A 43,899-nucleotide genomic window follows, 5' to 3' on the forward strand; every position below is an offset into this window, starting at 1 on the left:
TCCTTGATCATTAAGTTGTGGGGACAACTCGATCATAGAGTAACATGAGTCGTACAGATGGCAAAGCCTCTGCACTCTGACCTGGCCCTGAGGGCCAGGGTTTTCACATTAGACTAAAGTTCATGAGTCTTGAAATAGTCATGAATCGTTATATTCGTACACACCTCATAATATTTTCTATCGGTCATGGCAATCAGACCAAGATCATGTTCACGAACATTCGGAATGCTGCCCTCCCGGATGATCACCCGTTGATTTCGACCGGTAACGGTGGGGAAAATCCCTGTAAAAAATCTGATTTTTTCCGATTGAATCTTCGGGATAACGCATTCAACCGGCTTGAGTCTGATCTCCTGGGATAATTTTTTAAATGCCGCGGGATGAAGTTCTATCCCATTGACGTTGTATCGCCTGGAGATATCATCGGATGTGGCAGCCACATCCTCGTTGGACGCAGTCTGAAAAACATAATTGTTAAATGGTGTATCCATGGAATCCATAATCTTTCTGGCGGCCTTGGAACACCCTGACAACCGGTCTGCCATATTGATGGCGGATGAGATCATAATCTGAAAGTCACCATCAAAAAAAAGAGTTGGCTGACCCTTCCGGAAAGTAATCCCGATACCAACTTCCAGAAAGGGAAAATCATATTTTCTATTTTTACGATTGTATCGTTGTATGATCAAGAGAATATGTATGGCAAGACCGCATGCCCTGGAAATACTGTACCACCCTTCCGGACATCCTTCCCTTTCATAGATTCCCAGAATCATGGCATCCCCTTCAACAAAGACCTTGAAAGCCCCATATTCGGGAATGATCTCTGTTATGGGATCAAACATATTAAGGCTGAAATAGGAGGCAGGATTCAATCCCTGCTCTTTCATTTTGTGGACAATATCCGTGGATCCCCTGATATCGACCTTTAATATGGTGTGGCTGATCACCGGCTTTTCTTCGGTGGTTGATTCATGGGAAAGGAGAAATTCGTAAAGGGTGTTGTTTACCCTGGAAAGTCGAATATGATTTTCCTCCTTCACGAGATAAACAAGCGCCATGGCCCTCTCCAACAGCTTGAAATTTTCAAAATCCCTGTGATAACGAAAAAATCCTTTGAAAAACCGTATCAGGTATGCCTCTTTTTGTGAGGTCCGCAGACCTTTAATACGCTTTTGACACCGTTTCAATGATCTCGCGGAAAAGGGGACCTGATTAATTTTTGCCAACCGCTTGAGACGGTTTATAATAACTTTTCTGGTGCCGGGAACCATCATAAACTGTAAAAGAACCTGAGGAACCAAGGGAGGGCAGTACTCCGGATAGACCGATCTTATCTCATAGGACGCACAGATTCTTTCCACCACCCCGGAAGATTTAAATTTTTTATAAAAAAACTTCAACATCCGGTGCTGCCTTTGGGCCATCTGCTTGAGAGCCTCCAGCTCTTTCCTTTCTTTACCCTGTTTCCTCCGTGTGCTGTAAAGTTCTCTGGTGGAAACAAAATCAAAAAGGATATCAACATTTCCAGTCTGTTTTATCCAGGCGTCCACCTGCTTATCGCTGACTATATCCCCTGTCCCATGATCTTTTGAATCCTTTGGGGAGGTTACCGGCTGCGATGAATCCAATACCGCACGGCTTTGAGAAAAACCGGATCTGCCCATGGAGAGCAAATACTTTTTAATGCTGGATAGCAACAGATCGTACTTATCTGCATCATCAATGCGCTGACCCGGAAGAATATCATAGGTGTTGATCATGAAATAATCATTATTTTTCTCGATATGTAGAAAGGGATTTAAAAACAGATCCTCCGGCAAAATACTATCCATACCGAAATTTGACTTCCGGATACCATTCAGTTCCCTTTGATCAACATCATTTATATGTTCAAAAACAATTTTTCCAGTGGCCCGGATGATCTGCTCCTTATTCAACAGAATTTCAGAAAGCTCTGCCTTCAAAACAACGGGATCCTCCATATGGGAACGTCCGGAATTCTCCTTTTCCCGGATCAACAATCGGATATTAGCAATAAATTTATCATAACAGACCGCAATTCCCCGAATCAGCATCTTGGCAACCGCTGTTCGGGCAATGTAATCTACCTGTATCTCCTGCTCCGCCTTTGCACGGTTAATGGCAGAGAGCATCACCTCACGGTAACTGTTTTTAAATTGATCCTTCTCAACAGCACCGCTTCCTTTTCCGGGCATGGCATTATCTTCTATGACATGTAAAATAAACTGATCTGCAATCTTGCAGAAGGTGTCGCTCAAATATACGTCATACCTGTTGTTGTCCACACCGGGTGTTAATCGGTCCAGACCAAAGGATATGGCATAGCCTGTCACCGGGAATTGATCCAGACTGGGTATTTTGGAAAACCAGAAGCCCATTTTAAAGCCTGAATTCTTCCTTGCAGTGGTCACAAAAAGAAGTGGCCAGCATTTGTTTACAGTGAACACACTTATCCGATAGATAGCGTTCTTTTCCCTGCGTCTTGTCACAATTAGGGCAATGCCAGTTTTTCCGGGTTGAAACAATCTTGTTGCAACTTGGGCATTTGAAGGGAAATTTCCTGAAAAGCAGATAAAAAATTCCTGACCCGATAAAAAATGGACCCAATAATTTAAATTGAAGAGTTGTTGTAAACTGATCAAATTCTGCCGAGCCGGAAAGAATAACCCACATCAAAAAAAAGATGGCTGTGATTGCAAGAAATTTAAACCGAAAATGAAAAAAAACACTTGTTAATGGTTTTTCCTCCATGTTTTGTAAGCTCCTTGTTCCTTTTTGTTTATTTTAATAAAAACTTTACTTGTTCTTTCAGTGTTTGAACCATTATTTTCATGCCTTCCTCCTGCTAAATTATTCCAAAAAGCGGTCCACCCCTTTGTCCAAGTGCATCCACTTTTTCTACCACCTTTTTATCTGGCACCAATGGGTCTGCATGAAAGGGTTTTATTCTGGCATCTATAATTAAAGGAGGGTTGCATTCCCAATGTTTAAAAATTATTTTTTCATTGACCCCGTAAATATCATGGGAAGGGTTTGATCTTAAAAAAGTCACCCATAAAAAATTTGAAAATGATTTTGCTGTAAAATTGGCATCATCCACCACCACAAACAGGGGCAGTGACTCTAAGTCTGTTTGAGTCTGCAAGTGCTTTTTCAAACGATTGATTTGTATTTTGCCTTTTGGATATGTTTTAAAGTGGGGCCCTTCAAGCACTACCATGCCCGGCGCAGCAATTTTTGGATGCTTGAATTCCTCAGGCAAAGAAAAATTCTGTGGAAATTCAATTTTCAAGTGGCGTCTTTTTTCACCTGCCGCTGCCATAACCAGTTTTGATCCAAGGTTTGTGTTCTGGGTGGAATAATCAAGGGTGTCCATGGTTGTTTTTGTGAAGAAATGAAGATCAGAGGCAAAATTAATTCGTTCAAGCATATGAATAAAAAATGCTTTCTCATCATTCACATTCAGTTCTGGATTGTCTTCATGGGCACAGATCATCAGATATTTTGCCAAAGACAACTGACCCGTACCCAGAACCCTGCTTGCATGGGTTAACAATTCCCTTGGCATCCTTCTTTCATAAGGGACATACCGCTCATGGGCTTTTACAAGAAGCAAGGGGTGAACCCCTGCATCATCTACTGCATTCACGGCAGTAACACCCGGAATACTGTCCTGAATCGCCGATCTTGTGATCTCATGGATCAATCTTCCGAAATTGGAATCTTCCTGTGGCGGACGGCCCACCACGGTAAAAGGAAAGATGGCATCTTTTCTGTGATAGACAGATTCTACCTTCACATACGGATACTCGTGTTCCAGGGAATAGTAGCCCAGGTGGTCTCCAAACGGCCCTTCTCTTTTTGTTTTCCCCGGGACAACGATTCCCGTGATACAAAAATCAGCATCAGCAGAAATTAAATAATTATTTTTATTTGCAACCTTAAAATTCTTACCTGCAAGCGCTCCTGCAAAAGCAATTTCCGGAAGGCCTTCCGGAAGCGGCATAACAGCAGCCAGAGTATGGGCAGGCGGCCCACCGATAAAAATACTGACTCGTAAGGCCTGCTTTTTCTCAAGGGCCTTTTTATGGTGATTACCGATCCCTCTGTGCAATTGATAATGAAGGCCGATCTCTTTGCCGGAATCATAATCATTTCCTGACAGCTGAATCCTGTACATGCCAAGATTTGAACTGAAAATAGAATCTTTTTCAGGATCTTTGGAAAAGACCTGGGGCAACAGGATAAATGCCCCGCCATCCTTTGGCCAGCATTTAATCATGGGAAGATCCTGAATACCGCATTTGTTTTTCAGAACTTTGGGGTTGGACGTTTTTAAAGGCAATGAATGTAACGCTGCCGGCAGAGCTTTTAATATTTTTCCGGGAGATTTAAAACACGTTCCCAAGTCTGATTTGATATCGACGAGGGCTTTTACAGATGCAAGCTGGGGTTCAAAAATTTTAAGTGTTCGCTCCCATGTACCGAACAGGTTTGACACGGCAGGAAATTTACTATTCATGACATTCGAAAATAATACTGCCGGCCCATTGGCATTAAATACTCTTCTCGTGATTTCAGCCATTTCAAGGTCAGGATCAACCATCTGCCGGATCTGTACGAGCTCACCCTGTTTTTCCAAGGAGTCTATGCACTGCCTGAGACTTAAAAATTTCATAATTGACTATTTGGCATAACCCCATTCTTTCAGCCGGCTATACGCATACTTGGAATATTTATTGGGTTGATAATTGATCATTTTCAAATATGCCATGTAGTTGTTTGCCGCAGGTTTTGTGTCAGATTTTTTGTCAAGGCAATACCCCTTGTAAAAGGTCATTTGCGGGTTACCCGGCAAAAGTTCATCACATTTGACAAAATTTTGATAGGCCTTCCCATATTTTTTAAGCTCACTACTTGCAAGCCCCGCAATATAATAACCCTGGGCTTCTGCGGGATACAGTTTTTTCGCCGTGTTAGCATATGCCAGGGCCTTTGCCGGTTTTTTTCTGAGCATCAGACATTTGGACATTAACACATGAGCCGTATAATCGTACTTTAATTTATTGATCGATTTTTTAAACGTATTCTCGGCCTTGTCATACTCTTTTTTGGCCAAATATTTCTCTCCTTGCTGCAAAAGTTCTATGCCTTCTTTTTTTGCACGAAGGAAAGCAATGTTATCCATATATCTTTCCCGGTTCAACGGATAATCTTTTGTATACTGGTAAACCCCTTTTTCTCTTTGAACGGCAGAACTTAACCGTTCCGCACTCATTGGATGGGTTGAAAAAAGCACCTGGGCCGTCCCGGAGTTTTCTTTGTGCAAAGAATCAAGCATTTCCATGAGTCCGACAAACCCTTTGGAAGGATAACCGGCCTTAACCATATACTCATTGCCAAGATAATCTGCTTCCCTTTCATTATCCCGGCTGTACCTGGATAAGAGCAATCCCTGGCCCAGCATGCCAAGCTGTTGCGTCAGTTCACCAACTCCGGACCCCTGGGAACTTGCTGCAATGGATAAGCCGCTCACGAGCAGAGAGGAAAGCCGTCCTTTGGAGATCTGTTCTGCAATATGCCTTGCATTGATATGTCCCAGCTCATGGCCTAACAAAGAGGCCAGTTGCGCCTCATTGTCAAGTTTCAATAAAATTCCTCTTGTAACAGCAATAGAACCTCCGGGGAATGCATATGCATTAATATAGGTTGCATTCACACATTGAAAATTATAAGGCATATCGGGCCTGTGAACATTTGGCAGCAATCCTTTGCCAACATCAGATACATATTGATTAATTTTAGCATCCCGGGTAATGCCATAATCTGAAGAAAACTGAAAGGATGACTGCTGCTTATCAATCCCGATCTCCTGCTGTTTGGAAACCATCATCAATTGTTTCTTCCCTGTGACAGGGTCAACATCACAACCGGTAAAAAATATCGGGCCCGCAATGGTTGCAGATATAAAGGCTGAATATTTTAAAAACAGCCTTCTTGAAATTGGGTTTTTGGATATTGATTTATTCATTTTCCTATTGCAAGTCTATCCCTTGTGCTGTCCATCGGTTTATAGAAATGAGACTAATGAGTTTTCAAAAACAGACTGATAATTAAAAAAATAAGGCCGATGCCAAGCAAAAAACAGAAAAACGGCAGCTCATAAATCAGGTAATCGAGTGAATTTTGTACAAAGACAACATCTATTAACCCTATAATGGCCTCAGACTTGTCTTCTCCGATCATTTTTGAGATAGTTAAATCAACCCAGAAGTTTTTGATTTCCATAAACTTTGAGATACCGGTGAAAAGACCCACAAAAAGCCCTGCCAATAAGGAATAAATCCCAAGTCTAGTTATCATATTCTTTTTTCCTTATTCCTGATTTTTAAAAATAATTTTAATGCTGTCTCAATATATTCTGCAAATATTGCTCAAGTCAAACTATTTTCCCCAGGGCAATCGCATGCAAAATAAAAATTGCTCTTAATATTGTCCGTAAAAAAACAATCTTTAAAATGATTGTTTTGGTTTAACCCGGTCTGGGCGTGGATTGTGACTCATCCATTCCCTGCAACCCACGCCCAGACCTCATTGGTAAATCCAGATCCAAGCCCTGTTTATTCAATATAATTTGTTTTGAATCATAATTTATTGTATGTACATTTTATAAAAAATGATCTGGAAAAGTCAAACATGGAGACCGGAAATAATGGAAAAATCAAACTCTATTGAGATGAGTAGCATCTGGATAAAAAAGCTGTTTAAACGGATACTTTCCATTTTAGGCTGGACAATATCAGGCATGGCTCCAGACGAAAAAAAATATATTATCATTGTTGCACCCCATACATCTAACATTGATTTTTTCCTTGGGATTGCAGTTAGGTTCGCCATTGGGTTGAAAGCAAATTTTCTGGCCAAGGAAATTCTATTTCAACCACCATGGGGATGGATTTTTTGCAAATTGGGTGGATATCCTGTGAAACGAGACAAGCACTACAACCAGGTCGATTATATTGTTAAAATTATAAATAAAGAGGATCGATTTGTTTTAGGAATCGCACCGGAAGGAACCCGTTCAAACTCAGGGCAATGGAAAACAGGGTTTTACTGGATTGCAAAATTGGCAAAGATACCCATTGTGATGGTCTCTTTTGATTATGCTAAAAAAAATGTCACCTTGTCAGAACCTTTTTATACAACAGAAAATATGGAAGAAGATTTTTCAGTAATGAAAACATTTTTTAAAGGAGTGAAAGGAATCAAGCAAGCAAATTAAATAGGCCAAAACTAAATGAATGAGTATGATGTAAAGATTTTCAAACCAGGATTCTGATTAATTATTTTTGTCTCCAATTATGTAGCGAGTTTTTTTTGTTGCGAGTTTACCCCGCCTGATCCCGCAGACCCCGCCCCTTATTTTTAATAAGAATACCCCGCCATCCTATAAGTATGTTTTCTTGTTATTCAAAAAAGACCTATCTTGTTTTAAGATTACGGTGCAAGATAAAGGAACGTGGTTTCATCATGTTACGCGGGCTCAAGATTTCATCCAATTCGTCCTTACTCAAAAGACCCTTTTCCAAAGCGATTTCATATACCGATTTTCCGCTTTGATGTGCTTCTTGAGCAACCTGTACAGCTTTGGAATATCCAATTATGGGGTTCAAGGCTGTGGCTAAGCCGATGGAGTTCATAACTATTCGCTCGCAAACGTCTTCGTTAGCTGTGATTCCAACGATGCAGCGCTCTGCCAATATTTCGCAAGCCCGGCCCAGAGTGGTTATTGACTGGAAAAGCATGTGAGCAATAAGTGGTTCATTGGCGTTGAGTTCCAACTGTCCCGCCCCGGCCGCCATAGTTACACTCATGTCCGCTCCTATTACCTGGTAGCAAACCTGGATCACCATGTCGGGGATCACCGGATTCACCTTACCGGGCATGATGGAAGAGCCAGGCTGCATCTTGGGCAGGTTTATTTCGTTGAATCCGCCCCTCGGGCCAGAGGATAACAGACGTAAATCATTACATATTTTGGAAAGTTTTACGGCAATTCGCTTTAGTATTCCGGAAAGCTGCACATAGCCCCCACAGTCCTGGGTGGCTTCGATCAGGTTGGGAGCGGTGTACACTGGCACGCCGGAAAACTCAGCCAAATATTTTGCAGCCAATTCTGCATAACCGGGATGTGCATTAATACCTGTGCCGATAGCGGTAGCACCCAGATTTATTTCGATGATCAGGTCCTGTGAGTTTTTAACCTGACGTATGTCTTCGTCTACTAATAGTGCGTAAGCCTCAAACTCCTGGCCCAGAGTCATTGGTACTGCATCCTGTAGCTCGGTACGGCCAAGCTTGATCACTTCTTTGAACTCGTCTCCTTTTTCCGATAGGGCATTCCTGATGATTTCCATCTGTCCTAATAATTTTTCAAGCATCAGATGCAAGGCAACTCGAATGGCTGTGGGATAAGCATCATTGGTGGATTGGCCCATGTTTACGTGATTATTGGGATTCAGACTATCATAGTTTCCTTTGGGCTGACCCATGATTTCCAGAGCTCGATTGGCAATGACCTCGTTTGCGTTCATGTTTGCAGTGGTGCCACCGCCACCCTGCAAAACGTCGCAGCAAAACTCATTGAGAAATTCACCGGCCAGAATTTCATTGCAGGCCTTGTCGATAGGCCCGGCCAATTTGGAGTCGAGTTGGCCCAATTCATTATTGGCCTTGGCCGCTGATTTTTTCACCAGTGCCAAGGCTTTTACAAAAATAGGATAAGCCGAGATGGGCGTTCCAGTGATGGGAAAGTTTTCCAGACCTCTCAGGGTCTGAATCCCGTAGTAGCTTTTGTTTGGGACACTCTTTTCCCCCAGGGAATCACATTCAATACGAGTGGAAGACATGATATCTCCTTATAACTGGTATTAATATATTTAAAGTGCATCTGTCCCTGTCTCACCGGTTCTTACCCGGATGACCTGTTCAACAGGTGACACAAAAAATTTTCCATCTCCGATTTTTCCGCTTTTGACAGCGTTCCTGACAGTTTCGACAGTTTCGTCTGCCCTATCATCGCTGACAACGATTTCAACTTTTATTTTGGGTACAAAGTCCACAACATATTCCGCGCCCCTGTATATTTCCTTATGCCCCTTTTGCCGGCCATACCCGTTAACTTCGGTAACCGTCATTCCATAGATACCGATTCCGCTTAAGGCTTCTTTTACATCATCCAGTTTGAATGGTTTTAGGATTGCCTCAATTTTTTTCATTATTAACCTCCTTTGATTTAATATATCGATTTAACCCACCACACTGAAACTGCTGTTGGGATTAATCTTACGTTTGCGGTGGAAAACCGAGGTGGCAATGGTTAAGCCGAGGTGTGGCAGCTTATATTTCAATGGCTGGGCATCATGATCGTACCCGTCTTCCACCCGCTGAATAATCTCTGCCATCATGGCTCCCACCACGGGCGCGGTCTTATATTGATTGCCGCTGGTGCCGATGGCCTGGTAATAACCGTTCAGATCTGACTTGTCATAGATGGGCAGCCAGTCATCGCTTACATCATATAGATCCACCACCCCCATAGGATTGTTTGGGATGGGCAGTTCGGGGATGCGGCGTGCCAGGCGGTAAACCTGGGCTTTCCACTGCTCTGTAGTGACCTCGCGGTTGAAGTTATCCGGATCCACAAACTCTTTGGGATCACAGGCAGGGTCAACGCTGCCGGTGAGAATCATATTACCAGCCTCAGGCCGGTAGTAGGCTCCGATATCGGCATCATTTGTGTGATAGCCGTCCTCCAGGGGTTTGAATCCCTGCGGTGGTGGCACCACGTGCACTTCATGCCGCAGTGCCTTGGTCTTGATTAAGTTGTTATCTGATTGCCCGGCCATCTCGGTGACCTGGAATGAATGGGGCCCGGACACATTGATCACTATGGAAGCGTCAATTTGAGTGCCATCTTCGAGGGTGACTCCCTGCACTCTATTGTCTTGCCTCCTTATTTCGCTCACTCTTTTGTTATACATGAACTCGGCCCCTTTGGTCTTGGCCGCGTCCTCCACGTTTCGGGTAGAAAAAATGGGATCGCCCACATATCCGGATTCCGGTGTGTAACAAGCACCCTCAAGAAACTCGGTGGATTCGTCATAAAAATGGGGGTCATCCGGTGTTTTGGGCTGGTAGAAAGAATGAAAATCTCCCATGGGAATCTTCGCCTTTATGGTTGCAAGATCCCATTCTTCATATTTGACGCCAACTTCATCAAAATGTTTTTTAATTTTTGGCCAATCCAGAGCCTGGCTTTTAATGAACACTGAGCCTGTGTTATGAAATTGCGCGATATCCCGTTCATCATCCAGCTCCAGATATTTCCTCCAATTGTGCCAATACCAGGCAGACTCATACGCCAACGCGACCCCATCGCGGGTGGAGTAGTAGAATCGGATATTTCCGCATGAATTGCCGGTTGATCCCTCTCCGGCCCCGCTCTCCTTGTCTATATTTAAGGTTTTATAACCTTTTTTGGATAGTTCAAAGGCGGTGCAGCAGCCGATTATGCCGGCACCTATAATTATAGCGTCATATTTTTTGTCCATATTTAACAGTCCTTTCATTAGTATGGTTAAATTAAGTTGTCTTCGCCAACAATACTTGGCAATGACTTTTTGTAATATTTATTACTAATGATGTCAAGAAGAAATATTTTTTCTCATAATTTATTGATAACTTCAAGATATGGCATGGAAAATCAAATTATTGGTTCATCCGATTAACGCGTATTTTTTGGTATGAAGATCAAAAAGCTTCAGTTTAAAAAATTCAAAGTCACGATACCCATAGGCTTGTCGTTTCATGGTTTTGATTTTGTTATTGGTTCCTTCTAAAGGCCCTGTTGAAATAGCATAGTCATAATAGGCAAGGATTCTGATTTTATGTAAAGCCAGCGTTTTGGCAAATTTTTTTAGCATTGGAATATTTGAGGCATTAGCAAGGTTAATCCAGTTGCTGATTACCTTTTCGCCAGTCTCCTTGTCTGCCTGATTCCAAATTTGCCTAAGTTCTTCCTTCATATAGTAAACAGTAGACAGAGGTTGGTTGATTTCAAGTGCTTTTTGAAGCCGTTCCGGTTCCCTTTTATCACCTTGAAGATTTTCAGGATTTTTTAATAAAAGCCAACGAGTCCCCTTGATTAATTTTTGTTCATCAGGATCACAAAGGTGGTTGTAAAGAGCTCTTCTAAAGTCAGACAGTTTATCATTAAATAATTTTACAACATGGAACCTGTCGAAAACAATTGGTACATTGGGTAAATTTTCTATAACAGCGCGTAGATACGCCGGCGACATATCAATGCTGACAGCTTGAATTTGAGCTTTTGAGGCTTTTATTTTTTGCCAAAACGGCTTTAAAGCATCTCCACCTTTTCCTTTCTCAGCATGAAGGATTTGGCCAGTTTGTAAATCCATTACAATGGTTAGATATTGATGCCCTTTTCCAATTGAAATCTCCTCTATAGCAATCTGCTTGATATTCTTGAGTTTTATACTTTTATAGCGTCGTTTCAAATATGCTTTCTGGATTTCCTTAATCGTATCCCAACTGATTTTAAGATGATTGGCAATATCTTTAATCGTCATGAATCGGGATAATTCCAGTGCATATCGTTCAAAAAATTTGGATAATGGTCATGTCCACTCCTTAATTTCAAGATTAAAAATTCTACTGTAATTCAAATCCATCTAAACCTTTAATTTATGCGAAGTACGCGATTTCCGGATGAACCAAATTATTTTTATTCCTGCACGAGATAAAAAATCCCACGCCCTGTTTAGTTATTTTTTCCTCTGTACCTATTTTTTGCTTGACAGATTAAATTACGTTCAATAATAATGTAATTAAAGTTACAAATTGTTTAAACTTGTAATTATATAGTTCATTTTTAATTGCAGCTATTATACTTTTAATATTAAGTAAAGGAGGTTCAAGATGACTTTTGAACTAACCACCAAAGAAGAGGAACGGGCCTTAAAACTCCATCATGATTCTCTTGTTATTGACTGTCACTCCGATATTCATCTGCATGTCATCCGAGCGCGGGGTCAAGGCAAAACCCACGTTCTTGAAAAAGAATTCTATGAACGTTGGGTAAAAGCTGGTCTGAATGTCGTTGTTCTAAATACGATGGCAAAATTTGGCCCCGAGGTATATCCTTATAGGACAAGCCCTGTTCATAATTTCCTGCTTATGGTGGATGCCATAAATCAAGAATTACTTGAAAGCCCCGAACATTTCTTCCTGATTCTAAAACCTGAAGATATTGAAGTATCAAGAAATAGTGAAAAAATTGGTATTATGTTGGGGCTCGAAGGAGCTGAAGCCATTGAAATGAATCTTGGATTTTTAAGGTGTTACCATAGGTTGGGATTGCGAATAATGAATCTAACATGGCACCTGAGAAATCAGGTTGCTGATGGTGTAGCAGAACCTTCAAATTCTGGGTTGTCAAACTTTGGACGTGAAGTTGTCGCAGAACTAAATCGCTTAGGCATTATCATAGATGTTTCTCACTTGTCTAAGAATGGAGTTCGCGATGTTCTTGATTTGTCAAAACAACCAGTAATTGCTTCGCATTCAAATGCAGTAGCCATCTGTGACCATCAAAGAAATTTGGAAGATTGGCAGATTAAAGAAATTGCTGAAAAAGGTGGAATTGTTGGAGTTGCTTTTCTTGGTAGATTTGTTGCCGATAAGGATCCAACAATAAAAAATGTTTTAGATCATGTAGATCACATTAAAAAATTAGCTGGTAGTGATTGTCTTGCGATTGGACCTGATTATACAGATTTTTGTCAAGATATGATTATATCATCAAGACGAGTGGCAGGCCCGGGACAACCTGTTAATGATCTGAATATTCCATACGCTGAAGGCTTGGAAGATGTTACTAATCTTTCAAACTTTACACGTGGCCTTATTTCAAGAAATTATAAAACCAAAGAGGTTAGAGGCATACTTGGTGAAAATTTTTTAAGATTGTTTAAGGGTATTTATAAAGATATTTGTTGAATGTTTATGAAAGTGCAAACAATTAACAATTAGAGCATTACGAGAGCGTTTAATAACCATATAACAAGGAGAAAAATATGAAAAAGTTAATTTTATTCAGTATGTTAACAACTTTAATTATTGGTGTTATTTCGATTCCACTGGAAGCTATTGCAAAGGATGTTTATGAATTCACTATATCGGTTGAGACAGCGCCGGATAGAGAACGAAATCGAGGAATACAAATTTTTATCAATGAGTTGGAAGAAAAATCAAATGGGCGATTTAAGGCCAAATTCTTTCAGAGTGCCCAGCTTTATAAAGGAAAAGATATTCTTAAAGCACTTACTTTAGGAACCGTTGAAATGGGTGTGCCAGGTGTTTGGTGGTTAGATAAAATAAATCCAAATGCTGCACTTACTGCACTTCCCATGTTTTATGCACAACCGCCTGAAGTTACTGAGAAGCTTGTTGATGGCGAATTTGGTAAAGAGCTTGCCGACTCTATAGAAAAAAAGATGAATGTTGTTATTCCTGGAAAATGGTATGAATTAGGATATGTACATCTCCATACTACAAAAAAAGAGATAAAAACTCTAAATGATTTGAAGGACCTCAAAATTCGATATTTTGGTTCTCCTGCAAATTCGAGTAGATTGCAAGCCTTAGGTGCTAATCCTATACCTGTACCTTGGCCTGATATGTCAATGGCTCTGATGCGAGGTACAGTGGATGGATTAATAACTTCATATAGTGCCATGTATGGTGCAAAGTTAGTAGATGCTGGTATTAAATATTCTGTCATGGATCGTCAATACTTTTTACATTATGTACCGATGTGCTCAAAAAAGTTTTGGGATGCGTTACCGACTGATCTTCAAATTCTTTTTACCGAGGTCTGGAATAGGAGTGTTCCCAAGCAGCGAGCAATCGCAAGGGAATTGCAAAAAAAAGGTGAATTGGCCATTGAACAACTATTAAAGAAAAAAGGCGGAAAAATATTTCGTCCGTCTGACGAAACCCTTGCAAAATGGCGGGAACATATTATGCCGACACAAGCAAAATTGGTAAAAAAGTTAAATATAGATCCTAATCTCGTCGAAACCGCAAAGAAAATGCTTGGAATGTAAAAAAGGAGAACAACAGTCTTCAGGCAGGCCAATCTGTTTCTTAATACCTGCCTGAAGATTGTTGGGTTAATTAAAATGAAAATAATAATAAAGATTTGGAATCGTATTGAAAAAATAGTTTTTGGCGGTTTTTCCTGTTGTGCACTCCTGGTTATATTATACGCCGTTTTCATGCGTTACGTGATGGGTTCAGCACCAGAATGGTCAGAAGAAGTTGCAATTTATATGACTATTTGGTCTGTTTACTTGGCTTCAAGTACAATAGCTGAAAATAAAGAACATATCGGAGCCACTTTTATTTTTGATCTTTTCCCATCTACTTTACGCCGTTTGATAAAAATAGTAACCACTTTTTTGGGGATAATATTTTCCATAGCAATTACTTATTATGGTTTTGTTATCGTTCGGGCTGCAATAAATATGGGGGAAGTGTCTGAAACATCGTTGCGTTTTCCAATGTGGCTTGCTTATCTTGCAGTACCAGTCGGTTTCTCGTTATTGTCTTTAAGGTTTACAAAAGAACTTTGGCTTTTGTTGTTTCAATTTACACCAGATCTTCTGAAAGGAAGTCATGAAGATATTAGGCCATGTTTAAAAAAAGGGGATCGTGTGCGATGATAATATCTTTTATTATTATTTTTTCTTTACTTTTATGTTCAGGAATGCCAATTTTTCTGACTCTTGGTTTAACCTCAATCACTATGCTTATTTTTTTTTCTCATGTACCGGCTGTAATGGTACCTGAAGTAATGTATAATTCTTTGGGAGGCTTTACACTTCTTGCTATTCCATTTTTTACTGTAGCCGCTCAATTTATGACTCAAGGAGGTGTATCACGTCATCTTATAAATGCAATTAACTGTTATGTGGGCCATTGGCGTGGAGGGCTGGCAATAGCCTGTGTATTTACCTGTATGTTTTTTGCTGCGATTTGTGGTTCATCTGTTGCTACAGCTTTATCTATAGGAATTATTGTAGTACCGGCTATGGCACAAAGAGGATATAGTTTGTCTTTTGCAACAGGTGTAGTTGCTTCATCCGGTACAATGGGAATCATGATTCCGCCGAGTATTTCATTAATACTTTTCGGGATTATAACAGAACAATCGATTCCGAGACTTTTTCTCGGCGGTGTATTGCCTGGGATACTAGAAGGAGGCCTTTATATAGCTTGGATTTGTTATTATGCAAGACGTAAAAACTATGGCGGTTCTAAAAAGGTTTCTTTTAAAAAAGCAACAAGTACTACGTTAAAAGCACTACCAGCTTTATCGCTTCCGATTATTGTTTTAGGTGGGATTTATTCTGGAATAGTAACAGTAACTGAAGCGGCAGCTTTAGCAGCCGGAGCAGCGATAATCGTTGCGCTGTTCATTTATCGTGAAGTCAAATTTAATAATATTCTTAATGTCTTTGCGGACGGGATGAAATCGGCAGGTATGATAATGATTATTATCGCTTCCGCAAGCGTTTTCGGTCACTGGATTACACATGCAGGAATCCCTGCACAACTTGTAACAAATGTTAAATCATTGAACCTGCAACCCTGGATGTTTCTCTTGTTTTGTAATTTTCTATTTTTGTTTCTGGGAATGTTTCTTGAGGTTGTATCGATAATGCTAATAACACTTCCAATTCTTTTGCCAACAATTATTGAACTTGGAATTGATCCGATTCACTTTGGGGTAATGATGGTTGTCAATATGGAAGTGGCGCTAATAACTCCCCCTGTAGGATTAAACCTTTTTGTCCTTTCGGGAGTAGCTAATGTGCCGTTGAAAGAGGTCGTACGTGGGGCATTCCCTTTCATGTTGCTTGGTCTTCTCGAAATTGCATTGGTAACATATATACCAGAGATAGTAACATTTTTACCAAATTTGTTAATGGGTCCGGGTTAAAAGAATGAACATATCTGAAGAAATAGCTAAAACCATTCAACGTATTCACTTTGATGATATTCCACAAAAAACTATTGAAAAGGCTAAGGTAGCAATTTTAGATTGGTTAGGTGTTACCTTTTGCGGTGCAAAAGATTCATCCTCAATTATTCTAGTTGACGCAATAAAAAAATTTTCTGGGCCTAAACAAGCAATGGTTATAGGCCAAAATTTTTACACCGATATTATTAATGCTTCTCTACTAAACGGATACTTTTCTCATGTTTTGGATTATGATGATATCCACCTTGGTTTGATAGGGCATCCTAGTGCTCCTGTATTACCGGCTTTGTTTGCACTCGGAGAATGGAGACATCTCAGTGGGAAAGACTTAATGTGTTCTTATATTATTGGCGTAGAAGTTGAGTGTATGCTCGCTGAAGCGATAAACCCGGAACATTATGAACAGGGATGGCATTCAACGGCAACGCTTGGTCATTTGGGTGCAGCTGCGGGCTCGGGAAAGCTTATGGGGCTGGGGGAAAAACATTTTATTAATGCGTTAGGCATAGCAGGAACAACGGCAGCTGGCCTTAGAGAAGTATTCGGATCAATGTCAAAGCCATTCCAAATCGGAAAGGCTGCTTCGGACGGATTAATGGGCGCTATTTTAGCAGAACAAGGGATTACTAGTGCAAAAGACATACTCGGAGGAAAAAAAGGTATTATTTCAGTTATGGGAAAAGAATGTAATACCAATGAGATTTTTCATAATTTTGGACGGAGTTGGCAGATTGATAACATAATTTTTAAAAAACATGCCTCGTGTTATAGAACACATGCTGTAATTGAATGCGCTTTATCATTAAAAGAAAAGTTGAATCTATTGCAAAAAAATATTGAATCTATTGAATCTATTGTGTGTAAGATACCACCATTGGCATGGGATATGGCGAAAATTTTAATTCCGAAGAATAAATTAGAAGGTAAATTTAGCCAGCCATTTTGTTTGGCTGTTTCTCTTTTAGAAGGACATGCAACTGAAAGAGTTTTTACTCATAAAAAAATAAAAAATAATTTAATTATTGAAATAATGGAAAAAACTTCCGTTCAAGTTAAAAAATATTTAAAGAGTACAGAAGCAATAGTTGAAATTAAACTAGATGATGGGAAGATTTTTAATAAGCAAATAGATACTGAAGCATTAACAAAAGGTTCAGAGGAAATTATATCTGAGGTAATAGAAAAATTTAAAAATTCGATAACATGTTCAAAAAAAGGCTGCAATGTAGAAATGCTTATTAAATCGGTTCTGAATTTAGAAAAAACAAAAGATCTTAAAGAAATAATTCATCAATTAGCTTTTTAAGTTTGTTCATAAAATTAGAGGAGATTACGTTAATGAAAAAAAGTTTAAAAATTGATAACATATCTATTAATTCAGGACAAAAAAAAGCCGAATGGTTGGAGGTTGCACAAGATTTTTCAGGGGCAATAAAAATACCGCTTTTAGCAATTAATGGAATGCAAAGCGGAAGAACATTTTATGTTGTATCAGGATTATACGGCGATGAATATAACGGTATGGAGGCAATATATAAAATATATGAAGAATTGAACCCTCAACTTTTAAAGGGGTGTTTTATTGGAATACCCATACTAAATACACCAGCATTTGATCTTATCAAACGAAACGGTCCTGATGAGTTGATTTTGAATAGAACGGGAAGTGGAAATGCTAACGGTTTTTTGACTGAAAAAATTACAAGATATTTTATGGATCATATTGTAACCAAATCAGATTTTGGGATTGAAATACTTGAAATCGGTATGTGTTATAAAATTACGCCATTTGTTTCTTTAGTTAAAAGCTCAAATGGATCTTATAATTTAGATTATGCTAAAGCTTTTGGGAATGATTTGCTTTGGGCAGGGAGTGCTTCATCTTCTGTTTTAAGAAATGCTGTGTCAAAAACCGGCGTTGATGTGTTCATGAAACACGGTGGTGGCAATGGTGAGGTGGATCAAGAACATGTCACTTTTGAGATAGATGGGATTAAGAATGTTTTGAAACATATAATGATATTGGAAGAGAAGCCAAAAAGATTTAAATCGAAGTATAAAATATTCGATGGCTTTTGGATGCATGGGAAAAATGGTGGAATATTTCGCTCAAGCTTAAATCTACGGCAAAATGTAAAAAAAGGTGAAATATTGGCAACTATTCATAATCTTTTAAACAAAGAAATAGAAGTAATAAAATCTCCTTATGATGGTATAGTTATAGGCTTTAGGACAGTACCTCGAATACGCCCTGGTGACTGGACAGTTTGGGTAGGGCGAATACAATAAATATTTAGGGCTAAAAAGTAGTCCATCGGCATTAATCGAGGGGTAATTGGTTGTTTTTTACTCCTCCGAAAGTTGAGTATTTTATATAAATACTTTAAATTTTGGATAATATCATTATGATAATGCAAGACAACTCGGCTAAAACCTCATAAACCTTTACATTTTTTTTATGATATTTTGTAAATTATTCCGGGACTACCCATGCCAACTAAAAATAGCCAAGCCTCCCCAACTTATAATGTAGCAAAATGGGCTGCGAAGCTTGAATATGATGATCTACCTCAAAAAGTTGTACAAGTTGCAAAATATTGCTTTTTGGATACCATTGGAGTGGCTTTGGCCGGGTTGCAGGCTCAATCCGTCTTAAAGGTAAAAGGATATGCTAATGACAACTCAAGCCATGGCACTAGTTCGATCTGGGGATCGGCGATTAAAACAACGGCTGAGCTATCTGCTTTAACCAATGGTACTGCCTGTCATGCGCTGGACTATGATGAAACCAATTACTCTTCCATTGGGCACCCAGCCGCAATAATTGTGCCCGCTTTATTAGCTCTATCCGAGGAACATCAATGCCAGGGTCGGGACCTGATCACAGCTTTTGTGGCTGGCTATGAGGTAATGGGTAAATTGGGCGCAACAGTCAACCCTAGTACCTACCATAAAGGCTGGTGGACCACGAGTCTGCTGGGCTTAACCGGTGCAGTGGTTGCCTGTTCACGACTATTGCGGATTGATATAGAAGAGATGGTCATGGCCATAGGTCTGGGCGTTTCCTTTGCCAGCGGGCTCAGGAGTAATTTCGGCACGATGGCCAAGCCTTTCGGGGTGGGCAAAACCGCAATGGATGGTGTGATGTTTTCCAAATTGGCAAAGATCGGATTGACGACAGCCACTGATCATTTGGATGCTGACAGTCTTTTCCTGTCTTTGATCAGTGATCATGCTTCCCTGAATGCATTGGACGATCTTGGCAAACCCTATGAATTGACGAACCCGGGGGTGGCCTTCAAGCTCTATCCCTCATGTTCAGCAACTCATGCTGCTGTGGATGCCATTTTATCCTTAGTAAAGGAATATGGATTTGTTGCAGATGATGTGACCTCCATAATTTGTGAAATAACACCTTTGGTTAATACCAGTCTGATCTACACAAATCCAGCTAATACCGAGCATGCCCGATTTAGCCTGGAAGCTTGCGTGGCCATGGCATTATGCAAAGGGGAGCTGGACAACTCTTTTTTCACTGGACAAAACATAACTGATTCCAAGCTTAGGACTGTCATGGGGCGTGTCCACCGACGTGTGCGAAATGATTTTAGTTCTGGCCAAAACGCCGGAAGCTCGCCGCCCAATGAAGCAACCAGGCTGATTGTAAGTTTAAACGATAATCAAACGTTTGATAAAACAGTTTTATTTGCAAAAGGCAACAATGACAACCCGCTTAGTGGTAGTGAACTGGAAAATAAATTTAACACTGTGACTCAAGATTGTATCCCATGTGGAAAAGCCGCCATTTTTAGCCGCATGGTGTTGGACCTTGAATCCCTCCAAGACACCCGCGACCTGACCGATTGTTTGTGCTGCTAAAATAGCAACGGCCGTGTCAAGCTATACTCAAACGTTCATCTTCGGCGGTCAATACCGAAACCCGGAGGAATTATCCGACAGTTGATTCTCATTACGCTAACCAATAATCATTATAGCCATCAAAAGCTTAGCCGTGGGTGGACAAATTGGATAGTGTAAAGTATTATGCAGTGCAGTTTCACTTGATGTCCTTAACTGGAGGGTAACGTAGAAATGGAAAAAGGACCGGCTAAAAAACCTGATAATAAGCGTGGTGCCGTCGCACAAAAGGTTATGAAGCGCATTCATGCAAAGATGAATGATTTCACCAGACGTCAGAGATTTCTGGCTGAATACATGATCAAGTTTCCGGAAAAGATAGGCTATCTATCAATTGCTAAACTGGCTGAAGCTTCCGGGGTGTCTGTTGCCACTATCGTCAGGTTTTGCAATACACTTGGATACAAAGGGTATATAGAACTTGGGCGTGAGGTGCAAAAGAGTATCCAATTTGAGATGTCCACCATAATGCGCTTTGGTATCGGACGCGAATCTGTTAAAAATGCTCATCAAGACTCGACATTTGAGCGTATTATAAATATTGAAATGGACAGCATAGAACAAATGTCCAATTCCGTGAAACGCGACGATGTGGATACTTGCATCTCTATGATGTCTGCTGCAAAAAATATGACCATTATAGGCAATATGGGCTCTGCCTCTCTTGCCAGTTACTTTGGTTATGCGGCAAGCAAGGTTTTTAGGTCGGTGAATGTTATAAACCAAGTTTGTGCAGATTCGCCGCACTTAATAAACGATTTAAACCGGGATTCACTGGTTTTTCTGATTGCCTACCCCAGATATCCTGAATCAACATTAGGATTTGGCCGTCTTTGTAAAGAAAAGGGCTGTAAAATTATTTCTATTACCAACACAAACAATTCACCGGTAATACACTTATCGGATCTGGTATTTCATATTCCGATCAGCATGACGTCAATTGTGGACTCATTCGCCGCTCCGATTACCTTTATTCATGCCCTAATTGCCGAATACAGTATTAGATTTCCCAAGAAAACCAAAGATTACTTAAACTCATTCGAGCAGTATACAAAGAGCATGATGATATGGCATAAACCTGGATAACCGCACTTCCGCATTCTACCATGGGATTTAATTTTATCACTTGCGCTTATTTGATACAAAAAAAGTTGTAAGTTGATTTATTCAAAAAAATGATTTTTTTAGAGGGAAAGAGACCTATCCGAAACCGTTGGTTGTGGATATTTATGAACGATGAAACCCTTTATTTACAGGCGTTAACTTGATTTGGAAGTGCCCATGCCTGCCTGGAATCCGTCAGCGACAATATGTATTCATAGGGCTCGGGCCAGATAAATTTTAGGCAACCCCACATATGGTATGTGATGTTTTTTCAGCTTTGAAATTTCAATTCAAATATATGAACCGCAGACATCATCTCCGGTCATTCTTCCAGAGTGGTTTATATATATATATACAACACAGCAACATTTACCTTTTCTAAAAAAGATCGGCCACATCGTACAAATTTCAGATTTAAGCCCCTTTTTAAGCCATTCTATCGTGGTCACTTTCAGGATAAACAAAGAAAATGAATCAGGAGCATAAATACTTTGAAACCTGCTGTTTTGATTGATTGAGCGAAAGATACAGGCTTCGTTTGGACGGTCATCCTTTGTATGAAACCATGACAGACACATATGATGTGATGATAGATGGATTTTTTTGGACTGGTCTTTAAAAAATAAGGGTTGATGAAGGTGGAAGGGTTTAATATTTTTTAGTTTCTTGAAATGCCCAATAACAGCATTATATTCGATATCAAATTCAAATTTGAAATCAGTTTTTTTCAGGAAAGGTTAATCCAATGAAAAATATAGAAGTGAATGGCCTTGAAGAGATACACAATCGCAATCTGGATATTTCCAGTTATATTGTCGATGATGAGCACATATTAATCACAGGAGAATTCAAAGAAAAAAATCTTATTACGGTTTATGAAAGATCTGGTGAACCCATAGAACCAAATATATTTCACCATATGCAAATTCAACTACTTGTTAAAAATGCTGAATTGAAAATTGTGGATACTCATACAAAAATCCCAGGAGCTCCTCACGATGATCTTTGCAGAAAAATGGAAAATAGTCTTGATAAAATAAAGGGACTCAATATTGCACCAGGATTTACGTCCAAAGTTAAAAAGATTGCAGGCGGTATAAAAGGATGTGTTCATTTGACAACTTTGCTTTTATCTATGGCATCAGCAGCACTTCAAGGACACTGGATATTCGAAGCACGTAAAGAACATAGAAGTGAAAATTCTGAGTTGGATATTGAAAAGTATTTAGTTGACACTTGTTGGGCGTGGCGAAAGGATGGACCCTTAGCTAAAAATCTTAAAATAAAAAATAATAGCTGAATATTTGACCCGAAGTGTTAAATCTGTTTTATCGACGAAACAGCAAATGTAATTTAAGGTTTAATAAATTTTAGCTATCAAGGAGACAATCCATGGGCCTGCTCAATCTATTGCTTAAAGATCCGCTTACATTCATCCTCATCGCCATACCGCTATTGTATGCCATTATTTTTCATGAGTTGGCGCATGGCTGGGTAGCCTATCGCATGGGCGATCCGACAGCCAAGTTGCTCGGCCGTCTAAGCCTCAATCCGCTCAAACACCTCGACCCTATGGGTACTATCATGCTCTTTGTTTTCGGCTTTGGCTGGGCAAAGCCGGTGCCGGTTAATTTCAACCAGCTGCGTAACCGGCGAAAGGGGATGATACTGGTCTCTTCCGCAGGGATCATCGCGAACATGCTATTGGCGTTTGGTGCTCTTTTTTTGGATCAATTGCTGTCCCCTTCGCCGTCAAGTGTGCTGGCACAACTTCTCTATTATTTTGCAAAGATCAACATCATTCTGGCCGCTTTTAATTTGATACCACTGCCGCCTCTCGATGGGTCTAAAATTCTTATGGGCTTCGCATCCCCAAGCATTCAAAACTACCTTTTCCGTCTTGAGCGGTATGGGTTTTTTATTGTTATCGGGCTGCTTTACTTAGGTGTTCTGAATCCTGTAATTCACTTTTTCCAATTGATGATTCTATCGCTTATCAAACTGTTGTTGCCCTAATTGTCAACCACCGTCCTGGAAAGAAAGAATAGTTACGCCGCTGCCAGCATATCTGAAATTTTTCAAATCCACTTGCGATAACCCTGCTATTTTCCGGCGTAAGGCTTTTATTTGCCAATCCTTTATGATAAACCCTATCCATATTATAGCTATGACAAATAAGAATATATTAAAAAAAGTGGGAGTTGCATCCTTTATCATGATGGCATCTGTATTTGCCAGTCGTGTAATCGGTGTTTTCCGTGAAATGGCAATTGCAAATTTCGGCGGCATAAAAGCCGGGGTTGATGCCTATCAGATTGCGTTTATCCTTCCTGAAATCCTTAACCATATTGTTGCAAGCGGTTTTCTGTCTATCACTTTTATTCCAATATTTGCCCACTATCTTTCCTTAAACAGGGAAGATGACGGATACAAAGTGTTTTCTATAATCATGAATGGTTTTGGACTTCTTCTTTTGTGTTTTATTCTGATCACGATGATATGGGCACCAAAATTTGTCCATATTTTTGCCCCCGGCATTCAAGACCCCGATACTTTTGCCCTTGCCGTAAAAATGACCCGAATTATCATTCCTGCCCAGTTTTTCTTTTTCAGCGGCGGACTGCTTATGGCTATTCAATTTGCAAAAGAAAAATTTTTCATCCCTGCCCTTGCTCCTTTGATATACAATTTAACCATTATTCTGGGCGGACTTGTTCTCGGTCCTTTCATGGGTATGGAAGGATTTGCCTGGGGTGTTCTTGCAGGGGCATTCCTGGGGAATTTTGCAGTCCAGATTATCGGTGCTAAAAAACTGGGAGCCCGGTATTACCCTATACTGAGCTTTACCCATCCTGATCTGATAAAATATATTACGCTCACGCTTCCTTTGATGATAGGTCTTACCATGACATTTTCAACGGAAATTCTCTTAAAATTTTTCGGGTCTTATTTAAATGAAGGCAGTATTGCTGCCATGAATTATGCCCTCAGGGTGATGTTTGTTCTTGTGGGACTTTTCGGGCAGGCCATTGGTATTGCATCATACCCCTTCATGGCAAAACTTGCCCAGAGAGGCGACATTTTTGAGCTAAACCGCCTGTTAAACAAAACATTGAAATTTATTTTTCTTGTCATTCCCTTTTCTGTTCTTTTTATTGTTTTAAGCCATGAAATCGTGACGATTCTTTTTCAAAGAGGACAATTTGATGCCCAGGCGACCTTGATAACTGCAGGAATTCTGCCGTTTTTCATGGTGGGCGCCTTTGCATTTTCAGCTCAAAATATGGTGTCAAGGGGATACTATGCCATCCAAAATACACTTTTCCCCGCTATTTTTACAAGTCTCTGTGTTGCAGTCACCCTTCCCTTAATTTTCCTGTTCATGAAAACAATGGGGGCCAAAGGAGTAGCGTTAGGCTTATCGCTGTCTGTTATCATTCAGGCGTTTGTCCTGTTTGAATGCTGGAACAGAAAAAGTTTAAATACTGAAAAAAAAGAAGTCTATCTATTTTTCCTTAAAATGATCCCGATCAGCTTAATCATTGGATCTATTCTTTTTATCACCGCTTTTGGCTTGCGGAATCTCATTGATCATTCCACACCTTTGGGTTCTTTTACGATTGCCTGTCTTGTCGGGATTGAATTTTTGTCTTTATTTTTTGTAACAGGATTTATGTTTAAAATTCAGGAAATCCTTATTCTCTATGAAAACATTCATAACCTGAAGGTCACATGCAAAAGGCTTTTTCCATGGACACAAAATCACAAATAGTCGCCCAAAAAATTAAAGGATCAAAACACCTTGTTGTCTTTACCGGCGCTGGTATCTCAACGGAAAGCGGGATACCAGATTACAGGAGTCAGGGAGGCATATGGGATAAATTTAAGCCCGTATACTTTGATGAGTTCATGTCTTCCGAAGAATCAAGGATCAGATATTGGGAACAGCGGCTTGACATGGAAAAAAGCCTGTCTGCATCCAAACCCAACGCGGGCCATAAAAGCCTTGCAAAATTGCATGAACTCGGAATTTTAAAAACGCTTATCACCCAGAATATTGATGGATTACATGAAGCATCTGGGATTCCAAAAGAAAAAATTATCGAACTTCATGGCAATACCCGGCGAGTCAGATGCATGAGCTGTAAAAAGCTTATATCCTGGGAAAAGGCCCAGGCCATGATAGATGCTGGAGACAAAGCGCCTGTTTGTTCGTGTTCCGGATATTTTAAGCCGGATACAATTTCTTTTGGCCAGGCCATGCCGGTTGAGGAAACCCAAAGAGCTGCCACGCTGTCATCAAAAAGTGATGTCTTTATTGTAGTGGGGTCCACACTTCTGGTGCAACCGGCAGCTTTGATGCCTGAATATGCGAAAAATGCAGGCGCCTTTCTTGTCATCATCAACCTTTCTGAAACACCCTACGATAAAGTGTGTGATGTTCTTATCAGAGAAAAGGCAGGAGATGTCCTGAAAAAGATTATGGGGCAGGTTATCCATATCTCATAAGTTAACCGGAATTCTGGCCTGATTGCCGGCCTTGTTTTTAAAAACCAGGAACTGGTTTTCTTTTCCATACAGATATAAATCGCGGGTGACTTTCACATCCTGTTTGCAATACTCAATTATCTTATCAATCTTGCCTTGCTCCCACCATTTGAGAGCCATCAGACCATCGGCACTCTTGCCGCACCCAAGGGTTTGCCCTGCCAAATGGTCAAGAGAAAGCCGGTACCCTAATCTTTCATGAACTTTTAACAGGATGTCCAGGGTGGGAAGCGAAAAAAAATCAAAATCTGACAGGCCTGATAAAACTTTATAGTCAAACCGAATAATATTAAAGCCAATTACCAGGTCTAATTTTTGAAGATCTTCACAAAGCGATTCAATATCTTTCTGGAGATATTCCTGGTAAACAGCGGTTTTTGAATCATAGAGTATGGCACAGCTGACCCCCATTTTTTCAGCCTTGTTCCACCCGCCAACCTCTTTGGCAGATCTTCTGGTTTCTATATCCAGGACGCCATATCGTAAATTATCTTTATGAATTATTTTTGAATCAAAATCTGATGTTTCTTCAGATATAGATTCAAAGTCTGGTTCATTGATTTTATAAAATGTTTCTTTTTCTTCGCCGGATAAAATCATCTCAAGAATCTTTAAAGATGACAGCTTATCAATGGGCCGGTTTCCAGACCCGCATTTGGGAGAATGCACACAGGCAGGGCAGCCTGTTTCACACTTACAAGATCGTATGGCATTAAAAGTTCTTTCAAGAAACTCTTGTGAATGTTTAAATGCTTGTTCAGACAATCCTAACCCTCCTGGAACACCGTCATATATGAACACGGCCGCTTTCTTTGTCTGGGAATGAAATGGAATGGAGATTCCTCCAAGATCATTTCTATCCGTCATCACGAGCAGCGGCATGATCCCTATGGCGGCATGCTCCAATGCATGAATCCCGCCCATAAAATGCATTCGGTCAGACTCAATTTTATCCCTGACATAATCGGGGATTTCGATCCAGAGACCCTGGGTCTCAAATTCAAGCTTTGGCAAATCCAATGGTACGATACCTATGGATTTCTGATTAGACACAAGCCTTTGGTCGTACCCTGTCACCTGTTCGGTAATTCTTAATTTTCCAAACCCTACCCTTGTGCCTTTGACCCTGCAGGAATCAATCTGTTTAATAATCTTTGTAGATTTTGAAGACCGTGCCTTTGTAAAATAATGCACATCTTTTTCTCTTTGCTTCAACACTCCCCTTTTCATGGTCAAACCGGGTGATGATATAAGATTCTCCCCTGTGCAGGTAGATGGCTCCTTCATGGGTTTCAAAATAGGATCTGTGCTTATCAATCTCGCCAAGGCTTTGTTTAGTCTTTTCAAGAAAAATGGGAAGGCTTTTTCCGGTTCCTCTCAGATTAACATTCCTGTGGGGTGATTTCCGGGCAGCATACCACATGTCTCCCCCACGACTTCTTAAAACCCTGCCGGAATATTCCAGTTCTGATATGGCTTTTTGAACTGTCTTGTCACTTAAGAACGGTTCAACCCGGTTAAGGCTCAACTCTGCTGCTGCACATTCCAGGTGCTGTTTTAAGATGGCCATATTCCGGGGATTGATAATTGCCTTTTCAGGCGGCATATTAAAAAAAACATCCGGATGGTTGATAAAATATTGATCCAACGCATCTTCATGGGCTATGAGTATCAATGCCGAATCCTTGCCATCCCTGCCGACGCGGCCGGCTCTCTGCCAGGTTGACATGATGGTCCCGGGATATCCTACCAATATACACAGGTCGAGGTTTCCGATATCAATCCCCAGTTCCAGGGCACTGGTGGACACCACAGCCAGAAGCTCTCCTGTGGCAAGTTTTCTTTCAATGGACCGTCTTTCCTCGGGTAAAAACCCTGCCCGATAGGCACTGATCCTGTCTGCAAAAGAGGCGGCTCTCTGGGATGCCCAGATTGCAATCAATTCCGTAATTTTCCTGGATTGTGTATAACAAATCGTCCTCAAATTCCTGTGAACAGCCGAATGAATCAAGGCAATCGCTGTCTGAGCAGCCCCTTCAAGTCCTCTCATCAAAATAACATCTTTTTTCCCTGCAGGAGAACTTGATTCATCCACGACACTGACATCAAGACCCGTTAACTTTTGAGCCAGAGATGCCGGATTTGCAATGGTGGCTGAACAGAAAATAAACACCGGGCTGGACCCGTAAAGGCGGCAGATCCTTTGAAGTCTTCTGAACACCCATGCCATGTTGGAGCCCATGACACCCCGATAGGTATGGACTTCATCAATGACAATATATTTTAAGTGTTTGAAAAAATCTTCCCACAAATGGTGGTGGGCCAGCATGGCCAAATGGAGCATTTCCGGGTTTGACAGCAGAATATGAGGCAATGCCTTTCTGATTTTTGATTTTTGATAGGAAGAGATGTCCCCGTCATATACGGCAGCCTTTAATTTCGGGGTGGCTATATTTTCTATCCCTACAGCAGTCAGTAAGCCTTGAACCGTTTCCAGCTGATCGCGTGCCAGAGCTTTTAAAGGAAACAGATAAAGGGCATGGGATTGCGGATCTTCAATAAGTTTGTCTATCACGGGGAGGTTATATATAAGACTTTTACCACTGGCCGTAGGTGTGGCAATAACAGTGTGAATGCCATTACAAATCATTTCTATGGCTTTTTTCTGGTGCCTGTAAAGCCTTTTGATACCCAGAAATTTTAATAAGTGTGACAGATTGTTTTTAAGTTCAGGATCACTAGAAGCAAAAATCGCCTCTCTGGACGGAAGGGTTCTGTGGCAGACAATATCCCCTGCAAATCCTTTATAATTTTTCAGGGATTGAATATATTCATCCAGACTCACAAAATACTCTTTCCTAATGCGGAGAGTGTCAATTCCACTGCCAGTTCTGCTGTTTTATTGGCAATATCCAGAATCGGATTAATCTCAACCAGATCCATTGAGGTAATTTTACCCGAATCTGCAAGAATCTCCATTAATAGATGGGCTTCCCGATAGGAAATTCCTCCCGGAACCGGTGTTCCCACTCCGGGTGCTTCAACAGGATCAAGCGCATCCATGTCTACAGTCAGATGGATTCTTTTTAAATGAACCAATTTCATCAGGGCTTTATTGGCAACAGAACTGATACCCTGCTCATCAATATCCCGCATGGTAAATACGGTAATACCTGATTTTTTAAATCTTTCTTTCTCGCTTGCATCCAGGTCTCTTTGACCGATCATCACCACATTGTCAGGATGAATTTTTGCACCGGGCCGGCCCACATTGACCAGGGAGTCGTGGCCTTCCCCGATAAGTGCAGCCAGCGGCATCCCGTGGATATTTCCGGAAGGTGAGGTGGCAGGTGTATTAAAATCCCCGTGGGCATCAATCCATATAAGTCCTGTAGGGTCATCGTTTGTGACTGCAGCAACCGTTCCCACTGCAATGGAGTGATCTCCACCGATAAATAAGGGAAGGCGTCCTTTTTTAACAACCTCTTTACCCGCTTTATATATGGACTCACAAATCAGGGTAATTTCTTTTAAATATTTATCTTCATCAATACCCTCATTATTCTTGCCGATACTGGCATCGAAATCCCGGATGGGGATACGGATATCCCCTGTATCAACAACTTCATGTCCCAAAGACCTGAGTCTTGGAATCAATCCTGTATACCTGACGGCCGCAGGTCCCATGTCAACCCCGCGAAGCAGCTGTCCGAAATCCATAGGAACCCCGATAATACTGATTTTTTTTGGCATTGAAATTGCTCCTTAAAGATTATTTCCCAGCTTGACAGCTCATATAACATAGAGTATGAAAACTATTCAACAAAAAGATAAAACTTCATACGTTTTCAGGAGCGCCTCATACATGACACAAAAGTACGAACTCAGAACAAAACAAACCATTGATACAATTAATCATTTGCTGGATAACGGGATAAAAAAAATCAGTGTAATTATCCGCCATTCCGACAGATTTTTCACAGAAAATCCAAAACTGGAACCCTTCATGGGATTAACAGATAACGGTAAAAAGTTTGCCGTTGATTTTGGCGCCACCATCCGGTCAAGACCCTTACCAAAAATATCTTCCAGTTTTCTGGGAAGATGTATTGAAACCTCTTTTCTGATTGATAAAGGGTATACAAATAAAAATAACCGGGTCATTGAGCATAATTGCATAAATGATGTGCTTGCACCTTTTTATGTAAAGGATACCCAAAAAGCCATTCACCATATTGAAAAACAAGGGAATAAGGGTTTTCTGCGGAACTGGTTTGATAACCGTATTGATGAAAGTATTATGGAAAATCCGGAAAGAACTTCAGACCTTTTAAGTGAATTTATGATTGAACAAATAAAAAACCTCAAAGAAAACCAGATTGCCATCTGTATTTCCCATGACTGGAATATTTACCCTTTAAAAGAGTTTAAATTGGGACTTAAACTTGAAACAGCAGGGGATGTGGGTTACCTTGACGGGGTTGTCTTTTTTGAAAAAAAGAATCAATACTATATTACAAATTATCAGACAAGCCCGATATTATTGTAATAAATAAAATATAAGGGAATCATTTTGGAAAAAACAAAGATCACCATAATGTGCGAGAACAGGGCTGGTGCAGGAATTGGCATCATTGGCGAGCACGGGTTTTCTGCACTCATAGAAAAAAATAATGAAAAGATCCTCATGGATACCGGTCAGGGGCTGGGCCTAAAAGCCAATGCAACCGCTTTAAAAATCAATCTGTCAGATATAAATAAAATCGTATTGAGCCATGGTCATTTTGACCATACAGGCGGGCTTGCAGATTTAATGCCTCAAAAAGAAAAAATTGATGTCTATGCTCATCCGGATATCTTTGCTCCCAAATATGCCCGCCACGGGAATGAGGGTGAAAAAAAAGAAGTGTTTATCGGTACCCGGTTCAGTCAGGAATATCTTGAATCCAACATGAATGCCAAATTTCATTTCAAAAAAGAATTTTCAAAAATATCAAATGATATCTTTTTTTCAGGTGTTATACCAAGGCAGACAGACTTTGAACGACAAGACAAGAGACTTTTGGTTAAAGAGGGGCAATCATTTATTCAAGACCCGTTACATGATGACGCTTCTCTCTTGATCGAGACATCATCAGGTCCAGTCATCCTGACAGGTTGCGCCCATTCAGGCATTGTAAACATCATGAATCATTTTTCTAAAAAAACCGGATACAAATCCTTTCATGCGGTTATTGGGGGAACCCACCTAGGATTTTTAAATTCCGATAAACAGCTAGAAAAAACAATGGATGCCTTTGCACAATACGATCTTAAACTGATTGCCGTTTCCCACTGCACGGGCAATGAGGCCGCAGCCGTCTGCTATAATCGGTTCAAGGATAAATTTGCCTTTGCCAATGCAGGATGGAGTGCCCGGTTTTAATCTCAGAATCTCCAACTCGAAAAAAAAGGGAGGACCTGAAGAAAACATCTTAATCAAATCATCCCTTTGACTGAATAAAACTCAAAGGACCGGTCTTGGCAGTACTTTTGCCCTTTCGGCAATTTCAGGGACCCTGTGCTCCCATTCAATAGCCATCATGTGAACGCCTGCCACCCCTTCCATTTCCTTGAATTCTTCAACCTGTTCCAGGGCAAAACGTATGCCCTCTTCTGCCTGGTCTTTTTTATCCACGCTTTTGAGGCGTTTAATCAGGGAATCAGGGATGTCCATACCGGGTACAAATCTTGACATAAAATTTGCCATGCCGGCATTTTTCATGGGAGTAACCCCTGCCAGAATATAACACTTTTCATGGAGGCCCATGTCCACGGCCTTTTTCATAAAGTCCCGGAACTTTTCCATGTTAAAGATACACTGGGTCTGGATAAAATCCGCGCCAGCCGTGATTTTATTGGCAAGCCTGTACACCCTGTATTCATACGGGTCGGCAAACGGGTTGCAGGCAGCGCCGATAAACATTTTTGGCGGCACATCAATATCTTCGTCATTCATGAATTTTCCCTCATCCCGCATCTTCTTTACCAGTGCGATGAGCTGCATGGAATCGATATCATGAACGTTTTTAGCTTCCGGATGGTTCCCAAAGGTCTGATGATCACCGGAAAGACATAGCATGTTCCGGATGCCTAGGGCATAGGCGCCTAAGATATCGCTCATGATGGCCAGACGGTTCCGGTCCCGGCAGACCATCTGGAAATTGGGTTCAAGCCCTTCTTCAATCATCAGGACCGATCCGGCAAGGGAAGACATTCTGACCACCGCGGTCTGGTTATCGGTCATATTTACGGCATCCACATTGCCCTTGAGATATTGAAATTTTTCTTTCAAATGCGTGACATTGGCACCCTTTGGGGGTCCGCATTCTCCTGTAAATGCGAAATGTCCGGCTTTCAGAACCTTTTCAAGATTACTGCCTGATTTGAGTTCACTCATTTTGGTTCTCTCCTTTGTCTGTTATATATTTCCCTGAACCAGTTCTTCCCTGATACTTCTTCTGGGACCGCCGTCTCTTGCCGTTCTCCAGTTTTTTATACCCCTCACACCGATCAGGTCTTCCAGCTTTCCCGCGTCCATTTTCTTTCTGACAATCACATCCCAGATACAGACCGTGTCTTTATTTATTTCGCAAGCCCCATTGGATGATCCCCCGCAGGGGCCGTTCATGAGACTTTTCGCACATCTGGCAATGGGACACAGGCCACCGAAATTATTGATGGCACATGTACCACAGCCGGCACACCGTTCTTCCCAGACCCCGTGTTGAGTGGCACCGCCAAAAAAGGTGGTATTGACGCCTGGATAAAATGTCTGGTCGGGATACATTTCAGATAAAAACTGTGGACCTACACCACAGGCAAGAGAGATCACTGCATCATAGTTACCTATTATATCACTGACTCCAGCCACATATTCATTGTCACATTGTCTTTCCAGAACATTAATATCAATGTCAATGTGAGTGCCTTGTTTTTTTCTGGCAATTTTCATTGAAGATGCCAGTATCTCAACTTCCTTTAACCCGCCGACATTGCAGACAGTAACGCACCCCTTGCATCCGGCGATGAGAATCTTTTTATTATCTTTTACCATCGTCAATATCTCTTCAAGAGATTTCCGATCTGCTACTATCATGATTCACCTCTATCTTTTTTAAGTTTTTTGATTTCACGCCGCATGAGTGCTCTTAACCGGAGTGGGTCCCAACTCCCTGATTTTGCCCACCATCTCACTGGCAATCTCGGCAAACCGTGCCCCCTGTGCTGAAGAAAGATTATACATTTCCACCCTTTCGGGCTCAATACCCAGTTCTGTCAGGGTTTTTTTTACGTACTCCACCTTTCTTCTGGCCTTAAGATTACCTTCTATGTAATGACACTCGCCTTCAAGGCATCCGGCCACGTATACACCGTCCGCTCCATCTTCAATGGCATTGAGCAAATGAAGGATATCCACCCTTCCCGTACATGGCACCTGGATAACTTTTATGTCAGCAGGATAGGATAGTCTCATGGAACCTGCCAGGTCCCCGGCTGCATACGCTCAGTACTGACAGCAAAATGCGATTATCCTGGGTTCAAATTCTTGGGTCATCATTAACCTCCGTTTTTGGGGTCACTTTTTTGGGGTCAGGCTTCGTTATTAGGTTCAATAACGCAAGCCTGACCCCAGCTATAGTTTATGCCTCTTCAAAAAGTGCATCCGTTTTTGCCATAATCTGCTCATCCGTAAAATGATTCAGTTTAATTGCCTTACCCGGACATTCCGCCACACAGGCACCGCATCCATGACACTCGGATGCATCAATCTGGGCATATCCATCAGCATGGATATAGGGTATGTGATAGGGACAGGTTCGAACGCAGGTCAGGCACACTGCACATTTTTCAGGCGTGACTTCTGCCACAACGCCGCCCACCATCAAAGAATCTCTGGAAAGAATCGTCATGGCCCTGGCAACAGACGCCCTTGCCTGGGCAATACTTTCTTCAAGGGGTTTGGGATAATGGGCCAGCCCCGCCACAAACAATCCGTCTGATGCAAAATCAACCGGTCTCAGCTTTGCGTGGGCCTCCACCAGGAAACCTTCATCGTTTGTCGGTACTTTGAATTTTTCAAACAGGTTCTTGTTGTCTCCCGGAACAACCCCGGATGCCAGTATGACCATGTCAGGACGAATGGTTACCGGCATTTGAAGAACATGATCTATGACAGACAACTCAAGTTCTTTGTTGGAATTTTCTCTCAGCGTCGGCATTTTTTCCAGATCATACCGGATAAAAAGGACACCCAGTTCCCGCGCCTTTTGGTAAAGATCTTCCCTAAAGCCATAGGATCTGATATCCCGGTAAACTACATAAACTCTTTTTCTTCTATCCATTGTTTTAAGAGCAATGGCACTTTTCAGGCTGTGGGTACAGCAAACCTTGCTGCAGTAGGGGTTTTCATTATTTCTGGATCCAACGCACTGGATAAAAACAATGGCCTTTGCTTTTTCAATTCGATCATCCTCTTCCCGCAAGGCCGCATCCATATCCAGATGGGTCAATATATCCGGATGGTCACCGTAGAGATACTCTTGAGGTTTGTATTCCTTTCCCCCGGTGGCAAGAATGACAGCTCCGTGTTCAATGGCCGCCTGCTGACTGATTCCCTTGGTTCCACTGCTCCCATTGGTTTTTATGGTGGTAACAAAATTCCCCATAGAGCCTGTAAAAGAATCAACTTCGGAATCAAGATACAGATTGATGGAATCGCTGGCACTGGTTCTATCAATAAGATCCTCAAGATAATCCTGTATTTTTTCTCCCTGCCAGGTGGTATTCAGGTTCCTGGCAACCCCGCCAAGCTGCGCAGTGTTTTCAACCAGGTGAACATCAATGCCTTGGCTGGCCGCGCTAAGCGCTGCTTCCATACCTGCCACACCGCCACCCACCACAAGGAGAGATTTTTTAATATCCAGGCTGACCTGGTGTAATGGTTCCACTAATGCTGCTTTTGCCACGGCCATTCGAACCAGATCCTTTGCTTTTTGTGTCGCTTTTTCCGGTTCTTTCATATGGACCCAGGTATTCTGATCCCTGATATTGGCCATCTCAAACAGGTATTTGTTCAGGCCCGCATCCCTTATTGTCTCCTGGAACAGGGGTTCATGAGTTCTGGGCGAACAGGATGCCACCACTACCCGATTGAGTTTCTGTTCCTTGATAACCTCTTTCATATGGTCCTGGGCATCCTGGGAACAGGTAAAAAGATTGTCCTCTACATGGACGACGTAGGGAAGCGTTGCCGCATAATCCCTGACTGCAGGCACATCAGCAATGCCGCCAATGTTGATACCACAGTTACAGACAAATACACCGATGCGGGGATTTTGCCCTGAAAAATCGCTCTCAGGCGGCAATTCTTTGGTTTTCGTCTCGCTCCATCTGCTGTCCTTCAATACCATGGATGCTGTGGCCGCCGCTGCAGATGCCTCCATGACAGAGGCGGGAATATCCTTGGGCTCCTGAAAGGTTCCGCAGACATAAACACCTTTTTTACTGGTACAGACCGGGGACAGATTATCAGTTTTGGCAAATCCATGGCTGTTGAGTTCTATACCTACCTTGTCCGCAAGCTCCTGGGCATCTTTGTTCGGCGATAGACCCACGGAAAGGACCACCATGTCAAAAATTTCTTCAACAGTATTTCCTGCCTCAGTGGAGTAAACAATTCTGTATTTATCACCGGGTTCCGGAAAAACAGAGTGTATTCTGGATCTGACGAACCGAACCCCGCTGTCATCCTGGGCTCTGATGTTGTATTTATCAAATTCCTTTCCATGGGTTCTCATGTCCATGAAAAAGATGGCGGCATCCAATCCCTTGTCACTGTGTTCCTTTGCAATGACGGCCTGTTTGTTGGCATACATGCAGCAGACACCGGAACAATAGGAATGATCTCCCTTGTTGATATCCCTTGATCCGACACATTGGAGCCAGGCGATCTTGTCAGGCTCCACATTATCGGATGGTCTTACAAGATGACCGCCATAGGGACCGGATGCAGACAGGATTCTTTCAAATTCCACACTGGTCATAATATTGGGGCTATGTCCGTAGCAGTATGAGACCATCTGGGTGGGTTCAAAAGGTGTAAACCCCGGGGAAAGAATAATGGCACCCACATCAATGGTATGCCTTATATCTGTCATGGAATGATCCACAGCCTTTGCAAGACAGGCATCCACACACTGCATACACTCTGAACAGTATCCACAGTTCAGGCATCTTGCCGCTTCTTTTTGTCCCTCTTCCTCGCCATATCCAAGTTCCACCTCGTTAAAATTACCAACCCGTTCTGCGGCGGCAAGTTCCGGCATCTTATACCGGTTAGCTTGCTCCATGTCTTGGGTTACCGGACGAAATAAAGGATTTTCAACCACGGGAAGCTGTCTGCCTTCTTCCATGTCCAGACCTTTGAGATATCTGACAATGGATTCAGCCGCTTCCATACCGGCTGCAATAGCGCCAATGGCAACACCCGGGCCTGTCTGGACATCACCGCCTGCAAACACCCCTTCTTTGTCCGTGGCAAAGGTAATGGGGTTGACCTCTGTTGTATTCCATTTGCTGATCTTCAAACCGGCGAGATCTTCTAATGCAGAAAGATCCGGTCTTTGACCGATAGCAGGAATGAGCTGATCCATTTCAATGTCATATTCACTGCCCGGTATGGGAACAGGACGTCTTCTGCCGGAAGAATCCGGCTCACCCAGTTCCATTTTAATGACCCTTAAGGCCTTGACATGGCCATTTTCTTCGATGACCTTCTGGGGGGCTGCAAGATAAGTAATCTTAGCACCTTCATCTTCTACAGCACAGATTTCCTCTTCCCAGGCAGGCATTTCTTTTCTTGTCCTTCGATACAGAATGGTGACTTCATCCGCACCCAGTCGAACAGCAGACCTTGCCACATCAATGGCCACATTGCCGCCACCGATGATGCAGACCTTTCTGCCGACCGTTGTTGTTCCGGTCAGGTTAAGTTCTCTTAAGAAATCAACCCCTTGACGAACCCCTTCAAGATCTTCTCCGGGAATGCCAAGGTCAATACCTTTGTGAGCACCAAGGCCCAGGAAGACCGCATCATAGCCGTCCGCCATGAGGCTGTCCACGGTGAAATCCTCGCCAAGGCGGGAATTCAGCTTGAGTTCAACACCTAAATTGGTGACAACCTCTATATCCTTATCAAGGACTTCTCTTGGCAGGCGGTGTTCAGGAATGCCGACCCTGAGCATACCACCGGCCTGGGACAATGCTTCGAATATGGTTGCATCAACTCCCTGTTTTGCCAGATGATAGGCGGCTGACAGTCCGGCAGGACCGGAACCGATGATAGCCACCTTTTTGCCAATCTTTTGGGCACATTTAATTTCCACTTGTCTTGCGTCAAAACTGTCTGCTGCAAGACGCTTCAGATCCCGGATGGCAACCGGTTCATCCACTTCACATCTTCTACAGGCATCTTCACATTCATGGGGACAGACTCTTCCTAAGACTCCCGGCAGCGGAAGCTGTTCCATAATAATTTCCAAAGATTCCTTATATTTGCCCTCTTTGACCATCTGGACATACCCTTGCACATTCAGTCCGGCAGGACATGTCAGACGGCACGGAGCCTTGTCTTTTTTCTCTATGGCATAGCCCGATGGCATTGCCTGGGGATACAGTTTAAATGCAGCTTTCCTGTCTCGAAGCTCTTCGTCAAACTGGCTGGGAAGCTCTACCGGGCACACCTCGGAGCACTCTCCGCAGGCAGTACATTTATCAAGATCAATAAACCTTGGTTTTTCCTTTAATTTAACTGTAAAATCCCCTTCTTCCCCCGTGACTTCTTCAATTTCAGTCATGGTCAAAAGCTCAATATTGAGATGACGTCCTGCTTCAACAAGTTTTGGGGATATGATACACATTGAGCAATCGTTTGTGGGAAAGGTCTTGTCCAGTTGTGCCATTGTTCCGCCAATGGCTGTATTTTTATCTATGAGGTATACAAAATATCCTGAATCTGCCAGATCCAGGGATGACTGAATACCCGCTATGCCGGCACCGACTACCATTACCGAGCCTTTACCTTTTCTGGTACCTTTTTCGGCCATTTGGAACCCTCCTTTTTATAGTCCCACTTCAGCCAGATCCGGCCCAAGATAGGTTCGTTCCGTGTCAGCAAGCACACCCATGGCAAGAGTAATGATTGTCCATAGGTGAACTACATGATAATTGCCGCCATAATGTTCGCCAATATCTTCAATCTGGCCGTGACAATTATGACAGGGTGCGATCACATAATTTGCACCGGTTACCGCAAGCTGGTTGAATTTTGTTCTGCCATAGGCCCTTCTCTGATCGGGAAATCCTGCCTGCAAAGCACCGCCACCGCCGCCGCAGCAATAGTTGTTATCCCGGTTGGGGACAGTATCAATAAAATTTTCTTCACCCACAACGGTTTTAATAACAAATCTTAAATCATCTACAATCTTATTGGACCCGCTTTTTCTTCCGATATTGCAGGGATCCTGCACTGTAAACTTGGCTTTGATATCTTTATTCCAATCAGAATTGACCTTGAGCTTGCCTTCTTTAATCCACTGGGCATACAGCTCAATGATGGTGACAAGTTCGAATTTGTGAGGTATCTTGAATTTGCGCAATCCTTCCAGGATCGCAAAGTATGAATGCCCTCACTCGGTATTGACCACAACGGGGCTTTTTAAATTATTGTCCACATGGTGAACAAACTCCTCTATAATATATTTCCATCCCTCATTATCAGCCATGAACATGCAGTAGTTTTCTCCGGCCCACATTACTGAGGGGTAAGTCCAGTCCGCACCCACTGTGTGAAGAATTTTCCATAAAGGACCCATTTCTTCAGGCTCGGTCACAGGTTCTCTGGAGTTCTGGTTCAATACCATTGTGGCACCAACCCTGTCCACTGAGACCTGTAACTCCTCAAATCCCGGATGATCTTCCCGGATCTCCTCGGCCACATCCAGTACCGTGAATTCGAAATCATCCTTTGCGGCTCCCATGGCACTGCCGGTTCTGATATGCTGATCACATGAGCCAAGGATACCTTTAGGACGTTTCTCCCTGGGAACGTTTGCACGCAGATTAAAAATTAGTGCCGGCACATTAATTTTCATGGGGCAGGCTGACACACAACGTGCGCACATACTGCAAACCCATTTCCAGTCGGTTTTCAGCACTTCATCATCCATCCCTAAGTTCAGCATTCTAATGAGCTTTCTGGGATCCATGCCAAACTGTTCTGATGCGGGACATCCACCCGTGCAGGTCCCGCATGTCAGACAAAGATCAAAGTTCGCATCCGGCACCTTCGATAGAACCTCATCTTTAAACTCAATGTCAAGTTCATCAATCTTAATCGCCTCTGCCATTTTAAAATTCTCCCTTATCTTAATTTGGCTGCATTCAGATACTGCACCAGATTATCGACACCGCCGATGGTAATAATATGAACCCCCTGACAGATATCTTTCAGACTGTTTACAGTATCGGCAAAAAGCTCCATGCTTGCCTTTTTTTTGTTAGGTGCTTTCATCAGATTCTGGATAACCCACTCAGGTACAAGTCCGGATTTGAAATGGCGGTTCAAAAATTTCCCCATCCCTGCTGTTCTCAAAATCATGACTTCAGCAATGACAGGGACTTTAAAAGGTTCAACCTGCTTCATGAATCTGGCAAACTGATCAACATCAAAAATGGGCGTCGTTAAAAAATACCCCGTACCCACATTCATCATGTCTTCCATTTCTTCCATGCCACGTTTTGGCATGTTTTTCCCCCAGGGTGTTTCAATGCCGGAGCCCAATACAAAATCAATCTTGTTGTCAAGCTCTTTTCCTTCAATTGTAACCCCTTGTTTCAAGTGATCCATAACCGATCCCAATTTTCCTGAATCAACATGGAAGAACATTGACTCCTGGAGTGTATCTCCTGCAATCCTGTAGTCTTCCGTAAATACCAAAAGATTTTCAACACCGGTCTCATGGGCAATTGTCAGATCCTTTTGCAGCTGGAATCTATTTTTATCTCTTGTAGTGGTTTGATAAATCGCATTCAAATTGTTCTCTTTTAAAAGGCCACAGGCTTTGATGGTGTCACTCACAACTCCTTCAAGTTCTATTTCTGAAACAGATACGCCGTCCACACGGCCTTTTACCCTGTTAAGGCTATCAATAATAACCTCGGGTTCTTCATCACCGAGGGGAACCTGTAGTTCGGACGTCACAACAAATCTCTTTTTTTCCAAAGATTCCTTTAAATTCATGATCTGCCTCCTTTTTATTTTAATCCGAGTAATTTGGCCACTTCATCCTTAAGCTTTTGCAGGGGCAATGGCTTTGAAAAACAAACATCCGCACCGTTCTCTTTCATCTGCGCGAATTTATCATCATCCAGGTATGCAGATAATACGATAATCTTAGTGTCTTTTGTTTTCTCGTTGTTCTTAATTTTTTTACAGACTTCATACCCTTTGATATCAGGCATCATAATGTCAAGAATCAAAAGGTCGGGATGAAAATGATTCACCTGAAGTCCGGCTTCGAAACCATCCGAGGCGGAAAGAACCTCATAATCAAATTCATCTTCCTCCAGAGCCTGTACAATTGACTCGACAATGATCATGTCATCGTCTACGACCAGAATCTTTTTTCTGGCGCCTTCATCTTTCTCTTCAGGAATAGGGATTCCCTGGCTTCTCATAAAAGTTTCAAGATCAGATTTTTTTATCCTGCGATGTCCGCCAACGGTTCGATACGCTTTAATGTGTCCAGCTTCCACCCAATTTATAATGGTTTTAGATGAAACATTACAGTATTTGCTTGCGGTAAATACGGTCAACGTGTCTTCCATAACACCTCCTCCTCTTAATTGTTTTATAATTATAGTTATTATAGTTATTATATAAAAATTCTTTTGTCAAGTACTTAAAAAATAAATATAATAACTATTATAAGTATAATAACTATTATAATCAAGCCAGAGAATATCCCTGTCACAAAGGCTTTCAACGAATCGTAAGGATAAAATATCAATACAAGATAAAAAAATATTTTTTAGGATCCTGATATTCTTTTTAAAAAATACCAGGACTTGGAGGAAGAAATTGAAAAGCCGGCAGAAAAATGGCCTTTTTTTGTTTTTACAGCTTATTCACAGGCTATGGGAAGCATGATACCGAATTTTGTCCATTGTCCTTCTTCGGATTCAACTATAATATCCCCACCATGGTCTTTAATAAAACCATAACAGACAGAAAGCCCAAGCCCCACTCCCTGAACACTCTCTTTTTTGGTGGTAAAAAAAGAATCAAAAATCTTTTTCATATGCTCGGGTTTTATACCCATTCCCGTATCCTTGATAATGATAAAAAGTTTTTTGGAAACAACCTTAGTGGATATCTCAAGGTTGCCGCCATCCGGCATGGCATACATGGCATTGGAAAACATATTAATAAATACCTGACGCAATTGATCCCTGGATGCCAGAATGACTCCCGGGTTCTCAACAAGATCCATACTTAGTTTTATACTGTTTTCCCTGAACCGTTTTTCATATAACATTATCAGCTCATCAATGACCACGTTAATGTCTATCTCTATGCGTTTGTCCTGATCCGGTTTTGAGAAAGACAGCATTTTTTTCAGCATGTCTGCCAGCCGTTCAATCTCAGACAAAGACATATCCAAAAGCCTTCGCCTCTTGTTTTGAGGAGAAATCTCGGTTTTCATCAATTCAAGGGTATTCATTATACCAAACAGGGGGTTGTTGAGTTCGTGTGCGATCTGGGAAGTAAGCCTGCCCATGGCAGCCAGCTTTTCTGACTGGAGCAGATGTTGTCTTGCTTCGCCAAGTTCTCGTTCTGTTTGAAGCTGCTCCTTTAAATCGACAAATAATCCAACCGTTGCCAGTTCATCGCCTTTTTCATCATAAAGGATGCTGGCAGAAAGATTGCCTTCAACCAGCTCACCATTATCCTTTTTAAAATTTAATAGATAAGAGTTCAGCCTGCCCCTGCCCCCGAACTTTTCATCTCTCATCATTTCCATGACATTATTGGCCACCTTATTTGAAAAAATCTGCTGGATGCTCATTTTTCCGATGACTTGTTCGGACTCATACCCGAAGATATCTTCAGCGCTCTGGTTCCACAATTTGACAATGCCCCTCATATCCATTGCCATAATGGCATTGGGAGAACATGAAATAATTTGATCCAAAAAATCATGGGCTTCTTTTATTTGGTTTTCACTTTTTTTTCTTCGGGTCTGATCTACAACAATCCCTTCATAACCAAGGATCACCCCTTTGGGATCATACCGGACATTACTGGTTAAAAGGATATGAAGTATATGCCCGTCCCGTCTTCTCCACCTTACTTCATAATCAACGACCCGACCTTTTTTTTCTATAATTTCAGTGTACTTACGCCTGTCATCGGGACTTAAATAAACATCTCTTGCAAGATCAAGCGAAAGGAATTCTTCCTTATCCTGATACCCAAGCATCTTTAACAACGTAGGATTAACATCTAAAAACCGACCTTTTTTACTGCTGACAAACACCCCGCATCCAGCATGCGTAAAAAGCCTTTGATAGCTTGCTTTAGAGGCTTTTAGTTTCTCCTCCTGTAGTACGTTGTGAGTGATATCACGGTATACGGAAAGTTTTGATTTGGTTCCGTCCTGATTGATCACCGGAAGCTCTGACAGAACAAATATTTTATCAAGGGATTCAATATAGACCTCACTGTGATGTGTTTCATTATTAATAAAAACCTCATCATATTTACACCAGTCGCAAGGGGCATCAGATCCGATCAATACTTCATGACATTTCTTCCCGACCCCTTCGCCAAACAGTTCTTTCATGAATTTATTCATATATTCAACGGTATAATTCTCGTTGATAATATAAATACCATCTTCAAAAACATCCAGCGCATCCAAGAGCTTCGGAGTGTGATCAGCCATGACGGGTCTCCTTTAAAATAAAAAAATAAATTATAATTAACTAAATACTTGCCGCCCTGTTTTTTGTCAAGGTTAGGCGCATTGACTGAACATTTAGAAGGCTTTCCCTTGACACTTTGAATCAAGGAAAAGTATATAAACTCTGTTATTTGATAGCAGGATATCTGAAAATGATTAAAAGGGGCATTAATGAAAAATCATTACATACCTGAAAACAAATTTCCCATTGAGATTGATCAGAACATATTTATGCTGGGCAATTATTTTTTCAATCTGTTTCTGATTATCGGCAACAGACACTCCGCACTGTTTGAAGTGGGTATCTCAGCCATCGTTGATACGGTGATCAACCAATTGGAACTTCTTGATATCAATCCGGATTTTATCATTCCGTCCCACCCCCATTCCGACCATATCACGGGACTGCCGGGTCTTGCTAAAAGATATCCAACGGCCCGAATTGTTTCAGCAGCAGGGGCAAAAGAATTCATTGAGCATCCCAAAGCAGGACCGTTGTTGATTAAAGAAGATATATTCATGTCAAAAAGCCTGGCCGATCTTAAAATCAAACCCGGCAGACCGCCATTGGAAAAAATTCCGAATCTTGACGGATCATTGGTCATTAACGACAAGCTATCAATAGACCTTGGCCGGATCGCATTAGATCTAATCAAAGTAGAAGGCCATTCCCCTGGAAACCTTATCGGGGTTTTAAATGAAAAAAAAATCCTGTTCTGCTCCGACAGCCTTGGATTTCATTTTCCAGGCAGGGGATATCTCCCGTTATTTTTTACCCATGCCGATTCATATCTTTCAACCCTTAATTTTATTAAGGAATTTAACCCTTCCACTGTCTGCCCTGCACATCAGGGCCCTTTGTCGAGGAAAGCTGCGACAACCGGCATTCAAGAATCCCTGGACATTACACTCAACACCATTAAAAATATAAAACTGTCGGCTCTTTCTGATGAAACGCTTGCCAGGGATATATTTAAACAAAGCTATAAAGATGAATTTACCCTTTATACCTTACATTTCGCACGAGAATAAAAAAAAATGGGGCCAAACACGTAAATCCTCTATGGATTAGATAACCTATTGATATTATAAGGAATAATAAATCTA

General features: G+C 41.6%; 35 protein-coding genes and 1 pseudogene. 16 read left to right on the forward strand and 20 right to left on the reverse strand.

The genetic code is table 11. From position 1 onward, the window contains the following. Positions 1 to 113 precede the first annotated feature (113 nt). The 5 genes from QAI40_RS06825 to QAI40_RS06845 form a co-directional block, all read right to left on the reverse strand. Complete coding sequence (locus tag QAI40_RS06825; RefSeq protein WP_299980809.1) at positions 114 to 2,402, reverse strand: hypothetical protein; 2,289 nt, start codon at positions 2,400 to 2,402, stop codon at positions 114 to 116. 1 nt (position 2,403) lies between these two features. Further along, the gene (locus QAI40_RS06830) at positions 2,404 to 2,775 is read right to left on the reverse strand and encodes a hypothetical protein (protein ID WP_299980811.1); all 372 of its coding nucleotides are present in this window, start codon (positions 2,773 to 2,775) and stop codon (positions 2,404 to 2,406) included. Between the two features lie 94 nt (positions 2,776 to 2,869). After that, positions 2,870 to 4,702 carry a UbiD family decarboxylase gene (locus QAI40_RS06835; RefSeq protein ID WP_299980812.1) on the reverse strand — a complete coding sequence of 611 codons (1,833 nt, stop codon included), beginning with the start codon at positions 4,700 to 4,702 and terminating at the stop codon, positions 2,870 to 2,872. Between the two features lie 6 nt (positions 4,703 to 4,708). Then, entirely contained in the window at positions 4,709 to 6,055 is a 1,347-nt protein-coding gene (locus QAI40_RS06840) for a M48 family metalloprotease (protein WP_299980814.1), read from the reverse strand. A 53-nt stretch (positions 6,056 to 6,108) separates the two neighbouring features. Then, positions 6,109 to 6,387 (reverse strand): hypothetical protein, encoded by a 279-nt coding sequence (locus QAI40_RS06845; protein WP_299980816.1) that lies wholly within the window; start codon positions 6,385 to 6,387, stop codon positions 6,109 to 6,111. A 349-nt stretch (positions 6,388 to 6,736) separates the two neighbouring features. Between QAI40_RS06845 and QAI40_RS06850 the strand changes: the two genes are divergently transcribed. Beyond that, complete coding sequence (locus QAI40_RS06850; protein WP_299980817.1) at positions 6,737 to 7,306, forward strand: 1-acyl-sn-glycerol-3-phosphate acyltransferase; 570 nt, start codon at positions 6,737 to 6,739, stop codon at positions 7,304 to 7,306. 199 nt (positions 7,307 to 7,505) lie between these two features. Here QAI40_RS06850 and aspA read toward each other — a convergent pair whose 3' ends face one another. The 4 genes and pseudogenes from aspA to QAI40_RS06870 all read right to left on the reverse strand — a co-directional run. Then, positions 7,506 to 8,933 (reverse strand): aspartate ammonia-lyase, encoded by a 1,428-nt coding sequence (gene aspA, locus QAI40_RS06855; protein WP_299980819.1) that lies wholly within the window; start codon positions 8,931 to 8,933, stop codon positions 7,506 to 7,508. Between the two features lie 30 nt (positions 8,934 to 8,963). Next, on the reverse strand, positions 8,964 to 9,302 hold the full coding sequence (locus QAI40_RS06860; protein ID WP_299980821.1) for a P-II family nitrogen regulator: 339 nt from the start codon (positions 9,300 to 9,302) through the stop codon (positions 8,964 to 8,966). A gap of 30 nt (positions 9,303 to 9,332) precedes the next feature. Beyond that, positions 9,333 to 10,655: an NAD(P)/FAD-dependent oxidoreductase gene (locus QAI40_RS06865; protein WP_299980823.1), complete on the reverse strand. Its 1,323-nt coding sequence runs from the start codon at positions 10,653 to 10,655 to the stop codon at positions 9,333 to 9,335. 147 nt (positions 10,656 to 10,802) lie between these two features. After that, a pseudogene (locus QAI40_RS06870) lies at positions 10,803 to 11,708 on the reverse strand (ISL3 family transposase); the annotation flags it as partial. 319 nt (positions 11,709 to 12,027) lie between these two features. On the opposite strand from QAI40_RS06870, the gene QAI40_RS06875 reads away from it, so the two are divergent. The 12 genes from QAI40_RS06875 to QAI40_RS06930 all read left to right on the forward strand — a co-directional run bounded on the left by QAI40_RS06875 (position 12,028) and on the right by QAI40_RS06930 (position 25,687). After that, positions 12,028 to 13,107 (forward strand): dipeptidase, encoded by a 1,080-nt coding sequence (locus tag QAI40_RS06875; RefSeq protein WP_299980825.1) that lies wholly within the window; start codon positions 12,028 to 12,030, stop codon positions 13,105 to 13,107. A gap of 77 nt (positions 13,108 to 13,184) precedes the next feature. Continuing rightward, positions 13,185 to 14,216, forward strand: coding sequence for a TRAP transporter substrate-binding protein DctP (gene dctP, locus QAI40_RS06880; RefSeq protein ID WP_299980827.1), 1,032 nt, complete (start codon positions 13,185 to 13,187; stop codon positions 14,214 to 14,216). A 75-nt stretch (positions 14,217 to 14,291) separates the two neighbouring features. After that, complete coding sequence (locus tag QAI40_RS06885; RefSeq protein WP_299980829.1) at positions 14,292 to 14,834, forward strand: TRAP transporter small permease; 543 nt, start codon at positions 14,292 to 14,294, stop codon at positions 14,832 to 14,834. Next, the gene (locus QAI40_RS06890; protein ID WP_299980831.1) at positions 14,831 to 16,114 is read left to right on the forward strand and encodes a TRAP transporter large permease; all 1,284 of its coding nucleotides are present in this window, start codon (positions 14,831 to 14,833) and stop codon (positions 16,112 to 16,114) included. The genes QAI40_RS06885 and QAI40_RS06890 overlap by 4 nt, the downstream gene beginning before the upstream one ends. 4 nt (positions 16,115 to 16,118) lie before the next feature. Then, positions 16,119 to 17,462, forward strand: coding sequence for an MmgE/PrpD family protein (locus tag QAI40_RS06895; RefSeq protein WP_299980833.1), 1,344 nt, complete (start codon positions 16,119 to 16,121; stop codon positions 17,460 to 17,462). 32 nt (positions 17,463 to 17,494) lie between these two features. Further along, positions 17,495 to 18,445 (forward strand): succinylglutamate desuccinylase/aspartoacylase family protein, encoded by a 951-nt coding sequence (locus QAI40_RS06900; protein WP_299980835.1) that lies wholly within the window; start codon positions 17,495 to 17,497, stop codon positions 18,443 to 18,445. 201 nt (positions 18,446 to 18,646) lie between these two features. Next, the gene (locus tag QAI40_RS06905; protein WP_299980837.1) at positions 18,647 to 20,035 is read left to right on the forward strand and encodes an MmgE/PrpD family protein; all 1,389 of its coding nucleotides are present in this window, start codon (positions 18,647 to 18,649) and stop codon (positions 20,033 to 20,035) included. Between the two features lie 213 nt (positions 20,036 to 20,248). After that, positions 20,249 to 21,160, forward strand: a complete 912-nt coding sequence (locus QAI40_RS06910; RefSeq protein WP_299980839.1) for a MurR/RpiR family transcriptional regulator — start codon at positions 20,249 to 20,251, stop codon at positions 21,158 to 21,160. 763 nt (positions 21,161 to 21,923) lie between these two features. Continuing rightward, positions 21,924 to 22,478 (forward strand): DUF2889 domain-containing protein, encoded by a 555-nt coding sequence (locus QAI40_RS06915; protein ID WP_299980842.1) that lies wholly within the window; start codon positions 21,924 to 21,926, stop codon positions 22,476 to 22,478. A 92-nt stretch (positions 22,479 to 22,570) separates the two neighbouring features. Next, entirely contained in the window at positions 22,571 to 23,194 is a 624-nt protein-coding gene (locus QAI40_RS06920; RefSeq protein WP_299980844.1) for a site-2 protease family protein, read from the forward strand. 151 nt (positions 23,195 to 23,345) lie between these two features. After that, complete coding sequence (gene murJ / locus QAI40_RS06925) at positions 23,346 to 24,950, forward strand: murein biosynthesis integral membrane protein MurJ (RefSeq protein ID WP_304511523.1); 1,605 nt, start codon at positions 23,346 to 23,348, stop codon at positions 24,948 to 24,950. Beyond that, positions 24,929 to 25,687 (forward strand): SIR2 family NAD-dependent protein deacylase, encoded by a 759-nt coding sequence (locus QAI40_RS06930; protein ID WP_299980848.1) that lies wholly within the window; start codon positions 24,929 to 24,931, stop codon positions 25,685 to 25,687. Before murJ ends, QAI40_RS06930 begins: the two co-directional genes overlap by 22 nt. Here the strand turns inward: QAI40_RS06930 and QAI40_RS06935 are convergent. Genes QAI40_RS06935 through rocF form a run of 3 tightly spaced genes read right to left on the reverse strand, consistent with a single transcriptional unit; the run spans position 25,682 to position 29,479 of the window. Next, positions 25,682 to 26,941, reverse strand: a complete 1,260-nt coding sequence (locus QAI40_RS06935) for a Zn-binding domain-containing protein (RefSeq protein WP_304511524.1) — start codon at positions 26,939 to 26,941, stop codon at positions 25,682 to 25,684. The genes QAI40_RS06930 and QAI40_RS06935 overlap by 6 nt on opposite strands. After that, positions 26,871 to 28,571 (reverse strand): DEAD/DEAH box helicase, encoded by a 1,701-nt coding sequence (locus QAI40_RS06940; RefSeq protein WP_299980852.1) that lies wholly within the window; start codon positions 28,569 to 28,571, stop codon positions 26,871 to 26,873. Before QAI40_RS06940 ends, QAI40_RS06935 begins: the two co-directional genes overlap by 71 nt. Next, complete coding sequence (rocF, locus tag QAI40_RS06945) at positions 28,568 to 29,479, reverse strand: arginase (protein ID WP_299980853.1); 912 nt, start codon at positions 29,477 to 29,479, stop codon at positions 28,568 to 28,570. The genes QAI40_RS06940 and rocF overlap by 4 nt, the downstream gene beginning before the upstream one ends. Before the next feature lie 112 nt (positions 29,480 to 29,591). On the opposite strand from rocF, the gene QAI40_RS06950 reads away from it, so the two are divergent. Together QAI40_RS06950 and QAI40_RS06955 are read left to right on the forward strand one after the other, a co-directional pair. Beyond that, a complete protein-coding gene (locus tag QAI40_RS06950; RefSeq protein ID WP_299980855.1) occupies positions 29,592 to 30,275 on the forward strand; it encodes a histidine phosphatase family protein in 684 nt (227 codons plus the stop codon). Between the two features lie 24 nt (positions 30,276 to 30,299). Beyond that, positions 30,300 to 31,151 (forward strand): MBL fold metallo-hydrolase, encoded by an 852-nt coding sequence (locus QAI40_RS06955; RefSeq protein ID WP_299980857.1) that lies wholly within the window; start codon positions 30,300 to 30,302, stop codon positions 31,149 to 31,151. An 81-nt stretch (positions 31,152 to 31,232) separates the two neighbouring features. Here QAI40_RS06955 and QAI40_RS06960 read toward each other — a convergent pair whose 3' ends face one another. The 8 genes from QAI40_RS06960 to QAI40_RS06995 all read right to left on the reverse strand — a co-directional run bounded on the left by QAI40_RS06960 (position 31,233) and on the right by QAI40_RS06995 (position 42,774). Continuing rightward, positions 31,233 to 32,165, reverse strand: a complete 933-nt coding sequence (locus QAI40_RS06960; protein ID WP_299980859.1) for a methylenetetrahydrofolate reductase — start codon at positions 32,163 to 32,165, stop codon at positions 31,233 to 31,235. Between the two features lie 21 nt (positions 32,166 to 32,186). Continuing rightward, positions 32,187 to 32,864: a methylenetetrahydrofolate reductase C-terminal domain-containing protein gene (locus QAI40_RS06965; protein ID WP_304511525.1), complete on the reverse strand. Its 678-nt coding sequence runs from the start codon at positions 32,862 to 32,864 to the stop codon at positions 32,187 to 32,189. Between the two features lie 33 nt (positions 32,865 to 32,897). Further along, entirely contained in the window at positions 32,898 to 33,326 is a 429-nt protein-coding gene (locus QAI40_RS06970) for a hydrogenase iron-sulfur subunit (protein WP_299983389.1), read from the reverse strand. A gap of 82 nt (positions 33,327 to 33,408) precedes the next feature. Continuing rightward, positions 33,409 to 37,872 (reverse strand): NAD(P)-binding protein, encoded by a 4,464-nt coding sequence (locus tag QAI40_RS06975; protein ID WP_299983391.1) that lies wholly within the window; start codon positions 37,870 to 37,872, stop codon positions 33,409 to 33,411. A 15-nt stretch (positions 37,873 to 37,887) separates the two neighbouring features. Continuing rightward, positions 37,888 to 39,174 carry a (Fe-S)-binding protein gene (locus QAI40_RS06980; protein WP_299983393.1) on the reverse strand — a complete coding sequence of 429 codons (1,287 nt, stop codon included), beginning with the start codon at positions 39,172 to 39,174 and terminating at the stop codon, positions 37,888 to 37,890. A 14-nt stretch (positions 39,175 to 39,188) separates the two neighbouring features. After that, positions 39,189 to 40,067, reverse strand: coding sequence for a methylenetetrahydrofolate reductase (locus QAI40_RS06985; RefSeq protein WP_299983395.1), 879 nt, complete (start codon positions 40,065 to 40,067; stop codon positions 39,189 to 39,191). Between the two features lie 14 nt (positions 40,068 to 40,081). Continuing rightward, positions 40,082 to 40,654 carry a response regulator gene (locus QAI40_RS06990; protein WP_299983397.1) on the reverse strand — a complete coding sequence of 191 codons (573 nt, stop codon included), beginning with the start codon at positions 40,652 to 40,654 and terminating at the stop codon, positions 40,082 to 40,084. 296 nt (positions 40,655 to 40,950) lie between these two features. Further along, complete coding sequence (locus QAI40_RS06995) at positions 40,951 to 42,774, reverse strand: PAS domain-containing sensor histidine kinase (protein WP_299983399.1); 1,824 nt, start codon at positions 42,772 to 42,774, stop codon at positions 40,951 to 40,953. A gap of 189 nt (positions 42,775 to 42,963) precedes the next feature. On the opposite strand from QAI40_RS06995, the gene QAI40_RS07000 reads away from it, so the two are divergent. Continuing rightward, complete coding sequence (locus QAI40_RS07000) at positions 42,964 to 43,824, forward strand: MBL fold metallo-hydrolase (RefSeq protein WP_299983401.1); 861 nt, start codon at positions 42,964 to 42,966, stop codon at positions 43,822 to 43,824. The last annotated feature ends 75 nt before the right edge of the window (positions 43,825 to 43,899 follow it).

This window comes from Desulfobacula sp. (assembly GCF_030611305.1).
Lineage (GTDB): Bacteria > Desulfobacterota > Desulfobacteria > Desulfobacterales > Desulfobacteraceae > Desulfobacula.

Excerpts from the sequence above, each read along its gene's own strand:
- dctP (WP_299980827.1), top strand. The coding sequence starts at position 13,185 with ATGAAAAAGTTAATTTTATTCAGTATGTTAACAACTTTAATTATTGGT.
- QAI40_RS06865 (WP_299980823.1), bottom strand. The coding sequence starts at position 10,655 with ATGAAAGGACTGTTAAATATGGACAAAAAATATGACGCTATAATTATA.
- QAI40_RS06850 (WP_299980817.1), top strand. The coding sequence starts at position 6,737 with ATGGAAAAATCAAACTCTATTGAGATGAGTAGCATCTGGATAAAAAAG.
- QAI40_RS06960 (WP_299980859.1), bottom strand. The coding sequence starts at position 32,165 with ATGAGTGAACTCAAATCAGGCAGTAATCTTGAAAAGGTTCTGAAAGCC.
- QAI40_RS06835 (WP_299980812.1), bottom strand. The coding sequence starts at position 4,702 with ATGAAATTTTTAAGTCTCAGGCAGTGCATAGACTCCTTGGAAAAACAG.
- QAI40_RS06875 (WP_299980825.1), top strand. The coding sequence starts at position 12,028 with ATGACTTTTGAACTAACCACCAAAGAAGAGGAACGGGCCTTAAAACTC.
- QAI40_RS06950 (WP_299980855.1), top strand. The coding sequence starts at position 29,592 with ATGACACAAAAGTACGAACTCAGAACAAAACAAACCATTGATACAATT.
- QAI40_RS06845 (WP_299980816.1), bottom strand. The coding sequence starts at position 6,387 with ATGATAACTAGACTTGGGATTTATTCCTTATTGGCAGGGCTTTTTGTG.
- QAI40_RS06965 (WP_304511525.1), bottom strand. The coding sequence starts at position 32,864 with ATGATAGTAGCAGATCGGAAATCTCTTGAAGAGATATTGACGATGGTA.
- aspA (WP_299980819.1), bottom strand. The coding sequence starts at position 8,933 with ATGTCTTCCACTCGTATTGAATGTGATTCCCTGGGGGAAAAGAGTGTC.
- rocF (WP_299980853.1), bottom strand. The coding sequence starts at position 29,479 with ATGCCAAAAAAAATCAGTATTATCGGGGTTCCTATGGATTTCGGACAG.
- QAI40_RS06890 (WP_299980831.1), top strand. The coding sequence starts at position 14,831 with ATGATAATATCTTTTATTATTATTTTTTCTTTACTTTTATGTTCAGGA.
- QAI40_RS06975 (WP_299983391.1), bottom strand. The coding sequence starts at position 37,872 with ATGGCCGAAAAAGGTACCAGAAAAGGTAAAGGCTCGGTAATGGTAGTC.
- QAI40_RS06910 (WP_299980839.1), top strand. The coding sequence starts at position 20,249 with ATGGAAAAAGGACCGGCTAAAAAACCTGATAATAAGCGTGGTGCCGTC.
- QAI40_RS06900 (WP_299980835.1), top strand. The coding sequence starts at position 17,495 with ATGAAAAAAAGTTTAAAAATTGATAACATATCTATTAATTCAGGACAA.
- QAI40_RS06985 (WP_299983395.1), bottom strand. The coding sequence starts at position 40,067 with ATGAATTTAAAGGAATCTTTGGAAAAAAAGAGATTTGTTGTGACGTCC.
- QAI40_RS06920 (WP_299980844.1), top strand. The coding sequence starts at position 22,571 with ATGGGCCTGCTCAATCTATTGCTTAAAGATCCGCTTACATTCATCCTC.
- QAI40_RS07000 (WP_299983401.1), top strand. The coding sequence starts at position 42,964 with ATGAAAAATCATTACATACCTGAAAACAAATTTCCCATTGAGATTGAT.
- QAI40_RS06860 (WP_299980821.1), bottom strand. The coding sequence starts at position 9,302 with ATGAAAAAAATTGAGGCAATCCTAAAACCATTCAAACTGGATGATGTA.
- QAI40_RS06930 (WP_299980848.1), top strand. The coding sequence starts at position 24,929 with ATGGACACAAAATCACAAATAGTCGCCCAAAAAATTAAAGGATCAAAA.
- QAI40_RS06840 (WP_299980814.1), bottom strand. The coding sequence starts at position 6,055 with ATGAATAAATCAATATCCAAAAACCCAATTTCAAGAAGGCTGTTTTTA.
- QAI40_RS06885 (WP_299980829.1), top strand. The coding sequence starts at position 14,292 with ATGAAAATAATAATAAAGATTTGGAATCGTATTGAAAAAATAGTTTTT.
- QAI40_RS06905 (WP_299980837.1), top strand. The coding sequence starts at position 18,647 with ATGCCAACTAAAAATAGCCAAGCCTCCCCAACTTATAATGTAGCAAAA.
- QAI40_RS06990 (WP_299983397.1), bottom strand. The coding sequence starts at position 40,654 with ATGGAAGACACGTTGACCGTATTTACCGCAAGCAAATACTGTAATGTT.
- QAI40_RS06995 (WP_299983399.1), bottom strand. The coding sequence starts at position 42,774 with ATGGCTGATCACACTCCGAAGCTCTTGGATGCGCTGGATGTTTTTGAA.
- QAI40_RS06915 (WP_299980842.1), top strand. The coding sequence starts at position 21,924 with ATGAAAAATATAGAAGTGAATGGCCTTGAAGAGATACACAATCGCAAT.
- murJ (WP_304511523.1), top strand. The coding sequence starts at position 23,346 with ATGACAAATAAGAATATATTAAAAAAAGTGGGAGTTGCATCCTTTATC.
- QAI40_RS06895 (WP_299980833.1), top strand. The coding sequence starts at position 16,119 with ATGAACATATCTGAAGAAATAGCTAAAACCATTCAACGTATTCACTTT.
- QAI40_RS06825 (WP_299980809.1), bottom strand. The coding sequence starts at position 2,402 with ATGGGCTTCTGGTTTTCCAAAATACCCAGTCTGGATCAATTCCCGGTG.
- QAI40_RS06830 (WP_299980811.1), bottom strand. The coding sequence starts at position 2,775 with ATGGAGGAAAAACCATTAACAAGTGTTTTTTTTCATTTTCGGTTTAAA.